Annotated in this window: 61 protein-coding genes (2 of these 61 only partly in view); 40 read left to right on the forward strand and 21 right to left on the reverse strand. The window is 73.4% G+C overall.

All coding sequences use genetic code 11. The features are described from left to right. On the forward strand, window positions 1-458 hold the end of the coding sequence (ychF, locus tag BLS43_RS13670; protein WP_093083758.1) for a redox-regulated ATPase YchF. Its footprint begins 616 nt before the window's first position; 458 of the gene's 1,074 nt are visible here — the last part of the coding sequence; its start codon lies off the left edge, out of view; its stop codon occupies window positions 456-458. A 187-nt stretch (window positions 459-645) separates the two neighbouring features. After that, the gene (locus BLS43_RS29380) at window positions 646-1,167 is read left to right on the forward strand and encodes a hypothetical protein (protein WP_143030039.1); all 522 of its coding nucleotides are present in this window, start codon (window positions 646-648) and stop codon (window positions 1,165-1,167) included. 153 nt (window positions 1,168-1,320) lie between these two features. Here BLS43_RS29380 and BLS43_RS13680 read toward each other — a convergent pair whose 3' ends face one another. The 10 genes from BLS43_RS13680 to BLS43_RS13725 all read right to left on the reverse strand — a co-directional run bounded on the left by BLS43_RS13680 (window position 1,321) and on the right by BLS43_RS13725 (window position 11,348). Next, the gene (locus BLS43_RS13680; RefSeq protein ID WP_093083764.1) at window positions 1,321-2,148 is read right to left on the reverse strand and encodes an SCO6745 family protein; all 828 of its coding nucleotides are present in this window, start codon (window positions 2,146-2,148) and stop codon (window positions 1,321-1,323) included. Window positions 2,149-2,226: 78 nt separating this feature from the next. After that, the gene (locus BLS43_RS13685) at window positions 2,227-3,249 is read right to left on the reverse strand and encodes an LLM class flavin-dependent oxidoreductase (RefSeq protein WP_093083767.1); all 1,023 of its coding nucleotides are present in this window, start codon (window positions 3,247-3,249) and stop codon (window positions 2,227-2,229) included. A 38-nt stretch (window positions 3,250-3,287) separates the two neighbouring features. After that, on the reverse strand, window positions 3,288-5,570 hold the full coding sequence (locus BLS43_RS13690; RefSeq protein WP_245707483.1) for a UvrD-helicase domain-containing protein: 2,283 nt from the start codon (window positions 5,568-5,570) through the stop codon (window positions 3,288-3,290). Between the two features lie 42 nt (window positions 5,571-5,612). Then, window positions 5,613-6,089, reverse strand: coding sequence for a VOC family protein (locus BLS43_RS13695; RefSeq protein ID WP_093083770.1), 477 nt, complete (start codon window positions 6,087-6,089; stop codon window positions 5,613-5,615). A gap of 244 nt (window positions 6,090-6,333) precedes the next feature. Next, window positions 6,334-7,398, reverse strand: coding sequence for a 3-deoxy-7-phosphoheptulonate synthase (locus BLS43_RS13700; RefSeq protein WP_093083773.1), 1,065 nt, complete (start codon window positions 7,396-7,398; stop codon window positions 6,334-6,336). Window positions 7,399-7,557: 159 nt separating this feature from the next. Further along, on the reverse strand, window positions 7,558-8,043 hold the full coding sequence (locus BLS43_RS13705) for a TspO/MBR family protein (protein WP_093083776.1): 486 nt from the start codon (window positions 8,041-8,043) through the stop codon (window positions 7,558-7,560). A 71-nt stretch (window positions 8,044-8,114) separates the two neighbouring features. Then, window positions 8,115-8,408 carry a 4a-hydroxytetrahydrobiopterin dehydratase gene (locus tag BLS43_RS13710; protein WP_093083778.1) on the reverse strand — a complete coding sequence of 98 codons (294 nt, stop codon included), beginning with the start codon at window positions 8,406-8,408 and terminating at the stop codon, window positions 8,115-8,117. 11 nt (window positions 8,409-8,419) lie between these two features. After that, window positions 8,420-9,268, reverse strand: coding sequence for an ABC transporter permease (locus BLS43_RS13715; RefSeq protein WP_245707484.1), 849 nt, complete (start codon window positions 9,266-9,268; stop codon window positions 8,420-8,422). Further along, entirely contained in the window at window positions 9,265-10,332 is a 1,068-nt protein-coding gene (locus BLS43_RS13720; RefSeq protein WP_093083781.1) for an ABC transporter ATP-binding protein, read from the reverse strand. Before BLS43_RS13720 ends, BLS43_RS13715 begins: the two co-directional genes overlap by 4 nt. Next, window positions 10,329-11,348 carry a LolA family protein gene (locus tag BLS43_RS13725; RefSeq protein WP_093083784.1) on the reverse strand — a complete coding sequence of 340 codons (1,020 nt, stop codon included), beginning with the start codon at window positions 11,346-11,348 and terminating at the stop codon, window positions 10,329-10,331. The genes BLS43_RS13720 and BLS43_RS13725 overlap by 4 nt, the downstream gene beginning before the upstream one ends. 75 nt (window positions 11,349-11,423) lie before the next feature. On the opposite strand from BLS43_RS13725, the gene BLS43_RS13730 reads away from it, so the two are divergent. The 4 genes from BLS43_RS13730 to BLS43_RS13745 all read left to right on the forward strand — a co-directional run bounded on the left by BLS43_RS13730 (window position 11,424) and on the right by BLS43_RS13745 (window position 15,294). Then, window positions 11,424-12,107, forward strand: coding sequence for a response regulator transcription factor (locus BLS43_RS13730; protein ID WP_093083787.1), 684 nt, complete (start codon window positions 11,424-11,426; stop codon window positions 12,105-12,107). Further along, entirely contained in the window at window positions 12,104-13,429 is a 1,326-nt protein-coding gene (locus BLS43_RS13735) for a sensor histidine kinase (RefSeq protein ID WP_093083790.1), read from the forward strand. The genes BLS43_RS13730 and BLS43_RS13735 overlap by 4 nt, the downstream gene beginning before the upstream one ends. A 38-nt stretch (window positions 13,430-13,467) precedes the next feature. After that, entirely contained in the window at window positions 13,468-14,322 is an 855-nt protein-coding gene (locus tag BLS43_RS31670; RefSeq protein ID WP_281245833.1) for an NUDIX domain-containing protein, read from the forward strand. 72 nt (window positions 14,323-14,394) lie between these two features. Then, window positions 14,395-15,294, forward strand: coding sequence for a hypothetical protein (locus BLS43_RS13745; RefSeq protein ID WP_143030040.1), 900 nt, complete (start codon window positions 14,395-14,397; stop codon window positions 15,292-15,294). Window positions 15,295-15,363: 69 nt separating this feature from the next. Here BLS43_RS13745 and BLS43_RS29985 read toward each other — a convergent pair whose 3' ends face one another. Beyond that, complete coding sequence (locus tag BLS43_RS29985; RefSeq protein WP_176921320.1) at window positions 15,364-15,513, reverse strand: hypothetical protein; 150 nt, start codon at window positions 15,511-15,513, stop codon at window positions 15,364-15,366. Between the two features lie 136 nt (window positions 15,514-15,649). Between BLS43_RS29985 and typA the strand changes: the two genes are divergently transcribed. The 10 genes from typA (at window position 15,650) to BLS43_RS13795 (ending at window position 27,454) form a co-directional block, all read left to right on the forward strand. Continuing rightward, complete coding sequence (gene typA / locus BLS43_RS13750; RefSeq protein ID WP_093084255.1) at window positions 15,650-17,521, forward strand: translational GTPase TypA; 1,872 nt, start codon at window positions 15,650-15,652, stop codon at window positions 17,519-17,521. Between the two features lie 69 nt (window positions 17,522-17,590). Beyond that, a complete protein-coding gene (locus tag BLS43_RS13755) occupies window positions 17,591-19,378 on the forward strand; it encodes an ABC transporter family substrate-binding protein (RefSeq protein ID WP_093083799.1) in 1,788 nt (595 codons plus the stop codon). Between the two features lie 242 nt (window positions 19,379-19,620). Beyond that, a complete protein-coding gene (locus BLS43_RS13760) occupies window positions 19,621-21,357 on the forward strand; it encodes an ABC transporter family substrate-binding protein (protein WP_093083801.1) in 1,737 nt (578 codons plus the stop codon). 129 nt (window positions 21,358-21,486) lie between these two features. Further along, the gene (locus BLS43_RS13765) at window positions 21,487-22,467 is read left to right on the forward strand and encodes an ABC transporter permease (protein ID WP_093083804.1); all 981 of its coding nucleotides are present in this window, start codon (window positions 21,487-21,489) and stop codon (window positions 22,465-22,467) included. Further along, on the forward strand, window positions 22,460-23,356 hold the full coding sequence (locus BLS43_RS13770) for an ABC transporter permease (RefSeq protein WP_093083806.1): 897 nt from the start codon (window positions 22,460-22,462) through the stop codon (window positions 23,354-23,356). The genes BLS43_RS13765 and BLS43_RS13770 overlap by 8 nt, the downstream gene beginning before the upstream one ends. 17 nt (window positions 23,357-23,373) lie before the next feature. Then, complete coding sequence (locus BLS43_RS13775; RefSeq protein ID WP_093084257.1) at window positions 23,374-24,453, forward strand: ABC transporter ATP-binding protein; 1,080 nt, start codon at window positions 23,374-23,376, stop codon at window positions 24,451-24,453. Beyond that, window positions 24,450-25,463: an ABC transporter ATP-binding protein gene (locus BLS43_RS13780; protein ID WP_093083808.1), complete on the forward strand. Its 1,014-nt coding sequence runs from the start codon at window positions 24,450-24,452 to the stop codon at window positions 25,461-25,463. The genes BLS43_RS13775 and BLS43_RS13780 overlap by 4 nt, the downstream gene beginning before the upstream one ends. Window positions 25,464-25,528: 65 nt before the next feature. Beyond that, a complete protein-coding gene (gene mshB, locus BLS43_RS13785) occupies window positions 25,529-26,359 on the forward strand; it encodes an N-acetyl-1-D-myo-inositol-2-amino-2-deoxy-alpha-D-glucopyranoside deacetylase (protein WP_093083810.1) in 831 nt (276 codons plus the stop codon). Beyond that, the gene (locus BLS43_RS13790) at window positions 26,356-26,709 is read left to right on the forward strand and encodes a hypothetical protein (RefSeq protein WP_093083812.1); all 354 of its coding nucleotides are present in this window, start codon (window positions 26,356-26,358) and stop codon (window positions 26,707-26,709) included. Before mshB ends, BLS43_RS13790 begins: the two co-directional genes overlap by 4 nt. 7 nt (window positions 26,710-26,716) lie before the next feature. Beyond that, entirely contained in the window at window positions 26,717-27,454 is a 738-nt protein-coding gene (locus BLS43_RS13795) for a hypothetical protein (protein WP_093083815.1), read from the forward strand. A 13-nt stretch (window positions 27,455-27,467) separates the two neighbouring features. Here BLS43_RS13795 and BLS43_RS13800 read toward each other — a convergent pair whose 3' ends face one another. Beyond that, on the reverse strand, window positions 27,468-28,418 hold the full coding sequence (locus BLS43_RS13800) for a GNAT family N-acetyltransferase (protein ID WP_245707488.1): 951 nt from the start codon (window positions 28,416-28,418) through the stop codon (window positions 27,468-27,470). An 89-nt stretch (window positions 28,419-28,507) separates the two neighbouring features. Here BLS43_RS13800 and fdxA point away from each other — a divergent pair, with 89 nt between their 5' ends. Continuing rightward, a complete protein-coding gene (gene fdxA / locus BLS43_RS29990; protein ID WP_176921321.1) occupies window positions 28,508-28,834 on the forward strand; it encodes a ferredoxin in 327 nt (108 codons plus the stop codon). Then, window positions 28,831-29,913, forward strand: coding sequence for a succinyldiaminopimelate transaminase (dapC, locus tag BLS43_RS13805; protein ID WP_176921322.1), 1,083 nt, complete (start codon window positions 28,831-28,833; stop codon window positions 29,911-29,913). Before fdxA ends, dapC begins: the two co-directional genes overlap by 4 nt. Before the next feature lie 29 nt (window positions 29,914-29,942). On the opposite strand, the gene BLS43_RS13810 is transcribed toward dapC, so the two are convergent. From BLS43_RS13810 to BLS43_RS13820, 3 genes are read right to left on the reverse strand one after another with little or no spacing between them, the layout of a single operon-like run. Beyond that, window positions 29,943-30,884, reverse strand: a complete 942-nt coding sequence (locus BLS43_RS13810; RefSeq protein ID WP_093083822.1) for a CHAD domain-containing protein — start codon at window positions 30,882-30,884, stop codon at window positions 29,943-29,945. Between the two features lie 10 nt (window positions 30,885-30,894). Then, window positions 30,895-31,830: a 2,3,4,5-tetrahydropyridine-2,6-dicarboxylate N-succinyltransferase gene (dapD, locus tag BLS43_RS13815; protein WP_093083825.1), complete on the reverse strand. Its 936-nt coding sequence runs from the start codon at window positions 31,828-31,830 to the stop codon at window positions 30,895-30,897. 34 nt (window positions 31,831-31,864) lie between these two features. Further along, entirely contained in the window at window positions 31,865-32,464 is a 600-nt protein-coding gene (locus BLS43_RS13820) for a helix-turn-helix transcriptional regulator (protein WP_093083829.1), read from the reverse strand. Between the two features lie 943 nt (window positions 32,465-33,407). On the opposite strand from BLS43_RS13820, the gene dapE reads away from it, so the two are divergent. From dapE to BLS43_RS13865, 9 genes are all read left to right on the forward strand, one after another. Continuing rightward, window positions 33,408-34,457, forward strand: coding sequence for a succinyl-diaminopimelate desuccinylase (dapE, locus tag BLS43_RS13825; RefSeq protein ID WP_093084261.1), 1,050 nt, complete (start codon window positions 33,408-33,410; stop codon window positions 34,455-34,457). 25 nt (window positions 34,458-34,482) lie between these two features. Beyond that, window positions 34,483-35,244 (forward strand): LOG family protein, encoded by a 762-nt coding sequence (locus tag BLS43_RS13830; protein ID WP_093083832.1) that lies wholly within the window; start codon window positions 34,483-34,485, stop codon window positions 35,242-35,244. Then, window positions 35,244-35,789: an LOG family protein gene (locus tag BLS43_RS13835; protein ID WP_093083835.1), complete on the forward strand. Its 546-nt coding sequence runs from the start codon at window positions 35,244-35,246 to the stop codon at window positions 35,787-35,789. Before BLS43_RS13830 ends, BLS43_RS13835 begins: the two co-directional genes overlap by 1 nt. A 47-nt stretch (window positions 35,790-35,836) precedes the next feature. After that, a complete protein-coding gene (gene folP, locus BLS43_RS13840; protein WP_093084264.1) occupies window positions 35,837-36,649 on the forward strand; it encodes a dihydropteroate synthase in 813 nt (270 codons plus the stop codon). 189 nt (window positions 36,650-36,838) lie between these two features. Further along, the gene (locus BLS43_RS13845; RefSeq protein WP_093083838.1) at window positions 36,839-37,792 is read left to right on the forward strand and encodes a glucosyl-3-phosphoglycerate synthase; all 954 of its coding nucleotides are present in this window, start codon (window positions 36,839-36,841) and stop codon (window positions 37,790-37,792) included. Window positions 37,793-37,830: 38 nt separating this feature from the next. Beyond that, window positions 37,831-38,142, forward strand: a complete 312-nt coding sequence (locus BLS43_RS13850; RefSeq protein ID WP_093083841.1) for a DivIVA domain-containing protein — start codon at window positions 37,831-37,833, stop codon at window positions 38,140-38,142. Window positions 38,143-38,147: 5 nt separating this feature from the next. After that, complete coding sequence (locus tag BLS43_RS13855) at window positions 38,148-38,606, forward strand: SRPBCC family protein (RefSeq protein WP_093083843.1); 459 nt, start codon at window positions 38,148-38,150, stop codon at window positions 38,604-38,606. A gap of 37 nt (window positions 38,607-38,643) precedes the next feature. Beyond that, entirely contained in the window at window positions 38,644-39,186 is a 543-nt protein-coding gene (locus BLS43_RS13860; protein WP_093084267.1) for a DNA-3-methyladenine glycosylase I, read from the forward strand. Between the two features lie 171 nt (window positions 39,187-39,357). Then, window positions 39,358-39,525: a DUF3117 domain-containing protein gene (locus BLS43_RS13865; protein WP_093083846.1), complete on the forward strand. Its 168-nt coding sequence runs from the start codon at window positions 39,358-39,360 to the stop codon at window positions 39,523-39,525. A gap of 25 nt (window positions 39,526-39,550) precedes the next feature. Here the strand turns inward: BLS43_RS13865 and BLS43_RS29995 are convergent, their stop codons facing one another. Then, the gene (locus BLS43_RS29995; protein ID WP_176921323.1) at window positions 39,551-39,718 is read right to left on the reverse strand and encodes a hypothetical protein; all 168 of its coding nucleotides are present in this window, start codon (window positions 39,716-39,718) and stop codon (window positions 39,551-39,553) included. 94 nt (window positions 39,719-39,812) lie between these two features. Between BLS43_RS29995 and BLS43_RS13870 the strand changes: the two genes are divergently transcribed. Further along, entirely contained in the window at window positions 39,813-40,355 is a 543-nt protein-coding gene (locus BLS43_RS13870; RefSeq protein WP_093083849.1) for a CGNR zinc finger domain-containing protein, read from the forward strand. Here the strand turns inward: BLS43_RS13870 and glgA are convergent. Beyond that, window positions 40,340-41,488: a glycogen synthase gene (glgA, locus tag BLS43_RS13875; protein ID WP_176921325.1), complete on the reverse strand. Its 1,149-nt coding sequence runs from the start codon at window positions 41,486-41,488 to the stop codon at window positions 40,340-40,342. The genes BLS43_RS13870 and glgA overlap by 16 nt on opposite strands. Before the next feature lie 102 nt (window positions 41,489-41,590). Here glgA and glgC point away from each other — a divergent pair, with 102 nt between their 5' ends. Further along, entirely contained in the window at window positions 41,591-42,820 is a 1,230-nt protein-coding gene (glgC, locus tag BLS43_RS13880; protein ID WP_425438545.1) for a glucose-1-phosphate adenylyltransferase, read from the forward strand. A 53-nt stretch (window positions 42,821-42,873) separates the two neighbouring features. Here the strand turns inward: glgC and BLS43_RS13885 are convergent, their stop codons facing one another. Further along, a complete protein-coding gene (locus BLS43_RS13885) occupies window positions 42,874-43,296 on the reverse strand; it encodes an O-methyltransferase (protein ID WP_093083852.1) in 423 nt (140 codons plus the stop codon). Window positions 43,297-43,480: 184 nt separating this feature from the next. On the opposite strand from BLS43_RS13885, the gene sigE reads away from it, so the two are divergent. From sigE to tatB, 4 genes are read left to right on the forward strand one after another with little or no spacing between them, the layout of a single operon-like run. Next, entirely contained in the window at window positions 43,481-44,083 is a 603-nt protein-coding gene (sigE, locus tag BLS43_RS13890) for an RNA polymerase sigma factor SigE (protein ID WP_093083855.1), read from the forward strand. Further along, window positions 44,080-44,736: an anti-sigma factor family protein gene (locus BLS43_RS13895; RefSeq protein ID WP_093083858.1), complete on the forward strand. Its 657-nt coding sequence runs from the start codon at window positions 44,080-44,082 to the stop codon at window positions 44,734-44,736. Before sigE ends, BLS43_RS13895 begins: the two co-directional genes overlap by 4 nt. A gap of 36 nt (window positions 44,737-44,772) precedes the next feature. Beyond that, entirely contained in the window at window positions 44,773-46,284 is a 1,512-nt protein-coding gene (locus BLS43_RS13900) for a S1C family serine protease (protein ID WP_093083860.1), read from the forward strand. A 20-nt stretch (window positions 46,285-46,304) separates the two neighbouring features. Then, window positions 46,305-46,736 carry a Sec-independent protein translocase protein TatB gene (gene tatB / locus BLS43_RS13905; protein WP_093083863.1) on the forward strand — a complete coding sequence of 144 codons (432 nt, stop codon included), beginning with the start codon at window positions 46,305-46,307 and terminating at the stop codon, window positions 46,734-46,736. A gap of 44 nt (window positions 46,737-46,780) precedes the next feature. Here the strand turns inward: tatB and BLS43_RS13910 are convergent, their stop codons facing one another. Both BLS43_RS13910 and BLS43_RS13915 read right to left on the reverse strand, forming a co-directional pair. Continuing rightward, window positions 46,781-48,175 (reverse strand): amidase, encoded by a 1,395-nt coding sequence (locus BLS43_RS13910; RefSeq protein WP_093083865.1) that lies wholly within the window; start codon window positions 48,173-48,175, stop codon window positions 46,781-46,783. Between the two features lie 34 nt (window positions 48,176-48,209). After that, the gene (locus BLS43_RS13915) at window positions 48,210-49,169 is read right to left on the reverse strand and encodes a D-2-hydroxyacid dehydrogenase (protein ID WP_093083868.1); all 960 of its coding nucleotides are present in this window, start codon (window positions 49,167-49,169) and stop codon (window positions 48,210-48,212) included. 94 nt (window positions 49,170-49,263) lie between these two features. Here BLS43_RS13915 and BLS43_RS13920 point away from each other — a divergent pair, with 94 nt between their 5' ends. The 5 genes from BLS43_RS13920 to BLS43_RS13940 all read left to right on the forward strand — a co-directional run bounded on the left by BLS43_RS13920 (window position 49,264) and on the right by BLS43_RS13940 (window position 53,036). After that, window positions 49,264-49,761: a DUF3830 family protein gene (locus tag BLS43_RS13920; RefSeq protein WP_218129818.1), complete on the forward strand. Its 498-nt coding sequence runs from the start codon at window positions 49,264-49,266 to the stop codon at window positions 49,759-49,761. Window positions 49,762-49,772: 11 nt separating this feature from the next. Then, window positions 49,773-50,531, forward strand: coding sequence for a maleate cis-trans isomerase family protein (locus tag BLS43_RS13925; protein ID WP_093083872.1), 759 nt, complete (start codon window positions 49,773-49,775; stop codon window positions 50,529-50,531). A 90-nt stretch (window positions 50,532-50,621) separates the two neighbouring features. Continuing rightward, window positions 50,622-51,338 carry a maleate cis-trans isomerase family protein gene (locus BLS43_RS13930; protein WP_093083875.1) on the forward strand — a complete coding sequence of 239 codons (717 nt, stop codon included), beginning with the start codon at window positions 50,622-50,624 and terminating at the stop codon, window positions 51,336-51,338. Beyond that, window positions 51,335-52,045: a GntR family transcriptional regulator gene (locus tag BLS43_RS13935; protein ID WP_245707489.1), complete on the forward strand. Its 711-nt coding sequence runs from the start codon at window positions 51,335-51,337 to the stop codon at window positions 52,043-52,045. The genes BLS43_RS13930 and BLS43_RS13935 overlap by 4 nt, the downstream gene beginning before the upstream one ends. A 67-nt stretch (window positions 52,046-52,112) precedes the next feature. Continuing rightward, the gene (locus BLS43_RS13940; RefSeq protein WP_093083878.1) at window positions 52,113-53,036 is read left to right on the forward strand and encodes an AEC family transporter; all 924 of its coding nucleotides are present in this window, start codon (window positions 52,113-52,115) and stop codon (window positions 53,034-53,036) included. Here the strand turns inward: BLS43_RS13940 and BLS43_RS13945 are convergent. Further along, the gene (locus BLS43_RS13945) at window positions 53,033-53,827 is read right to left on the reverse strand and encodes a helix-turn-helix transcriptional regulator (protein WP_093083881.1); all 795 of its coding nucleotides are present in this window, start codon (window positions 53,825-53,827) and stop codon (window positions 53,033-53,035) included. The genes BLS43_RS13940 and BLS43_RS13945 overlap by 4 nt on opposite strands. 110 nt (window positions 53,828-53,937) lie before the next feature. Here BLS43_RS13945 and BLS43_RS13950 point away from each other — a divergent pair, with 110 nt between their 5' ends. Beyond that, window positions 53,938-54,303, forward strand: a complete 366-nt coding sequence (locus BLS43_RS13950; protein WP_093083884.1) for a nuclear transport factor 2 family protein — start codon at window positions 53,938-53,940, stop codon at window positions 54,301-54,303. Window positions 54,304-54,405: 102 nt separating this feature from the next. Next, window positions 54,406-55,230, forward strand: partial view of an aspartate aminotransferase family protein gene (locus BLS43_RS13955; RefSeq protein WP_093083886.1) — the 5' portion only. Its footprint extends 432 nt past the window's final position; the window shows 825 of its 1,257 coding nt (coding positions 1-825); the start codon lies at window positions 54,406-54,408; the stop codon falls past the right edge of the window.

Here is a 55,230-nt window from a genome sequence, read left to right on the forward strand (position 1 = left end):
AGGGCGTGCTCACCGACGACGCCAGGCGCAAGGAGCTGACCGACCTGGTCGCCCCGGCCGAGGCGGCCTTCCTGGACGCGAAGGTCGAGTCCGAGCTGCTGGAGCTGGACGAGGAGTCCGCGCGCGAGCTGCTGGAGTCCATCGGCCAGCCCGAGCCCGGCCTCTACTCGCTGGCCCGCGCGGGCTTCCGCACCCTCGGCCTGCAGACCTACCTGACCGCGGGCCCCAAGGAGGCCCGGGCCTGGACGATCCACCAGGGCGACACCGCCCCCCAGGCCGCCGGCGTGATCCACTCGGACTTCGAGAAGGGCTTCATCAAGGCCGAGATCGTCTCCTTCGACGACCTCGTCGAAGCCGGCTCCATGGCCGCCGCCAAGGCCGCGGGCAAGGTGCGCATGGAGGGCAAGGACTACGTGATGCAGGACGGAGACGTGGTCGAGTTCCGGTTCAACGTCTAGTGGTTGAGCCGGGCATCACGACCGGGGCGTTATCGCGAGACTCCGGGCGAGGTGGCTGCGTTGTCGAACCACCCCGACAGCGCACGGTTCCCGCTGAGGGGACTCGAACGTCTGTCAGCCGGACTCGGACGCCTTGTTGCCGTTGAGCTGCTGTAACAGCCAAGAGGGCGACATCGAGAAGGTTGCCGTGCGCCCTCCCCACCGCCGTCTCGCGACGTCCGCCGCCCTCCTCGCTCTCGCCACCTCGCTGGTCACCGGTTGCGGTGCCGCAGCCGAGGCCGTGAAGGACAGGCCCGAGACGGTAGCGGCGTCGACCGCCGTGACACCTGCCACGGCTCCCACATCGGCGGCCACTCCTGTCTCAACGGCCGCCGGCGCCGCGGAAACTCCCGCCCCGAGCGCAACCGGCAGCGCAGTGCCGATCCCGGCCGGGGTCACCGTGATCGAGGGGACGTCCTGGGCTGGCACCGACTCCGACGGCGACGCTTACGTTTACACGTTCAACCCCGGCGGCAGGTACGCGTACCAGAGCCCCAACGGCTCGTTCGGCGGCGACGATGACACCTGGGCTCAGACCGGCGACCAGCTTGTCATGAAGACCAGCGGCGGCTACGCGACCTACATCGGCACGGTAGGGGACGGCGTGATCTCGGGTACCGCCTCGAACATCCAGGGCCGCACCTGGACCTGGACCGCGAAGCAGCAATGACCGGTCCGCGAGGTCCGCAGAAGCATGGACAACCCCCGATGGTTGTCAGTGACCGCCGACAAGCAATGAGCAGGTCAGAGTGGGTGCACGCAGACACTGTGCAGGTCAGGAGCGCGAGGAGATGGTTCCGCTTCACCGTCTAGGGAGCACCCCTCACCGCGATCCCGCCGCCACCAGCGTCGCGGTGAGGGGTTCGAGGGTGCTGGTCAGCTCGGCGAGCTCGGTGGGGGACAGGGCGGCGTAGGGGGCGGCGGCGAGGGCGTCGGTGCGGTCCTCGATGCGCTGCTTGGTCGCCCGGCCCTCGTCGGTGAACCGGCCGTCGGCGTCGACGAGCCCACGCTCCCGCAGGCCGCTCATGATCTCGCGCAGCCGCCGCTGGGGGAGGTGGTGGATGCGTCCGAAGGACTCGGGCGGATGGATGCCGAACTCGAGGGCGGAGAGCACGTGGGCCTCCCCGCCGTCGACGCCCTCGGCGAGCAGGACGGCGTTGTGTCCGTCGCCCCGGTGTTCGCGCAGCATGGTGGCGGAGTGCCAGAGGCGGGCGACCGGGTCGCTCGGCACGGGCACGGTGCGCATGCCCGCATACATCACGCGGCCGTGCGTCGGCGCGCTCGTGGCGGCCTTCGTGGTCAGGTCGGCGGCGCGCACCAGGCCGGGTGAGCAGGCGAGCTCCGCGCCGAGGATCCGCCGCACCGAGGCGGCGCTGCCCCGCTCGCGCGCGGCGAGCGACGCCTCGGGGGTCGCCGTCTCCCAGGCGCTGGGGATGTGTCGCGCGGCCTCGCCGTCTCCGAAGTTGTAGAACGCGGCGTGCACGACCTCCGCCGGCACCCGGCCGAGCGGTGCGGCCCGACTGGCGAAGTACCCGTCCCAGTAGGTGCGGTGGCCGAGCGCGGCCAGCTCCACGTTGCACTCGTCGGCGAGGAAGGTGACCAGGCAGATCGGCTCGAGGAGCTCGAACATGCGGCGCGCGGTGGATGTCATGCCCCTCCGACCGCGCGCGCCGCCCGAACTCATCGCGGAACGGGAAGGGGCGAGGCGTGTGCCTCGCCCTCCCTCCGATCAACGCCAGCCCAGCTCCGGGGCGACGTGCGTCAGGACGCTCTCGAGCACGTGGGCGTTGTAGTCGACGCCCAGCTGGTTCGGGACCGTCAGGAGCAGCGTGTCGGCCGCGGCGATGGCCTCGTCCTCGGCGAGCTCGGCGACGAGCTTGTCCGGCTCGCCCGCGTAGGTCTTGCCGAAGCGGGCGTTGCCGCCCTCGAGGTGGCCGACCTGGTCGGTGCTGTGCCGCTCCCGCCAGAACAGCTGCTTGTCCAGGTCGCTGACGATCGGGAAGATGCTGCGGCTCACCGACACCCGCGGTTCGCGGCTGTGTCCGGCGGCCTTCCACGCGTCCCGGTAGCGCTGGATCTGCTCGGCCTGCAGCTGGTGGAAGGGCACCCCGGTGTCCTCGGTGAGGAGGGTGGAGCTCATCAGGTTCATGCCCTGCTGGGCCGTCCACTCCGCCGTCGCGCGGCTCCCGGCGCCCCACCAGATGCGGTCGCGCAGCCCGGGGGCGTACGGCTCGACGCGCAGCAGGCCGGGCGGGTTGGGGAACATCGGCCGCGGGTTGGGCCGGGCGAAACCCTCCCCGGAGAGCACCTCCAGGAACTTCGCCGTGTGCTCGCGCGCCAGCTCCGCACCCGCCGGGTCCGAGGCGTAGGGCTCGTACCCGAAGTACCGGAACCCGTCGATGACCTGCTCGGGGCTGCCCCGGCTGATGCCGAGCTGCAGCCTGCCGCTCGAGATCAGGTCGGCCGCGCCCGCGTCCTCGGCCATGTAGAGCGGGTTCTCGTAGCGCATGTCGATCACACCGGTGCCCAGCTCGATCCGGTTCGTGCGCGCGGCCGCGGCGCTGAGCAGCGGGAACGGCGACGCGAGCTGCTGCGCGAAGTGGTGCACCCGGTAGTAGGCGCCGTCCGCGCCCACCTCTTCGGCGGCCACGGCGAGCTCGATCGACTGGAGCAGGGAATCCTGGGCCGACCGCACCATGGAGTGCGGGGAGTCCGCCCAGTGCCCGAAGGACAGGAACCCGATGTTCTTCACAGTTGAACGAACAACCATCTGCGGTCTCTCATTCCCCGTCATCGCCGCACGTGGACGAGCCCCAGGCGCCGGGTGGCGCGGGTGAGCGAGACGTACAGGTCGGCGGGGTTGCGGCGGCGGATCTCCTCGGGGTCCACGATCACCACGGCGTCGAACTCCAGGCCCTTCGCCGAGACGGGGGTGTGGAGCTCGACGGGTGCCCCCTCCAGTCCGGTGGGGTCCGCGGCGATGACCGCGAGGGTCCCCTCGGTGAGCGCCGCGGCCTCCGCCTCGACCAGCGCCCGCACCTCGGCGGCGGGGACCGTGCGCTCCCACGGCTGCTCGCCCGTCGAGCGGACGGAGCGGGCGGGCTCCCGGTCCGGGGCGAACTCGGCCAGCACCTCGGCGGCGAGGTCCATGATCTCCGACGGCGTCCGGTAGTTCACGGTGAGCGTGCGATAGGTCCACCGGTCGGCCAGGTGGGGGCCGAGCACGTCCGCCCAGGCGGCGGCCCCGGCGGGCGCGCTGCGCTGCGCGAGGTCCCCCACGGCGGTGATGGAGCGCGACGGACAGCGCCGCAGGAGCACGTGCCAGTCCATGGCGGACAGCTCCTGGGCCTCGTCGACGACGAGGTGCCCGTACCGCCAGTCCCGGTCGCCCGCCGCGCGCTCGGCCACGCTCGCGAGGTGGTCCGGGACGTGCCGAGCGGCCAGGACGTCCGCCGTGACGAAGTCCGTGGGGCGCAGCTCGTCCGGGTCCTCGCCCGCGAGGTTCCGGTCGGCCGACTCGATGATCGCCAGCACCTCGGCGGCGTACGCACTCTCCGGGTCCTCCGCGCGCCGGACGGGCACCGGGGGCTCGCCGAGCAGCTCGGCGAGCTCGTCGAGCAGCGGGGCGTCGGACACCGTCCACGGTGCGTGCGCGGGCCGACCCAGCACCGGCGACGCCCCGGCCGCGGCGAGGCGCGCGGCGGAGGCGAACAGGTCCCGCAGGACCTGCCCGGCGCCCAGCACCGGCCACAGCTGCTCGACGGCGTCGTGGAAGTCCGCGTTCGTCCGCAGCTCGTGGCGCAGGTCGGCCCGCAGCTCGGCGTCCAGCTCCGCCGCGCCCTCGGGCTCGACGTCCGGGATGCCCAGGTCGCGGAGCATCTCGACGAGCTCGGGCGGGTCCTCGAGGGTCCGGTCGAGCCGCTGCAGCCCCTGGTCGACGAGCAGCCCGCCGAGCACGTCCCGGAAGGTGGCGCGGGCGGCGTTGTGCACCAGCCCGGTGCCGCGGGCCCGGCAGCGGGCCTCGGCGGCCAGCGCCCGGTCCACCGTGACGGTCACGTCCTCCAGCTCGATCTCCAGCGGGGACCCGGGCAGCTCCTGGCGGTCCTCGACGGCCCGTCGCAGCACGTCGATCATCGCGAGGTCGCCCTTGATCCGGGCGGTCTCGGGCTCGTCCAGCGCGGTCGCGACCACGCCGTGCGCGAGCCTGCCCGGCGTCGTGAACACGACGGCCGACTCGCCCAGCGCGGGCAGCACCCCGCCGACGTACCGCACGAAACCCGCGCTCGGGCCGACGACGAGCACGCCGCTGCGCGCCAGGCGTTCCCGGTGGCTGTAGAGCAGGTAGGCCGCCCGGTGCAGGGCGACGGCGGTCTTGCCCGTCCCCGGCCCGCCCTCGATCACGACGGTGCCGGACAGCGGGAGCCGGATGATCGCGTCCTGCTCCGCCTGGATGGTGGAGACGATGTCCCGCATGGTGGAGCTGCGCGGCGCCTTCAGTGCGGCGAGCAGGGCGGGATCCGACGCGTGGCCGGAATCCGCGCTCGCCGCGAACACGTCGTCGTGGAAGTCCAGAATCCGCTCCGCGGGGGCGGTCCCGGCGATCTGGAAATGGCGCCTGCGCACCACTCCGAGCGGTTCCGCCAGGGTCGCGCAGTAGAAGGGCCGGGCCGCGGGCGCCCGCCAGTCGAGCAGGGCGCTCTCCCCGTCCGCGGGGTCGGTGAGCCCGATCCGACCGACGTAGGTGGTGGCCCCGTCGGTGCCGTCGAGCCGGCCGAAGCAGAGCCCGGAACGGGCGGCGGTCAACGCCCGGACCCGGTCCGACCAGCGGTGGACCGAGACGTCCCGCTCGTAGCGGGCACTGAGCTCGCCACCGGTCTCGGCGCCCAGCGAGCCGCGGGCCCGGGCCGAGGCCGCGGCGAGCTCGTCGCGCAGCAGCTGGTGCAGGTGGTGGAGTCGGGTCGTCTCGAGCTCGATCTCCGCCTCGACATCGGCCTTGACTTCGGGTCTGGTTACGTGCCCCCCGGGCGTGCTATCCTGAAAACGGACGCTGGCTTGGTGCTGCGCTGATCGCACCCGTCAGGATAGCTTTTCCGCCCGTTCTCGGGCAATGATCCTTCATTTTTCCGTGCCGAGAGCACGCATCGCCCTGTCCAGGGTCGTGAACACCTCGGACCCCCACTCGGGGTCCGGCCGGCCCGGTGCCGGGGCGTAGAGCCACCACACCGTGTCCCACGGATCCAGCATCCGGCCCAGCGTCGTCTCGCCGTAGAAGGGCGTCGGCGGCGTCACCACCTCGGCCCCGCGGGCCTCGCCCCGGGCGAGCACCTCCGCCACGTCGCGCACCCAGACCTGCAGCAATGCCGGTCGGGCGGGCCACCCCTCGCGGCGGTCGGCCACCATCAGGTCCACGTCGCCCACGCGGGCCTCGGCGTGGATCAGCGATCCGTCGGGCATCGGGGTCCGGGCCTCCGCGGTCTCGGACACCTCGAAGACGGAGATCACGAACTCCAGGAAGCCCGCGGCGTCGTCCACGATCACGAACGGGTTGAGCACCGCGCCCGCGCGCGGCACCTCGTCGGTCGGTAGCAGCATGGACCCAGGATGGCCGCCATTGCGGCCGGGTTCCGTCCGCTAGCGGGCGACCTCGGCGAGCCGGCTGCGCAGATGGTCGACCAGCAGCAGCGAGGCGTAGTCCCGACCCTCGACGAGGTGGGTCCGCAGGGAGACGACCCCGCCGACGTCGTGCGCCACGACGTGTGGCCGGTCCAGCCCCTGGGCGCGCCCGCGGCCCGGGGCCCACCGCGCCGAGCGGGACCCCGGCCGGTGGACCCCGCGGTCAGCGGCGCCGGGTGCGGACGGCGGCGGCCAGGTCGTCGAGCAGGGTCTCGGTGGTCGCCCAGTCCATGCACTTGTCGGTGATGGACTTGCCGTAGGTCAGCTCGCCCGAGAGCGGCTGGTTGCCCGCCTCGAGGAAGCTCTCCATCATCAGGCCGGTCACGCCGGTGTCGCCGCCCTCGATCCGCGCCGCGATCTCGCGCACGACCTCGGCCTGGCGGACGTGGTCCTTGCCGGAGTTGCCGTGGCTGGCGTCGACGACCACCCGCTGGGGCAGGCCCGCCCGGGCGAGCAGGTCGCGGGTCGCGGCGAGGTCGGCCGCGGTGTGGTTCGGGCCGGCCGAGCCGCCGCGCAGGATCACGTGGGCGTCCGGGTTGCCGGTGGTGCGCACGAGCGCGGCCAGGCCGTCCGCGTTGATCCCCATGAACACGTGCGACGCGGCGGCGGCGCCGATGCCGTCGACGGCGACCTGGACGTCCCCGTCCGTGCCGTTCTTGATCCCGACCGGCATGGACAGTGCGCTGACCAGCTGGCGATGGACCTGCGAGGCGGCCGTCCGGGCACCGATGGACCCCCAGGTCACGATGTCGGAGAGGAACTGCGGAGTGATCGGGTCGAGGAACTCGCACCCCACGGGCAGGCCCAGGGCCGTGATGTCGAGCAGCAGCCTGCGCGCGGTGCGCAGGCCGCGGTTGACGTCGAAGGTCTCGTCGAGCCCGGGGTCGTTGATCAGGCCCTTCCAGCCGACGGTCGACCGCGGCTTCTCGAAGTACGTCCGCATGACCACGCACAGGTCCCCGGAGAGCCGCTCCGCCCGTGCCGCCAGCCGCTGCGCGTAGTCGAGCGCCGCCTCGGGATCGTGGATCGAGCAGGGGCCGACGACCACGAGCAGGCGGTCGTCTCGGCCGTCGAGGATGTCGACGACGTCCGCCCGGCCGCGGGTGACGACGCTCGCCGCCCGGTCGTCCACGGGCAGCTCGTCCCGCAGCAGGGCGGGGGACAGCAGCGGGCTCATCCGGACGGTGCGGTGGGCGTCCAGCGTGGCGCGCGTATCGAGGGGTGACATCTCAGGGGGTCCTTTCACGGACCGACCCTGGCGAGCCGGCCCGAACGGGTTTCCGGCTCTCGCGGGGATGGTGTGGTCAGCGCAGCATGGTGCGTGCCGACCCATCCCGGGCCGGCTCGCTAAACCAGTATCGGCGCGCCACGAGGATCACCCTACACGTCAGTTGAGCGTCCAGATGGCCAGATTGAGGGCGGACGCGAACGTCACCCAGGCCAGGTAGGGCGCGAGCAGCCAGGCGGCGGGCCTGCTGTGCCGCGCGAACAGCACCGTCGTCGCCACGATCGACAGCCAGAGCAGGACGATCTCGGCGAACGCGAGCCCGAACCGGCCCGCGCCGAAGAACAGCGGCGTCCAGGCCATGTTCAGCAGCAGTTGCACGCCGTACACGACGTGGGCGGGCGCGGTCAGCCCGCTGCGCCGCCACACCAGCCAGCCGGAGACGGCGATCAGCAGGTAGAGCACCGTCCACACCGGACCGAACAGCCACGACGGAGGCGCCCACGAGGGCTGGACGAACCCGGCGTACTGCTCGGCGGCAGAGGCGGACGCGAGCCCGCCGACGACGGCGACGATCGCGACGGCGACGAGGAAGCCCAACAGCGCGAGCGCCGCGGGCGGGCGGGTGCGGGAGGAGTGCACGGTCATGCCGAATAGTCTCGACGATCGAGACAATTCTCGCGCGCCGAACCCACCCCGGAGCCACACTGCGCCGCTTGCTAGCGGGCCTCCTCCACGCGGGAGTCGATCTTCTTCGCCAGGGCGGTGTCCTTGCCGGTGAGGCCGCCCTCGCTGTGGGTGCTCAGGCGGAAGGTGAGGGTGCGCCAGCGGATGTCGATGTCCGGGTGGTGGTCCCGGTCCTCGGCGTCCTCCGCCACCCGGTCCACGACGGCGATCGCGGCGCGGAAGCACGGGAGCTCGGCGGTGCGGACGATCGCGTCCCCGTCCCGCTCCCACCCGTCCAGATCGGCGAGGGCGGCGGTGATCTCGGCGTCGCTCAGCAGTGCGGCCATGGCGCCCGAGGCTAGGCGTCCCGGCGCTGCATCCGCCAGACGGTGATGCCCAGGCCGATCGCGGCATAGCACAGGGCGCGCACGGTGGACGAGCCCATCGCGTCCAGCGCGACCGGATCGCGCAGGGCGTCCGTGGCCGCCGTCCACCCACTGGTCAACAGCCACGGCTGCAGCCAGTCCAGCGCCGGGATCGCGGACAGCACCCCGAACGCGATCAGCCCGCCCAACACGCTCGCCAGCACGACGAGCGGGTGCTCCGTCAGCGACGACACCGCGAGCGCCACCGCCCCGACCGCGGCGAGCTGCCCGAGCACCCACACGGCCACCAGCCCGACCCGCGCGACGCCCTCGCCGAACCCGAGCGTGGTGCCGGACAACGTGACCATCTGCCCGTCGGCGCTGCCGACCACGACCATCCCCGCCAGCACCCCGACGACGGCGATCACCAGCACCGCTGCGGCCGCCACCACGAGCACCCCGAACGCCTTCACCCCGACCAGCCGCACCCTGCTCACCGGTGCGAGCAGCAACCCGCGCAGCGTGCCGTGCGCGGCCTCGCCCGCCAGCGCGTCCGCCGCGGCCATCGCGGTGGCCAGCGGCAGCAGCAGGGCCAGCGCGAGGGTCAACGCGGCGATCGGCAGCACCAGCCCGTTGCCCGCGACGGCGCCGATGAGCCCGGGCCCGTTGCGGTCCGCGACCACCACCCCCACCGCGACCAGCACCGGGATCAGCGCGAACAGCCCCAGCGTGATCAGCGTGCGGGGGCGCCGGAACACCCACCGCACCTCGGCGGCCAGCAGCCGACCCAGCGGAGCGGCCGTGCGCTCCGGGCCGACGGCGGTCTCGGCCACGGCGGTCACCGCCGCACCCCCTTCTCGGAACCGATGGTCGCGGAACCGATGGTCTCGCCGTCGCCCTCGGTGCCGATGCTCGGGACTCCGCTGTCGCCCTCGGTGCCGATGCTCGGGACTCCGCCGTCGCCCTCGGTCAGCTGCGCGAACAGCTCCTCCAGGCGCGGCCTGCGCCGATGCACCTCGTGCACCGCGACCCCCGCCCGCACCAGCAGCGCGACGATCTCGGGTGCCTCCGGTCCGTCCGTCACGACGATCCCCGGCCCGCCCGGCGCGGCGACCGCACCGACGCCGTCGAGCGTGGACAGCGCCAGCCCGACGTCCGGGGTGGTCACCTCGAGCCCGCCGATGCCGGAGTCCAGCAGCCCGGACAACGCACCCGCGGCGAGCAGCGACCCGGACCGCAGCACCGCGACGTGCGTGCAGGTGGCCTCGACCTCGGCCAGCAGGTGGGACGAGACGATCACCGTGGAGCCCGACTCGTGGAGCTCACCGATGATCGTCCGGACGTCCCGGGTGCCCGCCGGGTCCAGGCCGTTGGTCGGCTCGTCGAGCACGACGAGCCTGCGCGGCACCAGCAGCGCCCCGGCCAGCCCGAGCCGCTGCTTCATGCCGAGGGAGTAGCCGCGGAACCGGCGGTCGGCGGCGTGGCCGAGCCCGACCCGCTCCAACGCGGTGTCGACGGCGCCGGGGATCGCCCCGGACGTCAGCAGCGGTTCGGCGGCGGCGGCGCGGCGCAGGTTCTCCCGGCCGGAGAGGAACGGGTGGAAGCCCGGCCCCTCGACCAGCGCGCCGACGTGCGGGAGGGCGCGCGTCTGCTCGGTCTCGCCGAGCAGCTCGGCCGATCCCGCGGTGGGGCGGGTGAGCCCGAGCAGCATCCTGATCAGGGTCGTCTTGCCGGAACCGTTGGGGCCCAACATCCCCAGGACCGCGCCCGTCGGGACCTCGAGGTCGATCCCGTCCACGGCGACGGTCCGGCCGTAGACCTTGCGCAGGCCCACGGCCCGGGCGGCGGGGGCTGGACCGGATCCCGAGGTCACCCGCGCAGCCTCCCGCACGTCCACGGCGGTCATCTCGCCAGGGCCTCCGTCAGGACCTGCTCCGGCACGGCGCCCGCGGCGATCCGCCCGTCGTCGGTGACGATCGCGCTCGCCACCGCGGTGCTGATCAGCCGACCGCTGCCCCAGGGACCCGAGACCGGGGTCCCGAGCTGGGAGAGGTCGGGGGCGCCCTCGGGGCGTTGCTGCGAGCGGTCACCCTGCGGCGCCCGGGCCACGACCACCGTGTCCCAGCCGTCCCCGACGACCGTGGGCTGGACCCCCTCCGGACGCTGCGGCTTCTCGCCGGTGCCCTCGGGCGCGTCGGTCACCGTGGTGCCGGGCGGCGGGGTGAAGGTGAACAGGGCCGGGTCCTGCGGGCCGAAGGTCAGGTCGGTGAAGCCGACCTCGAACGCCGGGTCCGGGGAGCCGTTGGCCAGCACGGTGAGCCGCAACGGCACCCGCTTCTCCGCGTCGACGGCGATCCGGACCTCGCGCAGCAGGGTGCGCTCGGTGGGGTTCGGGGTGAGGACCAGCTCGTAGGCGGGTCGGCCCGCGACCTCCGCGGTGCCGTCGACGCTGACCGTGCTGGTCTGGCGCAGCTGCGCGATCGCGTCCGTGGCCGAGCGCGTCGGGTCGGCGGGCTGGACCTCGTGCGCCGTCACGGGCTTGCGGACGGCGGTGCGGTCCTCGGAGTCGTACGCCCAGGCCGTCGTGCCGTCGGAGACGAGGGTCCGCTCGCCCTGCGCCGAGGGCAGCGAGACCCGGCCCCGGCCCGTGCCGTCCGACCAGATCCGGACGTCCGAGGTGCCGTTCGCGAGCTGCGCCGGGGCGCCGGGGATCGCCGGGAGACCGAGCGCGTTGTCCACCTCGACGGTCCCGCCGAACGGCCCCGGCGAGGTCTGCCCGACGGAGGCGACCAGCTCCTCCGCGGACACCGGCGGGAGCTCGGGCTGCGCGCCCGCGCCCGCCGGGATCGCCACCAGACCCAGGCCGACGACGCCGGCGACGGCCACCCCCGACCCGATCCGGGCCCACAGCTTGGTTCGCATGGGACACAGCCTGACGTATCGGACCTGAGAGCGGCTCAGCCGATCGCCGCGGTCCGCGCGGTAGCTTCTGCGGTGATGGCCAGGGTGCTGGTGGTGGACGACGAGCCCGGGGTGCGCACGGCGCTGACCCGCGGGCTCACCGCCGAGGGCATGGAGATCGTCGCGGTCGGGGACGGGGACTCCGCCCTGCGCGCCGCCCTGACCGGCGGGTTCGACGCCGTGGTGCTGGACATCATCATCCCCGGGCTGTCCGGGTACCGGGTCCTGGAACACATGCGCGCCGCGGGCGTCGACACCCCCGTGCTGCTGGTGTCGGCCAAGGACGGCGAGGTCGACCAGGCGGACGGGCTGGACCTCGGCGCCGACGGGTACCTGGTGAAGCCGTTCTCGTTCGTCGTGCTCGTCGCGCAGCTGAAGGCGATGCTGCGCAGGCGGGACGCCACGCTCGGCCGGACCGCGCAGCGGGTGCGGTTGGGCGGGCTCGTCGTGGACCCGGCCTCGCGGTCGGTGACCTGGGAGGACGCGCCGGTCGAGCTGTCCCCGCGGGAGTTCGAGCTGCTGCACGCGCTCGCCTCGCGGCCGGACACCGCGGTGGCCAAGGACGAGCTGCTGCGGCTGGTGTGGGGGGACGAGCAGGCCGCGAGTCGGAACGTCGTCGAGGTGTACGTGGGGTACCTGCGCCGCAAGCTCGACGCGGTCGGTGCCGGGCACGTGCTGCGGACCGTCCGCGGGGCCGGGTACCTCGTCGGGTCGGGATGACGAGACGAGCCCGGGCCTGGTGGCGGCGGCGCACGCTGCGGACCCGGATCACGGTGGTGGTCGGCGGGGTGGCGGTGGTCGCGCTCGTCCTGTTCGCGCGGCTCGGGGTCACGCTGCTGTACTCCACGCTGCTCGGCGCGGCGGACAACGAGCTGAACCACCAGGCCGGGGCCGTCGTCTCCCGGCTGGAGGGCGGGGCGGCGGTCACCGACCCGACCGTGCTGCCGACGATCCGGATCACCGACACGGCGGGCACCCCGGTCGACGGGCGCGGGCCGCTGCCCATGTCGCCGAAGGAGGTCCGCACGCTGGCGGCGGGCGAGGCCGCGAACGTCGTGGCCGGCGGCGCCGCCGCGCGCTGGATCGCCGAACCCGCCGTGCTGCCGGACGGCACCACCCGGCTCGTGCTGGCCTCCGGGGACCTGGTCGGCGGGGCGACCCTGCTGGCGCGCGCCGCCGTCGGGTTCCTGGTGGCGGCGCTGGTCGTGGCGGTGGTGGTGGCGCTCGCGGCCTGGTCGGCGACCCGTGCGGCGTTGCGCCCGGTCGACCGGATGCGGGCCGCGGCCGCCGCCCTCCCGCCCGGGCGCAGGTTGCCGCTGCCGGTCGCCCACGACGAGCTGCGGGCGCTGGCCGAGGAGCTGAACTCGCTGCTCGCCCGCCGGGACGACGCCGTCGCCCGGCTGGAGCGCTTCACCGGGGACGCCGCCCACGAGCTGCGGTCCCCGGTCGCGGCGATCCGCGCCCAGGCCGAGGTGGCGGTCGCGCACCCGGATCCCGCCCTGGCGGACGAGACGCTGCGCGAGGTGGCCCTCGAGGCCCAGCGCCTGTCCGGGCTGCTGTCCGATCTCATGGCCTTGGCGCGCGCGGACGCGGGCCGACGCGCGGACCCGGGGCCGGTCGACGTCGTCATGCAGGCCCACGCGGCGCTCGACCGGGTGACGACCGGCCCGGCGCCCGAGCTGCTCGGGCCGGAGTCCGCGCTGGTCGTCGCCACCGCGGCCGAGGTCGGGCTGGTCCTGGACAACCTGCTCGGCAACGCCTCGCGCTACGCGCGGACCCGGGTCCGGATCGAGGTCCTCCCCGCGGGCCGCTGGACCCGCCTCGTGGTGTCCGACGACGGACCCGGCATCCCCGCGGCGGACCGCCTGCGGGTCTTCGACCGCTTCACCCGGCTCTCCCAGGAGGCGAGCGGCGGCCACGCGGGCCTGGGCCTGGCCCTGGTGCAGGCACTGGTGCGCGGCCGGGGCGGGGAGGTGACGGCGGGCGAGTCCGCCTGGGGCGGCGCCCGCCTCGAAGCCCGCTGGCCCGCACCCGGACCGTGAGTGAGTCGACGTGGCGCCGGGTTTGGCACGATCACCCGGTGCCGGTGCTCACCCGCTCGACGCTCGTCGCCGCTCCCCGCAGGCTCGTCGCCGGGGTGGTGCGTGACTGCGACGCCGCCGCCGAGTCGCTGACCCTCGCCGGGCACCGGTTCTCCTCGTCGGTCCGGTTGCTGATCGCGGGGGACGAGGTGGTGCTCGACGCCGCGCTCCTGCCCGGGGTCCGGCTCCGGTACGTCTCGCGGATCCGCTCGGTGGGCCCTGAGGGGATGACGTCCGAGGCGGTGCGCGGCCTGGCGACCTCCCTGGTCCACACGACGACCCTGCACGACACGGGGACCGGCACCACCCTGCGGGACGAGATCGCGTGGCGCTCGCCGTTCGGCCCGGCGGGCCGGGTCGCCGACGCGCTGCTGGTCCGCAGGCTGATCGACCGGATGGTCGACGCGCGCGCGGTCGTCTACCGCCGCCGGGCCGAGGAGCTCGCGGCCGGGCCGGTCGTCGTCGGGGCGGCGATCGTGCGGGACGGCACGGTCCTCGCCGCGCAGCGGGCCCACCCGCCGGAGCTGGCGGGCCGGTGGGAGCTGCCGGGCGGGTCCGTCGAGCCGGGGGAGACCGAGCCCGCCGCGCTGGCCCGGGAGTGTCGTGAGGAGCTCGGGGCGGACGTGCGGGTGGGGGAGCGGGTCGGGACGGACCTGCCGATCACCGTGCGGGGCCGGGACCGGACGCTGCGCATCCACGCGGCGACGCTCGCCGCCGGTGAGCCGCAGGCGCTCGAGCACCGGGCGGTCCGCTGGTTGGCCCCGGCGGAGCTGCCCACGGTCGCCTGGGTCGAGGCCGACCGGGCCCTGGTCCCCGACCTCCGCGCCCTCGTCGCCGGTGATCGCCCGGGGTGACCGGAACGAGCCCCGGGGACATGATCATGGCTCGGGCGGAACCGCGGCGGCCCGGGCTCCGTCTCAGTACGCATGACGACGGCGATGCGCGGGACCTACCTGGCGGCTGAAGCGGCTGCGGCGGCTGAGGAGCTGCTGCGGCGGCAGGCGGGGGTGATCACGCGAGGGCAGGCGCTCGCGTGCGGGATCACCCGGGGGAGGGTGGACCGGCGGCTGGCCACGCGGCGGTGGGTGCCGGTGCATCCCCAGGTGTACCGGGACGCGCGGCACCCGCCGAGCGAGGCGGCCCGCATGTGGGCCGCGGTGTCCTGGGCGGGTGAGGAGGCGGTGCTGAGTGGGCTCGCGGCCGCCTGGTGGCACGGGTTGGCGCCACCGCCCGCCACGGTGGCGGTCACGGTGCCCCGCGGGCGGCCGGTGCGCGGCCGGGAGGACGTCACCGTCCGCCGCCGGGACGTGCACCCGGCCGACCGCGTCCGCCTGCGCGGGCTGGCGGTGACGGCACCGGCGCTGTCGGTGCTGGAGGCGGCGGTCGAGCTCGGGCCCGCGGGCGGACCGTTCCTCGATCGGACGCTGCGCGCCGGTGCGGACTTCGGGGCGCTCGCGGCCGCGGCCGCGCGGAGTCCGGGAGGCCGCGACGCGGTCGGTGGCCAGGCGCTGCTGCTCGGGGCGGCGGACCGCGCCGTCGCCGCCGCCCGGGGGCGGCTGGTCGCCCACCTGCGCGCCGCGCGGATCGCGGGGTGGCGGCGGGACCATCCGGCGGCCGGGCTCGTGGTCGGGGTGGCGTTCCCGCAGCTCAGGGCGGCACTGGAGGCGGCGGACCCGGCCGTGGTGCTGGACGAGGAGCGGCGGGTGCGCGAGGCCTGGCGAGACGGCGTGCTCGCCCGCGAGGGGTGGCGCGTGGTGCGCTACGGCGTGGCCGATCCGGCCGAGGAGGTGGTCGCGGCGGTCGTCGGGAGCCGGACCGCGAGCTGATCAGCGGCGTGGATCACCCTGTGACCTTCGTCATCGATCCAGAAGGGCCCGGCGGGCAGGCTCCGGTCCTCAGTAGACGCGGGCGATCTTCAGCGCCTTCTGGAAGTCCTTGCCGCTCAGGTCATCCGCGCCCGCCTTCTTGAGGCGCAGGTGCACCACCGGGCAGCTCTTGCACCGCTTCGGCTTCGAGCGGCAGCACTTCTTCTTCACCTTGGGCATGGTGAGGCGAGCCTATGCTCGCCGCGGGCGAAGGTCCAGGGATCAGTGCCAGTACCGTAGAAACGTGACCTCTGCTGTTTCCGCTCCCGCCGGCTCGACCTCCACAGGATCGAGTGCAGGCGGCACCACCCGCGCCCTGCGCAACGTCGCGATCGTCGCGCACGTCGACCACGGCAAGACGACCCTGGTCGACGCGATGCTGCGCGCGTCCGGCGCCTTCGGTGAGCGCGCGGAGCCGGTGGACCGGGTCATGGACTCCGGTGACCTCGAGCGCGAGAAGGGCATCACCATCCTCGCCAAGAACACCACGGTGAACTGGCAGGGCGTGACGATCAACGTGATCGACACCCCCGGCCACGCCGACTTCGGTGGCGAGGTGGAGCGCGGGCTGTCGATGGTCGACGGCGTGGTGCTGCTGGTCGACGCGTCCGAGGGGCCGCTGCCGCAGACCCGCTTCGTGCTGCGCAAGACGCTCTCCGCGGGCCTGCCCGTGATGCTGGTCGTCAACAAGACCGACCGTGCGGACGCCCGCATCGAGGAGGTCGTCGACGAGTCGCTGGAGCTGCTGCTCGAGCTGGCGGACGAGCTGGGCCTCGACGAGGACCAGACCGCGCACCTGCTGGACCTGCCGGTCGTCTACGCCTCCGGCCGCGCGGGCCGCGCCAGCCGCAACCGCCCCGGGGACGGCGAGCTGCCGGACTCCGAGGACCTCCAGCCGCTGTTCGACGTGCTCTTCGACGTCGTGCCGGCGCCGAAGGACGACCCGACGGCGCCGCTGCAGGCCCACGTCACCAACCTCGACGCGACCTCCTTCCTCGGCCGGATCGCGCTCTGCCGCGTCCGCGCGGGCGTGCTCAAGCGCGGCCAGCAGGTCGGCTGGTGCCAGGCGGACGGGACCGTCACCCGGGTCAAGATCACCGAGCTGCTGCGCACCGAGGGCCTCACCCGGGTGCAGGCCGACGAGGCCGTCGCGGGCGACATCGCCGCCGTGGCGGGCATCCCGGAGGTCATGATCGGGGACACGCTCGCGGACCCGGAGAACCCGGTCCCGCTCGAGCGCATCCACGTCGACGAACCCGCCATCTCGATGACCATCGGCATCAACACGTCCCCGCTGGTGGGCCGCGACCCGAAGCCGGGCCAGAAGCTGACGGCCCGCCAGGTCAAGAGCAGGCTCGAGTCCGAGCTGGTCGGCAACGTGTCCCTGCGCGTGCTGCCCACCGAGCGCCCGGACACCTGGGAGGTCCAGGGCCGCGGCGAGCTCGCCCTGGCGATCCTGGTCGAGACCATGCGCCGGGAGGGCTTCGAGCTGACCGTCGGCAAGCCCGAGGTCGTCACGAAGACGATCGACGGCAAGCTGCACGAGCCGTTCGAGAACCTGTCGATCGACGTCCCCACGGACTCGCTCGGCGCCGTCACCCAGCTGCTCGCAGGCCGCAAGGGCGAGATGATCCAGATGGTGCACGGCGAGAGCCGGGTCCGGCTGGACTTCCGGGTCCCCTCGCGCGGCCTGATCGGCTTCCGCACCGAGTTCCTCACGGTCACCCGCGGCGCGGGCATCGCCAGCCACGTGTTCGACGGCTACGGCCCCTGGGTCGGGGAGATCTCCTCGCGCTTGCGCGGCTCGCTCATCGCGGACCGCTCCGGCCCCGTCACCGGGTACGCGGTGGACGCGCTGAGCGACCGCGGCGTGCTGTTCGTCGGCCCGGGCACCCAGGTCTACGAGGGCATGGTCATCGGCGAGTACACCCGCAACGAGGACCTCGAGGTCAACATCGTGCGGGAGAAGAAGCTCACCAACATGCGCAAGTCGACCGGTGACGAGCTGATCAAGCTCACCCCGCCGACGATCCTCACGCTCGAGCAGAGCCTGGAGTTCTGCGCGAACGACGAGTGCGTCGAGGTCACCCCGGAGAACGTCCGGATCCGCAAGACCGAGCTGGACAGCCACCTGCGCAACCGGGCCCGCGCCCGGGCGAAGGCGGCCGCGGCGGGCGTCACCCGCTGATCCGGGGCCGGCGCCCGGGATCGGTGGGTCCCTACGGCGGGCTCCTCGTCGCGGTGCGACGATGAGGTCATGAGGAGCGTCGGGCTGGCGATCGTGGTCGGCCTGCTGGTGTTCCTCGCGGCGTGCACGAACGCCCCCGTCGTGGCGCCCGCGCCCGAGCCGCCGCCGGTCGAGCCGGAGCCGACCCCGACGCAGGTCGTGGTCGGGGTGGACGACCTCGGGGCGGGGTTCAACCCGCACCTGCTCGCGGACCGCTCCCCGGTCACCCAGGCACTGTCCACGCTGGTCCTGCCGAGCGTGTTCCGGCCGGACGCCGAGGGCGCCCTCCAGCTGGACACCACGGTCGCGACCAGCGCTGAGGTCGTGTCGACCAGCCCGTTCACCGTGTCCTACGAGCTGAACGTGCAGGCGAGCTGGTCGTCGAACTCGCCGATCGCCGCCGAGGACTTCGTCTATCTCTGGCAGCAGATGCGGTCCGCGCCCGGCACCGTCGACGGCGAGGGCTACCGCCACATCACCGACGTGCGGTCCCGGGCGGGCGGCAAGGCCGTCGACGTGGTGTTCGACCAGGCCTACCCGCAGTGGCAGTACCTGTTCTCCGGCCTGTTGCCCGCCCACATCCTCAAGGACGCCCCCGGGTCCTGGACCGGGGCGACGGCGGGCGGGCTGCCGGCGTCGGGCGGGCCCTTCCGGGTGATCGGGGTCGACCGCGGCCGCGGCGAGGTCACCCTCGCGCGCAACGACCTCTACTGGGCCACCCCGGCCACGCTCGACCAGATCGTCCTGCGCAGGCTCGACGCGGGCCCGATGGCCGAGGCGCTGCGGACCGGCGGCGTCGACGTGGCCATGCCCGCCACCGAGCCGGAGTTCACGTCCGCGCTGGCCGCCTACGAGGGCACGCCCGCCCCCCGTCCCACGGTCACCGACCTGGCGCTGCGCGCGGACAACGGCCCGCTGGCGGACGTGCGGGTGCGCCAGGCCATCGGGTCGCTGCTGGACCGCGAGCGGATCCGCACCGAGGTCGCACCCGGGGCCCTGGCCGCGAACGCCTTCGGGCTCGCCCCGTCCCAGCCCGGCTACGCCCCGACGGGACCGGCGGGCCCGGACCCCGCGGCCGCCGAACGGCTGCTCACCGAGGCCGGGTACACGCGGTCGGCGACGGGAGCGTGGGTGCTGGGGTCCACGCCGCTGGACATCGTGGTGGCCGCGGGGGCGGAGCGGAGCACCGACCTGGCGGTGGCCCAGGCCGTCGCGCGGCAGCTCGAGGCGGCGGGGATCGGGGTGGAGGTCGTGGCGCCGCCCGCCGCGGACCTGTACAGCCTGCGGACGGTGGCCGCGACCCCGCCACCGACCTCCACGACGCCGACGCCCGTCCCGACCGCCACCCCCGCGCCGACCACGGCTCCGGCCGGCGCTCCCACCGCGGCGGCCACCACCGCCACCACCACCGCCGCGGCCACGAGCGCCACGAGCTCGCCGAACGCCACGGTCCGGGCGGACGTCCTCGTGCTCCCGCGCGCGGTCGGCGGGCCGGTCGGGCCGCAGCTGGCGTCGGACTACGGGTGCCCGGAGCCGACGGCCGCGCTGCCGAACCCGCCCGCGCTGCCCGGCGGCTTCTGCTCGGCCGTGCTGCAGCCGGACCTCGAAGCCGTGGCGACGGCCGCGGTGCCGGACCCCGGCAGGCTCGCGACGATCGAGCGGGTGCTGTGGGCGCAGCTCCCGGCGCTGCCGCTGTTCCAGCAGACGTCGCTCATCGTGAGCACCCGGTCCGCTGCCACCGCGACGGGGTTCGGTCCCGGCCCGTTGGTGACCGGCCCGCTGACCGGAGCACAACGCTGGGTGCCACCCGCCGACTGACGTCCCCCGAACGGGACGCAAGTTACTCCAGGGTAATCACGATGTGTCGTCCTGTCCACTTCACGTCACCCTTTGGTCACGATCGGCGACTCGGCCGGCGGGATCACGTGTCGGCTTCCTAAGTTGCCGAGGGATCGGACGCCCTCGCCGCCACATGGGGAGGGGACACCCGGCCGATCCCGGTGCCCGACCCGGGCGCCGACCGGGCTGATGCTGATCAGTGAGATCGAGGAACTCCATCCATGAAGAGAACGCGCGCGGCAGCGGCCGCTGCGGTCGCCACGGCGGCGGCCCTTGTCCTTGCGGCCTGTGGCGGTGGCGGCGGCGCCGGAGGCAGCTCGGGCGGGGTCTACGGCGACTGTGCGACCGACCCCAACACCTGTAACTCGGCGGCGCCGGACCAGCTCCAGCAGGGTGGCACGGTCACCCTCGCCTCCGAGAAGAACATCGACAACTGGAACGTCATCTCGTCCGAGGGCAACACGGACTGGACCGGGATGGCGACCAAGCCCCTCCTGACGTACGCGTTCTACACCTCGCCGGACCTCAAGCCGACGCTGAACACGGACCTGCTGGACTCGGCCGACCTCACGAACCCGACCACGGTCACGTACAAGATCAAGCAGGACGCGGTCTGGAGTGACGGCACCCCGGTCACCGCGGACGACTTCGCGATGTCCTGGAAGTGGCAGAACACCCGGGACTGCCCCGAGTGCGAGACCGCGGGCAACGGCGGCTACGACCTGATCCAGAGCGTCACCGGCTCGGACAACGGCAAGACCGTCACGGTCGCCCTGTCCCAGCCCTACACCGACTGGCAGAGCCTGTTCAACTCGGCGGCCCCGCTGTTCCCGGCGCACATCGGCGCCCAGCAGGGCGACCTGAACTCCCCGGCCGGGCTCAAGGCGGCCTTCGACTACTTCGGGTCCACGGTGCCGAACTACTCGGCGGGTCCCTTCCTGGTCGAGAACTGGCAGGACAATGTCGCGCTGACGCTGGTCCCGAACCCGAAGTGGTACGGCGCGACCAAGCCGAAGCTGGACCGGATCGTCATCCGCGTCATCACCGACGCCACGCAGGAGCCGCTGGCCCTGCAGAACAACGAGGTCCAGGCGCTGTTCCCGCAGCCGCAGGTCGACATCGTCAACCAGCTGCAGAACATCCCGAACGTCTCGCAGTACCAGGCCGCGGGTCTGAGCTGGGAGCACTTCGACTTCAACCTGGTGAACCCGTTCCTCGCCGACAAGGCGCTGCGCCAGGCGCTCTACACCTCGGTGAACGTGCAGGACATCATCGGCAAGACGGTCGGGCAGTTCAACTCCGACATCAAGCCGCTGACCAACAAGATGTTCGTGCCCGGCCAGGACGGCTACCAGGACAACCTGACCGCCACCGGCCAGGGCGCCGGCAACGTCGACGCGGCGAAGAAGATCCTCACCGACGCCGGCTACACCGGCGTGGGCACCGCACTCGTGGCGCCGAACGGCCAGGCCGTGCCGACCCTGCGGATGCGCTACACGGTGGGCAACGCCGTGCGGCAGACCGAGTCGGAGCTGTTCGCGGCCTCGGCCAAGCAGCTCGGTGTGAACGTCGAGATCCAGACCACCGACAGCCTCGGCACCACGCTGTCCACCGGTGACTACGACGTCATCGTGTTCGGCTGGATCATGTCGCCCGCCCCGTTCGGCGGCGCGCAGCAGCTGTGGCTGTCGACGTCCGCGTCGAACTACGGCAAGTACGTCAACCCGACCGTCGACCAGCTGATCAACGAGGCCGCGTCGTCCACCGACATCAACGCGGCCCGGGCCCAGCTCAACGACGCCGACAAGATCATGGCCGAGGACGCCTACGTGCTCCCGCTGTACCAGAAGCCGACCCTGGCCGCGGTGCAGAACACCCTGGGCAACGTGCGCAACAACGCGTCCCTCGACGGGATCACCTACAACACGTCCGAGTGGGGCATCCGCTCCGGCTCGTGACCTGACGACCGGGTGCGGGTCCGCCTCTGGGGGCGGACCCGCACCCCGGTCTACCCTGCAACGGCGGCCTGACTCCCGCCACCAGCGGGCCGAGGGCCGTACTCCCACCACGAGTCGGAAGATGGCCGCATGCTCGCCTTCGCCGTGCGCAGGATCCTGTACTCGATACCGGTCCTGATCGTCGCGTCGTTCATCATCTTCGCGTTGGGTTCGGCGTCCGCCGACCCGCTCGCGCCGCTGCGGGAGAAGAACCCGCCCGCGCCGCAGAACGTGATCGACGCGGAAACAATCCGCCTCCACCTCGACCAGCCGCTGCTGCAGCGGTACTTCTCCTGGCTCGGGGGCATCTTCACCGGGGACTTCGGTCCCTCCGTCGTGTCCACCGCGAACATCGGCGCGGACCTGGGCGACCGCTTCCTGGTCACGATCCGGCTCATCGCGCTCGCCATGGTGATCGCGCTGATCCTGGCCGTCGTGATCGGCGTGCTGACGGCCGTCAAGCAGTACTCCAAGTTCGACTACACCGCCACGTTCCTTGGCTTCCTGTTCCTGGCGATGCCCGCGTTCTGGTTCGCGATCCTGCTCAAGCAGGCGGGCATCGAGTTCAACGGCCTCGTCGGCACGCAGGCGATCTACACGATCGGCCAGGCGTCCGTGCCCCCTCCGCAGGGTACCGGCGCCTACATCGCCGACATCATCGGGCACATGATCCTGCCGACGATCTCGTTGGCGCTCATCTCCTACGCCGCGTGGAGCCGCTTCACCCGCGCCTCGATGCTCGAGGTGATGAACTCCGACTACGTGCGGCTGGCCCGCGCCAAGGGCCTGACCCGGCGCACGGTGATGGTCAAGCACGGGCTGCGCACCGCGCTCATCCCGCTGACCACGGTCACCGCCCTGGACATCGCCTCGATCATCGGCGGCGCCGTCGTCACCGAGAACGTCTTCCAGTGGAAGGGCATGGGCGACTACCTGGTGAACTCGATCCGCATGAACGACGTCTACGCGACGGCGTCCTGGCTGCTGATCGCGGCCACCGTGGTGATCGCCTTCAACCTGATCGCCGACCTGCTCTACGGCGTCCTCGACCCCAGGATCCGCTATGCCTGAGACCCTCGTGAAGTCGCCCGACCGGGAGTTCACGGTCGAGGAGCGCAGCCAGGCACAGCTGGTGTTCCGGCGGTTCCTGCAGCACCGCGCGGCCGTGGTCAGCCTCTGCGTCTTCGTGGTGCTGATCCTGCTGGCCTACGTCGGCGGCTGGCTCTGGAAGTACGACGCCGGGCAGTACACCCCGGACAACTCCGTCCCGCCCTCGTGGGACCATCCGTTCGGCACGGACTCGGCCGGTCGCGACCAGTTCGCGCAGGTGCTGCGCGGGACCCGGATCTCGCTGCAGGTGTCGGTGTCCGTGGCCATCCTGGCGACGCTCGTCGGCACGCTGTGGGGCTCCGTCGCCGGGTACTTCGGCGGCTGGGTCGACACGCTGATGATGCGCATCTCCGACCTGGTGCTCACGCTGCCGCTGATCGCCGTGGCCGCCATGCTGGCGCACAACTTCGGCGGCAGCTGGTATCTGATCGCGCTGGTCATCGCCGCGCTGTACTGGGCGTACGTGTCCCGGGTGGCGCGCGGTGTGGTGCTGTCGCTGCGGGAGAAGGAGTTCGTCGAGGCCGCGAAGGCGCTCGGGGCGAGCGACACCCGGATCATCCTGCGCCACCTCGTGCCGAACGCGTTGGGCTCGATCCTGGTCAACCTGACCATCCTGGTGGCGCTGGCGATCCTGCTCGAGACCTCGCTGTCCTACCTGGGCTTCGGCGTCACACCCCCGGACACCTCGCTCGGCCTGCTGGTCAGCGAGGCGCAGACGGCGCTGACCACCCGCCCGTGGCTGTTCTACTTCCCGGGCCTGTTCATCATCATCATCGCGCTCACGATCAACTTCATCGGCGACGGCCTGCGTGACGCGTTCGACCCGCAGCAGACGAAGGTGCGCCAGTGACATCGGAGCAGATCGATCTGGCGCCGTCGCGCCGCAAGGGCGCCGCCGGGGAGGTCGTGCTCGAGGTCTCGAACCTCGACGTCACCTTCCCGTCCGGCGACGGTCCCGTCCGGGCGGTCCGCGGCGTGGACTACACGCTGCACCGCGGCGAGGTGCTGGGAATCGTGGGGGAGTCCGGCTCCGGCAAGTCCGTGACCAGCATGGCCGTGATGCGACTGCTGCCGACCACCGCGAAGGTCACGGGCGAGGTGCGGTTCGACGGCCGCAACCTGCTCGAGCTGTCCGAGTCGGAGATGACCCGGGTGCGCGGCTCGAAGATCGCGATGATCTTCCAGGACCCGATGACCTCGCTGAACCCCGTCTACACGGTCGGGGCGCAGATCGCCGAGGCCGTCCGCGCGCACCACGACGTGTCCAAGGCCGCGGCGCTGGACCGGGCCGTGCAGCTGCTGGACAAGGTGCGCATCCCCAACGCGCGGGACCGGGCGTCGTCCTTCCCGCACGAGCTCTCCGGCGGCATGCGCCAGCGCGTCGTGATCGCGATCGCCATGGCCAACGACCCGGACGTGATCATCGCGGACGAGCCGACCACCGCGCTCGACGTCACCGTGCAGGCCCAGATCCTCGATGCGCTCAAGGCGGCGCAGCAGGAGACGGGCGCGGCGATGGTGCTCATCACCCACGACCTGGGCGTGATCGCGGGCCAGGCCGACCGCGTGATGGTCATGTACGCGGGCAAGCCCGTGGAGATCGGCACCGCGGAGGACGTCTTCTACACCCCCCGCATGCCCTACAGCCTCGGCCTGCTCGGCAGCCTGCCGCGGATGGACCGGCCCAGCGAGCGGCTCACGCCGATCCCGGGCTCGCCGCCGTCGGTGGTCAACATGCCGCCCGGCTGCCCGTTCGGGCCGCGCTGCCCCAAGCACACCGAGGTGTGCGACGAGACCGAACCCGAGCTGCGCGCCACCACGAGCGCCACGCACCTGGCCGCCTGCCACCACGCCGAGGCACTGGTCGGGGCCGAGGCCGAGGACGTGTTCGACACCGAGGTCGCGGATCACGACGCCCTCGCCCAGCTGGCGGAGGAGACCCCGTGAGTGAGCCGCTGCTCAGCGTCCGCAACGTCGTCAAGCACTTCCCGATCCGCTCCAAGGGGCTGGTCCGCCGGCAGATCGGGGCCGTCCAGGCGGTCTCGGACGTGTCGTTCGAGCTGGCCGAGGGGGAGACCCTGGGGCTGGTCGGCGAGTCCGGCTGCGGCAAGTCCACGACCGCGCGGGTGGTGCTCAACCTGATCCCGGCGACGTCGGGGCAGGTGCTCTACAAGGGCCGCGAGCTCACCGGCATCAGCCGCGGCGGGATGCGGGAGCTGCGCCGCGAGCTGCAGATCGTGTTCCAGGACCCGTACGCGTCCCTGGACCCGCGGATGCCGGTGAACGAGATCATCGCCGAGCCGCTGCGGATCCACGGGCTCTACGCCGACGGCGGGCGCGAGCAGGTCCGCACGCTGATGCAGACCGTCGGGCTCAAGCCCGAACACGGCAACCGCTACGCGCACGAGTTCTCCGGCGGGCAGCGGCAGCGCATCGGGATCGCCAGGGCGCTGGCCCTGCGGCCCAAGCTGCTGGTGCTCGACGAGCCGGTGTCCGCCCTGGACGTCTCCATCCAGGCGGGCGTGCTCAACCTGCTCGACGAGCTGCAGTCCGAGCTCGGGCTGTCCTACCTGTTCGTCTCGCACGACCTGTCGGTGGTGCGGCACATCGCGGACCGGATCGCGGTGATGTACCTCGGGCAGATCGTGGAGACCGGCACGTCCGAGCAGCTGTTCACGGCCCCGGCGCACCCTTACACGCAGGCGCTGATCTCGGCGATCCCGCTGCCCGACCCGCGCAAGGAGCGCGCCCGGGAGCGGATCACGGTCGTCGGGGACCTGCCGAGCCCGGCGAACCCGCCGAGCGGGTGCCGGTTCCGCACGCGGTGCCCGAAGTTCGCGAACGAGCTGACGAGCGAGCAGCAGACGCGGTGCGTGGAGCAGCCCCCGGAGCTCGTGGACCGCGGCGACGGCCACCCGTCGAGCTGCCACTACGCGGAGTCCCGGGCCCTGCTCTAGCCGCATCGTGGAGCCACAACTGTCGTTCGGAGGGCTCGTGGACGGCGTTGTGGCTCCCTAGTGCGATGCTCTTCGCCGTGCCAGATCGTTGCGTGCTGTTCGTGCATGCCCATCCGGACGACGAGACGCTCTCGACCGGGGGTGCGATCGCCCGCTACGCGGCCGATCCCGCGGTGCGCTGTGTCGTGGTCACCTGCACGCTCGGCGAGGAGGGCGAGGTCATCCCGCCCGCCCTGCGCGAGCTCGCGCCGGACCGCGCCGACCAGCTCGGCGGGTACCGGATCGGGGAGCTGGCCGGTGCGCTGAGCGCACTGGGCTCACCCGAGCACCACTACCTGGGCGGGACCGGGCGGTGGCGGGACAGCGGGATGGGGCACGGAGAGGGCACGCGGGCCGTCGCGCTGCCGACCCTGCACCCGCGGGCGCTCTCCCGGCCGGACTCGTTCGCCGAGCAGGTCGCGCAGCTGCGCGCCGTCGTGGACGACGTGCGCCCGGACGTCCTGGTGTCCTACGCGGACGACGGCGGCTACGGCCATCCGGACCACGTGCGCGCGCACGAGCTGACGCACGCCGTCGCCGACGGGCGCAGGGTGTTCCACGCCGTCCGGTCCCGCTCGCTGCTCGACGCCGGCGTGGCCGCGCTCGGCGCGCACCCGTTCCGCACCCCGGGGCCGGACGAGCTGCCCACCGTGCCCGACGACGTGGTCACGACCCGGCTGGACGTCGCGCCGTACCGGGCGCAGCTCGTCGCCGCCATGCGCGCCCACGCCACCCAGGTCGCGGTGGCCGACGGGGCCTACGCGATGAGCAACGACGTCGCCCAGCCCTACCTCGACATCGAGGAGTACGAGCTGGCCACGCCCGGGCCCGCCCCGGCCGACGACCTCCTCGCATGAGGGCGGCGACGATCGTCCTGCTCACCGTCGCCGGCGCGGGACTGGCGGCCTGGGCCCTGCTGCTGCAGCCGCTCTACATCGGTGCCGTGCCGGTGCCCGTCGGCACGGTGATCACGCTGCTGTCGCTGCCGTGGCTGATCCGGTTCGCGGCCGACGTGTCCTCGGCGTCGCCGGTGATCGCGTCACCCCTGATCGTGTGGATCGTGGTCGTCGGGGTGCTGGGGTTCGCGGGCCCCGGCGGGGACGTGTTGCTGCCCGCGACCTGGCAGTCCCTGTTGTTGCTGGTGGCAGGCCTGCTCAGCGGGGTGATCGCCACTCGACGCGCGCTCGAGGCCACTTATTCGGGATGATTCGCGCGTGAGTGACGCGATCTCGGATTCCGCCGTCGTGGCCGTGCTGCGCCCGTTCGTGCGGGCGACCCGGCCGATCCTGCGCGCGCTGCGCGAGTCCGATCCGTTCGGGCTGCGCACGCGTCGTCACGAGGGCTCGGACTCCGTGCGCGACAAGCTGCTCGACGGGCTGGCCTCGGTCAAGGTGCCCGGCACCGCGGCGTGGGCGGACATGGACGTCGCGGCCCGGACCCACTGGTGGATCCGGCGGGTCGGGCGGTTCACCACCGCGATCGCCGCGATCCCCGGGCTGGGCGGTGCGCTGGCGCAGCGGCTGCCCGTCACGTCGGCCGTGGGGGCGGCGGCGCAGGGGATGCTGCTCGTGGCCGTCGCGGGGGAGCACGGGGTCACCGACGAGGACGAGCTGGTGGCGCTGCTGGCCTGGGTGCTCTTCCGGCGCAAGGTGGCCCAGCGCGACCTGTCCGCCACCGAGGACGCCGCGGCCGACCGGAAGGCGACCGAGATCAAGGGCGACCTGGCCGAGGGCGACACGCCGATGGCGGCCCGGATCGCCTCGGCCGTGTGGCGGCTGGGCCGCGCGTTGTTCGCGGTGGAGGACGAGCTCGACCAGCGCCACCACGGCCGCTTCTACCACCGGTTCCTCGCGATGCTGCCGGTCGTCGGGGTGCTCGGGAAGTACCTCGGCGAGTGGTCGGGGCTGAAGAAGGCGGCGCGGGAGGCGGAGAAGTGGATCGCCGAGCGATGAGGTCCCGGGCGGTTCAGCCTGCCCGCTGCTCGACCAGGTAGTGGTACCTGTGGTGCTCGCGCCAGCCCTCGCGTGCGTAGAACGCGAGGGCGGGTGCGTTGTCCAGCGCCACCTGCAGGACCCCCCACCGTGCGCCGTGTGCGTGGCCCCAGGCGCAGGCCGCGGCGGTGAGCCGGGTCGCGACCCCCGTGCGTCGGGCGGCGGGGACGGTCTCCAGGCGGGACAGGTACAGGTGGTCCTCCACCACGGCCGCCCGGATCGCACCGACGACGCGACCCGCCCGGCGCTCGACTCCGAACCCCAGCGTGCGGCCTCCGGTGAGGATCCGGCGTTCGGTCTCGTGGGCGGGCCCGCCGCCGACGCTCCACCAGTCCGCGTCCGGTTCGGCGGGTAGCCCTACCGCCTCGCCCGCCGTGAGGTCCGTCACCAGGACCGCGACCTCGGCACCCGCCGCGTGTCCGGCCTCCAGGACCCATCCCCCGTGCTGGGCGGCCTTCGACCACGGTGACCCGATGGGCGTCTGCAGCCGCGGGGTCACGCCGTGGGCGGCGGCGAAGGCCCGGACGCGGTCGAGGGCGACGTCGGGTGGGAGGCCGGGGTCGCCGACCGCGAGGGCCGAGTTCGCCCGGTTCGTGTAGCCGCCCGCGGCGCGCAGCCGCCAGGCGCCCAGCGGCTCGTCGACCAGCGCGGGCCAGGCGTCCGCGCAGAGGTTCTCCAGCCTGGCCACGGCGCTCCAGGAGGCCCTCCGCGGGGGAGCGGGCGGCACCACGCGCAGCGCCACGACCGCCTCCCTGTCGACCCGCACCGGGCCTCGCCGCGTGGCGACCACGACGGTCCCCGGTCCGTCGTCGGAGAGCACGCCGACGGCGTCGCTGAACAGCGGCCGCCCCTCGCGTTCGCCGATGCGGAACCGCAACGACACCCGCTCGCCCAACGCGGCGCTCCAGTCGTGCTCAGGGGCCATCTGGTGAGGCTCCCCTTCCCATGCTCACGTCGGTACCGGCGGGTTAATCTGCCATGCAGACACCACTGCCCGCTTGTGGAGGACCTTCCGTGACGTACGTGATCGCCGAGCCCTGTGTGGACCTCAAGGACAAGGCGTGCATCGAGGAATGTCCGGTCGACTGCATCTACGAGGGCGGCCGGATGCTCTACATCCACCCGGACGAGTGCGTGGACTGTGGTGCGTGCGAGCCGGTGTGCCCCGTCGAGGCGATCTACTACGAGGACGACGTGCCCGAGCAGTGGGGCGCGTACACCAAGGCCAACGCGGACTTCTTCGAGGAGCTGGGCTCCCCGGGCGGCGCGTCGAAGGTCGGGCTGACCGAGGCCGACCCGGAGCCGATCAAGAGCATGGCCCCCGTCGAGCACGACGAGTGAACAGGCTCCCCGACTTCCCCTGGGACTCGCTCGCGGACGCCAAGGCGACCGCGGCGGCCCACCCGCAGGGCCTCGTGGACCTGTCCGTCGGCACGCCCGTGGACCCGGTGCCCGCGGTCATCCGCGAGGCCCTGGCCGGGCCGGCGGCCGACGTTCCCGGTTACCCGACGACGTACGGGCCGGAGTCGCTGCGTGCGGCCGTCGCGGGGTCGCTGGACCGTCGCTTCGGCGCACCCGTCGACCCGGCGGCAGTGCTGCCCACGATCGGCTCCAAGGAGCTGGTCGCCTGGCTGCCTACGCTGCTCGGGCTGGGTTCCGGCGACGTGGTGGGGGTGCCGGAGACGGCCTACCCGACCTACGAGGTCGGCGCGCTGATCGCCGGGGCCACGCCCGTCCGGGTGGCCGACGGGGCTCCCCCGCCCCCCGGCGCCAAGCTGGTCTGGCTGAACTCGCCGTCGAACCCGACCGGGCGGGTGCTGACCGCCCCGCAGCTGCGGGAGTCCGTGGCGGCCTGTCGGGCCGCGGGCGCGGTGGTGGCCTCCGACGAGTGCTACCTGGCGTTGTCCTTCGGCGCGCCCGCGGTGTCGGTGCTGCACCCCTCGGTGTCCGAGGGGGACCACGCGGGGCTGCTCGCGGTGCACTCGTTCTCGAAGTCGTCGAACCTCGCCGGGTACCGGGCGGCGTTCGTGGCCGGGGACCCGGCGCTGGTGAAGGCGCTGCTGGAGATCCGCAAGCACGCCGGGATGATCGTCCCGTTCCCGGTGCAGGCGGCGATGGCCGCGGCCGCCGCGGACGACGCGCACGTGGCCGAGCAGGTCGCGCTCTACGAGAAGCGCCGGGTGCGGCTGCGCGCGGCGCTGGAGGGCGCCGGGTACCGCGTCGACCACTCCGAGGCGGGCCTGTACCTGTGGACGACCGAGGGCAAGCCTTGCCGGGAGACGATCGCGTCGCTGGCCGCGTCGGGCATCCTGGCCGCGCCCGGGGAGTTCTACGGGGCGGCCGGGGCGTCGCACGTGCGGATCGCCGTCACGGCCACCGACGAGCGGATCGACGAGGCCGTGCGGCGGCTCGGCTCCTAGGCCCTCGCTAGATCTCTGCTGGATCTCCGCTAGATCTCCGCGGCGCGGGCGGCGACGTGCTCCCACGCCGTCCACCACTGGGCGCGCTTCTCCGTGGCCCGGGCGCGCTCGCGTTCGACGAGCCGCCCGGCCACGAAGACCACATGGGCGTCCGGGTACTCGCCCAGGCCGTCCAGGAGGCCGCGGATGCGCTCCTCGGCCACGCAGGCGTCCTGGTGGTCACCCAGCACCTCCTGCAGGCCCGCGGTGGCCTTGAGCAGCCGTTTCACCGGCGCACCGAGCATCGGCTCGACCAGCTCGCCGACGTAGCGCACGCGCTTGCCGCGGATCCGGAGGTCGTGCAGCACCTGGTCCGGCGGATCGTCGCCCGCCCGCCGGACGGCCCGGGTCAGCCGCTTCACCTCGAGCCGGACCAGGTCGATGAGCTCCGGCTGGGCCCGGGTGGCCGACGGCGTGGGCAGCGGGAGCCGGATGGCGTCCGCCAGGCGCTCCAGCAGGCCCTGGTAGCGGCTCGAGCCGAGCACGGCGAGCATCTCCGCGCGGGCCGCGGTCCGCTCCTCGACCAGCGCCGCCACGAGCGTCTCGCCCGCCGCCCGCTCGAGCTCCGGCAGGGCCGCGAGCTCATCGCGCAGGCGCAGGAGCAGCACGTCGAGGTCGCGGACGGGCCCGAGCGCGCGCCCCAGCCACCCCAGCTCGGCGCGCAGGTCGTCCGCCCAGCCGGCGTCGAGCAGCGGGCGGGCGGCCTTGAGTGCCGCCCGCATCCGCCGCACCGCGACCCGCATCTGGTGCAGGTGCTCGGGCTCGGTGCCCACCCGCGTGCCCGCGTCGTGGGACAGCAGGGCCCGGAGCCGGAGGTCCAGTGCGGCCCGGACGTGGTGGGCCGGGGAGTCCTGCGGCGCCGCCGTCAGCGGGGCGGGCAGGTCGCGCTCCGTGAGGAGGGCCGGGGCGGGTGCGGGGGAGGTGCCGTTCACGAGCCGGGTCTCAGTTCGCGTGCAGCATCGCGTTCAGGGCGATGCCGGATCCCGTGCGGGGCAGCGCCTCGACCGCGCCGGACACGCTGTTGCGCCGCAGCAACAGCCCGTTCTGCCCGCTCAGGGAGCGGGCGGCGACGGTGGCGCCGTCCGGGAGGGTGACCTTCGTGCCCGCGGTGACGTAGAGGCCCGCCTCGACCACGCAGTCGTCGCCCAGGGAGATCCCGACGCCGGCGTTCGCGCCCAGCAGGCAGCGCTCGCCGATCGCGATCACCTCGGTGCCGCCGCCGGACAGGGTGCCCATGATCGACGCGCCGCCGCCGACGTCCGACCCGTCGCCGACCACGACGCCCGCCGAGATCCGGCCCTCCACCATGGACGAACCGAGGGTGCCCGCGTTGAAGTTCACGAAGCCCTCGTGCATGACGGTGGTGCCTTCGGCCAGGTGGGCGCCGAGCCGGACGCGGTCGGCGTCGGCGATCCGGACGCCCGCCGGGAGCACGTAGTCGACCATGCGCGGGAACTTGTCCACGCCGTAGACGGTGACCGGGCCGCGCTGCTGCAGCCGGGTCCGGGTCAGCTCGAACCCGGTCACCGCGCAGGGGCCGTGGTTGGTCCAGGCCACGTTCGCCAGCAGCCCGAACTGGCCCTCGAGGGAGACCTCGTGCGGCCGCACGTGCCGCCCGGAGAGCAGGTGCAGGCGCAGGTAGACGTCCGCCGCGTCGACGGGCTTGTCGGCGAGCGAGCCGATCTCGGTCCGGACGATCGTGCGGGTGACCCCGCGCGCCTCGTCGGGGCCCGCCAGCGCCTGCAGGTCGGCGGTGGTGTCCGGGGCGTCGGTGCCCAGCGCGGGGGCGGGGTACCAGACGTCGAGAACGGTCCCGTCGGTCGTGACGGTGGCCAGGCCGGTGCCGGAGGCGGGGTCGGTGCGGAAGGCGGTGCTCACGGCCGTCGAATCTAACTCAGCCGTGTTCGGGGGCTCAGCCCTCCTCCGGGTGGCGGCGCAACCACTCCTGCTCCGTCATCGGGCGAGGGGCGGCGCGGAAGAGGTGCACCCGGGTGTCCCATTGGGAATGCCGGCGCACGGCGTCCCGGTGGCCGCGGCTGCGGTGGAAGGTCTCGGGCGGGCGTGCGAGTCCGTACTTGTCGCCCCACCAGGTGCCGCCGGGGTCGGTGAGCAGGACGAGGTCCTCGTGGGCGGGGAAGCGGCGGTCCGCCCCGTCGAGCAGTCCGCCGCCGGGGACGTCCCGCATCGGTTCGACGACCCGGGCGCCCCGGTCCGCGGCCACGAGGACCAGCCCGTCGACGGCGAGGATCTGTTCGAGGACCGGCACCGTCGGGTGGAGGCGGCGGGCCTCGATGCGCCCGATGGTGGTCCGCGACACCCCCGCCCGCTCGGCGAGCTCGCGCTGGTTCAGGCGGGTGCGCCTGCGCACCGCTCGGACCAGCCCCGAGACGTCGAGGGCCCGGGGCGGCGGGTCGTCGGTCGTGGTGGGGTGGGTGCCGGGGCTGTGGGTGCCGGGGCTGTGGATGTCAGGGCTGTGGGTGTCAGGGCTGTGGGTGTCGCGCTCGTCGGGCATGGCGTGAGTGTGCGGCGCGGTGGGCGGCCTGGACCGACGCTTGCTCGAGCTGTGGACGGACGGGGCCGGGTGTGGATGGTTTCGGTCGAACCGCAGTCCGCCCGGCGCGCGGGTCGGCGTCGAGTGGTAGGCGCGGGGCGGGCTGCAGCGGCCGTGCGGCGGGTGAGGTTGGGGTCCTGGCGCCTTTGCAGTGTCAGCGGATCCGCACCCGTGGCGGGGCTCATGATTTCGCGGGTCGCGGGTCGCGGGTCGCGGGTCGCGGGTCGCGGGTCGCGGGTCAGGGGTCAGGGCTGCGGTTGCCCGGCGGTCGGATTGCGGGCCGGTCGGCCGCGCTGGGCGGTGTCGCCGGTTCCTCCCCGTGGGCGAGGCGAGGGTGCCGGGTACCGGGTGCCTTTGCAGTGACAGCGGATCCGCTGCCAGGTCGTCCCAGTGTTGCGGAGCGTCACAAGCTCGTCACCAGGCCGGCCATGGGGCGTTGCCGCGGCCGCGGCCGCGGCGATGGTCGCGTCCAGCCGTCGCGAGGGGGGCCGCGATCGCGACGGGCGGTGACGCGGGAACCGGGGCTCGGCCGCCTCAGTCACTCTGCGTAGGACAGCAGCTCCGCTCCGCGAGTGCGCGGATGCGCTGTCACTGCAAAGGGGCTGGCGGATGATGCGCGGTCCTCGCCCGGCGCGGATGCGCTGTCACTGCAAAGGGCCCGCTGGCGACGTGCCTTCATCGCCTGACGCGCATGCGCTGTCACTGCAAAGGGGCGGGCGGACGCTGCACGGTCCCGCACGTTGCGGATGCGCTGTCACTGCAAAGGGGGCGGCGGGGTGGACCTTGTCCGGAGACCCGGCGTGGGCGCGGCCCGGGTCGTGATCGGCGGACACGGAGGGCGCGAGAGCAGGGCGTGGAGCGGCCGATCGGCGCGTCCGGTCGGGGCGCGTGGAACAGTGGGCCCGTGGACCTCACCGCCGACCCGATCGACCTGACCGCCGCGCTCGTGGACGTCCCGAGCGTGTCGGGGGACGAGGAGAAGCTGGCCGACGCCGTCGAGGCGGGGCTGCGCGCGCACCCGCACCTCGAGGTCGTCCGGGACGGGCAGGCGGTGCTGGCCCGCACCCGCCTCGGGCGGCCGAGCCGGGTGCTGCTGGCCGGGCACCTCGACACGGTGCCGATCGCGGACAACGTGCCGAGCAGGCGGGAGGGGGACCTGCTCTACGGCTGCGGGACCAGCGACATGAAGGCCGGGGACGCGGTGTTCCTACACCTGGCCGCGACGCTGCCGGAGCCGCGGCACGACCTCACCCTGGTGTTCTACGACTGCGAGGAGGTCGAGGCCGTCCGCAACGGGCTGGGCCGGATCGAGCGGAAACTCCCCGACTGGCTGGCGGCGGACCTCGCGATCCTCGGCGAGCCCACCGACGGCGAGGTGGAGGCGGGCTGCCAGGGCACCCTGCGGGTCGAGGTGCGCACCACCGGTCGCCGCGCGCACTCCGCCCGGTCGTGGCTCGGGGACAACGCGATCCACCACGCGGGCGAGATCCTGCGCAGGCTGGAGACGTACACGCCGCGCAGCGTCGACATCGACGGATGCCGCTACCGCGAGGGCCTGCAGGCCGTGCGGATCGCGGGCGGCGTCGCGGGCAACGTCGTGCCGGACGAGGCCGTCGTGACGATCAACTTCCGGTTCGCCCCCGACCGCACCACCGAGCAGGCGGAACAGCACGTCCGCGAGGTCCTCGACGGCTACGACGTGACGCTCACCGACCTGTCCGCGGGGGCGCTGCCCGGGCTGTCCCAGCCCGCCGCGCAGCAGTTCCTGCAGACCACGGGGACCACGCCGCGGGCGAAGTACGGGTGGACCGACGTCAGCCGGTTCGCCGCGCTGGGCATCCCGGCGCTGAACTACGGACCCGGCGACCCGAACCTCGCCCACACCCGGGACGAGCACGTCGACACCCGGGCCATCACGCGTTGCACAGAGGTCCTCACCGCGTTCCTGGCGTGACACCGCTCCTCCGTACGCTGCGTGCATGAGCGACAACGGGGGCCGGCCGGACGAGAAGCTGCGCGGTCCGGTCGTGCTGCGGCGCGAGCGCATGATCGAGCCGACCACCACGGACCAGCGGCTGCTCGACGGCCGCGGGCCGCACGACTGGGTGCACACCGACCCGTGGCGGGTCATGCGGATCCAGGCCGAGTTCGTCGAGGGCTTCGGCATGCTGGCCGAGCTGCCGCGCGCCGTCACGGTGTTCGGGTCCGCGCGCACGGCGCGCGACCACCACGAGTACGCCGTCGGCCGGGCGCTGGGCACGGCGCTCGCCGAGGCCGGGTACGCCGTGATCACCGGCGGCGGCCCGGGCGCGATGGAGGCGGTCAACAAGGGCGCGCAGGAGGCGGGCGGGCTGTCCGTCGGCCTGGGCATCGAGCTGCCGTTCGAGCAGGGGCTCAACGACTGGGTCGACCTCGGCATCAACTTCCGCTACTTCTTCGTGCGCAAGACGATGTTCGTGAAGTACTCGCAGGCGTTCGTGTGCCTCCCGGGCGGGTTCGGCACCTTCGACGAGCTGTTCGAGGCCCTCTGCCTGGTCCAGACGAAGAAGGTCACGAAGTTCCCGGTCGTGCTGCTCGGGTCGGAGTACTGGCAGGGGCTCTACGACTGGATCGCCGGGCCGGTCCTCAAGAGCGGCAAGATCAGCGAGAAGGACCTCGACCTGCTGCACGTGACCGACGACGTCGACGACGCCGTCCGCGTGGTGCACAACGCCTACCGGGCCTGGGAGGAGGCGCACTAGTGAACGTCTGCGTGTACTGCGGGAGCTCCGACGGCGTCCCGCAGCGCTACCTCGACCTCGCCGCCGAGGTCGGCACGGCGATCGCCGCACGAGGCTGGGGCCTGGTCTCCGGCGGCGGGCGCAAGTCGATGATGGGTGCCGTCGCCGTGGCCGCGCGCAAGGGCGGGGCCCGCACCGTGGGCGTCATCCCGCGGTCGATGGTCGAGCGCGAGTGGGCCGACCACGACTCGGACGAGCTGCTGGTCACCGAGACGATGCGGGAGCGCAAGGCCCTAATGGAGGCGCACGCCGACGCGTTCCTCGCCCTGCCCGGCGGGATCGGCACGTGCGAGGAGCTGTTCGAGGTCTGGACGGCCGGTTCGCTCGGGCTGCACGACAAACCCGTCGTGGTGCTGGACCCCGACGGGCACTACGCGGGGCTGCTGGACTGGGTCGGCGGGCTCGTGAAGGGCGGGTTCGCCAGCCAGCACTCGCCGCTGGAGCGGCTCGTGGTCGCCCGGACGGTGGAGGAGGCCCTCGACGCCGTGCCACGATCGACGGTGTGAGACTGCGCTTCGGGACCCGGGAGCCCGCGGCCGACCGCGCGCTGGTCATGGCGATCGTCAACCGCACCCCGGACTCGTTCTACGACAAGGGCGCCACGTTCACCGACGCCGCCGCCCTGGCCCGGGTGGACGCGGCGGTCGCCGAGGGCGCGGACATCATCGACATCGGCGGCGTGAAGGCGGGCCCCGGCGCCGAGGTCGACGCGGCCGAGGAGACCCGCCGGGTCGTGCCCTTCGTCGCGGCGGTGCGGGCCCGACACCCGGACGTCGTGATCAGCGTGGACACCTGGCGCGGCGAGGTCGGGCGGGCGGCGGTCGCCGAGGGCGCCGACCTGCTCAACGACACCTGGCAGGGCGCCGACCCGACGCTCGCCGAGGTCGCGGCCGAGAGCGGCGTCGGGATCGTGTGCTCGCACACCGGCGGCGCCGTCCCCCGGCGGCGGCCGCACCGGGTGCGCTACGCCGACGTGGTCGCGGACGTGATCGCGGAGACCACCGCGCAGGCCGAGCGGCTCGTCGCGCTCGGCGTCCCGCGGGAGGGGGTGCTGATCGACCCGACCCACGACTTCGGCAAGAACACCTGGCACGGGCTCGAGCTCCTGCGCCGGTGCGACGAGCTCGTCGCGACCGGCTGGCCGGTCCTGATGGCGTTGTCCAACAAGGATTTCGTCGGGGAGACGCTCGACGCGGCCGTCGGGGATCGGTTGGAGGGTACCCTCGCGGCCACGGCACTCGCCGCCGCCGCCGGGGCGCGCGTGTTCCGGGTGCACGAGGTCGCGCAGACCCGCCGCGTGCTCGAGATGGTGGCTGCGATCACAGGGACGAGCGTGCCCGCCCGGACCGTGCGAGCCTTGAGCTGAATCACCCGGAAGAATGGTTTAAGTATCGACATTACGCTCGCCGGGCAACGAATTCGAGGCTCTTCACAGGCCCGTAACCGACTGATACCGCGGCGGTAATCGGAGCCAGAACTAATCGACTTGCGACACTCCGTCGAGTTGACCGACGTCCCCGCGTAGACCACGCCCGAGACCGACCCGAGGAGAACCATGCAGCCCATCACCGAGGACTGGTTCACCCGTCGTACCTGGCAGACGCCGGACTGGACCGTCGAGGACCTCGTCGCCGCGAAACGCGGCCGGAAGGTCTCGGTCGTGCTCCCGGCCCTGAACGAGGAGGCGACGATCGGCGCGATCGTCGCCGGTATCCGGCCTTTCACAGAAGGTGATCGGCCCCTCGTCGACGATCTGTTGGTCATGGACTCCGGATCCACCGACGACACCATTGCGCTCGCGAAGGCGAACGGCGCGCGGGTGGCGCTGCGCGAGGACGTGGTGTCCCACCTGGCGCCGGTGCCCGGCAAGGGCGAGGTGCTCTGGCGCTCGCTCGCGGCCACGGACGGCGACATCATCTGCTTCATCGACTCCGACCTCGTCGACTTCGACCCGACGTTCGTCCCGTCGCTGCTCGGCCCGCTGCTGCTCGAGAGCGGCGTGCACCTGGTCAAGGGCTTCTACCGGCGCCCGCTGCGGCTGGAGGTGAGCGAGGCGGAGTCCCTGGAGCACGGCGGCGGCAGGGTCACCGAGCTCGTCGCCCGGCCGCTGCTCTCGGCCCTGCGCCCCGAGCTCGCGGGCATCGTGCAGCCGCTCGGCGGCGAGTACGCGGGCACCCGCGAGCTCCTGGAGTCGGTGCCGTTCGCCACGAGCTACGGCGTCGAGATCGGCCTGCTGCTCGACACGGTGAAGGACTTCGGGCTGGACGCGATCGCCCAGGTCAACCTGGGTGTGCGCAAGCACCGCAACCGCAACCTGATGGACCTCGGGGTGATGTCGCGGCAGATCACCGCCACGGCGCTGCGCCGCGCGGGGCTGCCGGACACCGGCGCCGCGCTCACCCAGTTCGTGCAGGTCGGCGGCGAGTGGGTGCCGAACTCCCGGGAGCTGGACCCCACCGAGCGTCCGCCCATGCGGGAGATGCTGCCCGCGCGCAAAGAGGTGGCGTGAGTTAGCGCGGTCCCCGCGGCACGTGGTGTGATGCCGCCGTGGGGACCGCGCTGATCTACCTGCTCGTCGTCGCGGTGGTGGCGGCGCTCGTGTTCCTGCTCGCCAGCCTGGTGTTCGGGCGGGGGGAGGAGCTCGCGCCGCTCGCACCCGACGCCACCCCCACCCGGCTGCCCTCCGGCCGGGTGCGCGGCGAGGACGTCCGCGCCCTGCGGTTCCGCCAGGTCGTGCGCGGGTACCGGATGGGTGAGGTGGACTGGGTCCTGGACCGGCTCGCCGAGGAGCTGGACACCGTGACCACCGAGCGGGACGCGCTCGCGGCACGGCTGCAGGAGCGGGAGGCGGACCGGTGAGAGCGGTGCGCGAGCTCGTCGTGGCGGAGGACGTGGCCGCGCCCGCGTCCGCCGTCTGGGACCTCGTGACGGACTGGGAACGCCAGGGCGAGTGGATCCTGTTCACCCGGGTGCGGGTCGTCGCCGGGGACGGCCGCTCGGCGGGGTCCGTCGTCGTGGCGGTGACCGGGATCGGCGACCTCGGCGTGGTCGACACCTTCACCGTGACCGGCTACGACGAGGCGGCCCGCCGGGTCGACGTCCGGCACACCGGTCTCGTGGTCACCGGGGACAGCTCGTTCGTCGTCACCGAGACCGGCCCCGCGAGCTGCCGGTTCACCTGGACCGAGGGCCTGGAGCTGCCGTTCGGCCGGCTGGGTGCGCTCGGCTGGCCCGTGCTCCGGCCCGTGATGGCGGCCGGGTTCGGCGCGTCCGTCCGGCGGCTGGGCAGGCTCGCGGAGGCCGAGTACGCGGGGTCCCGCTGAGCGGGAACCGTCGGGGGTGCTCGGTAGCCTCCCGCTCGTGAACCGCTGCGCCTGGGCCGAGTCCACGCCGGACTACACGGCGTACCACGACGACGAGTGGGGTCGTCCGCTGCGCGGCGAGCGGAACCTGTTCGAGCGGATGTCCCTCGAGGCCTTCCAGTCCGGGTTGTCCTGGCTGACCATCCTGCGCAAGCGGGAGAACTTCCGGGCCGCCTTCGCGGACTTCGAGCCGGAGAAGGTGGCCGCCTTCGGCGCGGCCGACCGCGCGCGGCTGATGGCGGACGCGGGGATCGTGCGCAACAACCTGAAGGTGGACGCCACGATCGCGAACGCCCGCGCCGTCCTGGAGCTCGACGTTCCGCTGGACGACCTGCTGTGGTCCTTCGCCCCCGAGACGCACGTGCGCCCGGCCACGCTCGCGGACGTGCCCGCCACCACCGCAGAGTCCAAGGCCATGGCCAAGGAGCTCAAGCGGCGGGGGTTCCGGTTCGTCGGACCGACGACGTGCTACGCCCTGATGCAGGCCGTCGGCATCGTGGACGACCACGTCGCGACGTGTTTCCGGTCCATCCCGGACTGACCGGGAAGAGCGGGTGACAGGGCGGTTGCGCTGCGTGAACGTCACCCCGTTGATCGCTCCGGTTTCGTGTCGAGATCGGCGATGGGGAAGAATGGTGCCCACCATCCCGCCTGTGCGCGCTCCCCAGCGCATCGGCGCCCTGCACGACATGACAGACGGAGGGAGCAGGACATGGCGGCGATGAAGCCCCGGACCGGCGACGGGCCCCTGGAAGTGACCAAGGAGGGTCGGGGCATCGTGATGCGGGTGCCGCTCGAGGGCGGCGGCAGGCTCGTCGTCGAGATGACCCCGGACGAGGCCGAGGCGCTCGGCGAGGCGCTCAAGGGCGTCACGGGCTGACGGCCCCGCGCGCGGCCCGCCCGGCTCAGGCGCGGGCCGCGTGCACCCCGGTCGGCCGGGTGTCGAGCGTCAGCAGCTCGATGGACACGCCGCCGCACGCGCACCTCTTGTAGCGCACCCATCCCTCCGAGGTGTGGTGGGTCGAGATGGTCCGTGCCTCGGACATCGACTGGTCGCACTGCGCGCAGCGCATCGCTTCTCCTTCTCCGCTCGTCGTCATCGAGCCCTGTAATATGCGTTCTGTCGTGAAACCTTACGTATGACAGGGTAGCAGGAGTAATAGGTCAGTGGACTTCATCGGTTACCGAAGTGATGCACTCGGTGCTGCCGTCGCGCTCGTGAACACCGTGACCGCGGCCAAGGCGGGGGACGTGCCCGCGCCGGACCAGCTGCGACAGGTGCTGGTCGAGCACGGCTACCTGGCGGGCCGCGCCCCGGCCTCGGCCGAACCCGCGCTGCGCGGGTGGGCGGGCAGGCTCCGCACGGTCTTCGACGCCGAGGACCTCGACACCGCCGCCGCGGCCGTCAACGCGCTGCTCTCGGACGTCGAGATCGGCCCGCACCTGACCCGCCACGACGGGCAGGGCTGGCACCTGCACTACTCGCCCCCGGACGCCGCGGTGCTGGACCGGGTCCGGTCGACGACGGCGTTCGCGCTGGCCATGCTCGTGTCCGAGTACGGCCTGGACCGGCACGGCCGCTGCGCCGCGGACGGCTGCGAACGGGTCTTCGCGGACACCTCGCGCAACGCCGCCCGCCGGTACTGCTCACCCGCCTGCGCCAACCGCTCCGCAGTCGCCGCCCACCGGGCGCGTCAGAGGGCCCGGTAGATCTCCACGGTCTTCTCGGCCGCGGCCTGCCAGGCGAACTCCCGCACCGCGCGCTCGCGGCCCGCGGCGCCCATGGCCGCGGCCCGGGCCGGGTCGGCGAGCACGGCGTCGACCGCCTGCGCGAGGCCCGCCTGGAAGGCGGCGGTGTCCGCGGCGTCGTAGTGCACGAGGGTCCCGGTCACGCCGTCCTCGACCACCTCGGGGATCCCGCCGACGTCCGAGGCCACGACCGCCGTGCCGCACGCCATCGCCTCGAGGTTCACGATCCCCAGCGGTTCGTACACGCTCGGGCACACGAACACGGTCGCGGCGGACAGCAGCTGCCGGACCTCCGCGGTCCCGAGCATCTTCCGCACCCAGATCACGCCGGGCCGGGCCGCGGCGAGCTCGGTGACCGCCTTCTCGGTCTCCTCCGCGATCTCGGGGGTGTCCGGGGCGCCCGCGCAGAGCACGATCTGGGCCTCCGGCGAGATGGCGTGCGCGGCGGCGATCAGGTGCCCGACACCCTTCTGCCGGGTGATCCGCCCGACGAACACCACGCTCGGCCGGTCCGGGTCCACCCCGTTGGCGAGCAGCGCCTCGCGCCCGGGGTCGGGGCGGTAGAAGTCCGTGTCGATGCCGTTGTGCACCACGTGGACGCGCGCCGGGTCGAGCGCCGGATAGCAGTCCAGGACGTCGGTGCGCATGCCCTCGCTGACGGCGATCACCGCGTCCGCGGCCTCGTAGGCCGTCTTCTCCACCCACGAGGAGAGCCGGTACCCGCCGCCGAGCTGCTCGGCCTTCCACGGGCGGCGCGGCTCCAGCGAGTGCGCGGTGACCACGTGCGGGATGTCGTAGAGGGTCTTGGCCAGGTGGCCCGCCATGTTGGCGTACCAGGTGTGGGAGTGCGCGAGGGTCGCCTCCCCGAGCCCGGCGACCATGGTCAGGTCGGTGCCCAGGGTCTGCAGCGCCGGGTTCGCGGCGGCCAGCCCACCGGGCGTCGGATAGGTGTGGGCGCCCTCGCGGGGCGCGCCGAAGCAGTGCACGTCCACCTCGACCAGCGCCCGCAGCGCGGGGACGAGGTGGGCGACGTGGACGCCTGCCCCGCCGTAGACCTCCGGCGGGTACTCCCGAGTCAGCAGACCGATGCGCACGCGGGCACACGCTATCGGCGATCGGCTCGCTACACACCACGTGCCTCATATGGCCGCGACCACGCGAACCCCACTAGGGTTGGCGCCGTGACCTCCTCGCGGATGCTGGGCCCGGGCGGCATGCCCGCGAACGTCCTGGGCATCGTCCTGGCGGGCGGCGAGGGCAAGCGACTCTGGCCCCTCACCGCGGACCGGGCGAAGCCCGCGGTGCCGTTCGGCGGCAACTACCGACTCATCGACTTCGTGCTGTCCAACCTGGTGAACGCGGGCGTGCACCAGATCTGTGTGCTGACGCAGTACAAGTCGCACTCGCTGGACCGGCACATCTCCACCACCTGGCGGCTGTCCAGCGTGCTGGGGCAGTACATCACCACCGTCCCGGCGCAGCAGCGGCTCGGTCGCCGCTGGTACACCGGCTCGGCGGACGCGATCTTCCAGAGCCTCAACCTGGTCTACGACGAGAAGCCGGACTACATCGCGGTCTTCGGCGCGGACCACGTCTACCGCATGGACCCGAGCCAGATGATCGCGCAGCACGTCGCGACCGGCGCGGGCGTGACCGTCGCCGGCATCCGGGTGCCGCGGGTCGAGGCGAAGGCCTTCGGGTGCATCGACTCGGACGAGTCCGGCAAGATCGTCGGCTTCCTGGAGAAGCCGTCGGACCCGCCCGCGGTGCCGGACGACCCCGAGGTCACGTTCGCCTCGATGGGCAACTACGTGTTCACCGCGGACGCCCTGGTCGACGCCCTGCGCGCGGACGCGGAGGACGGCGACTCCGACCACGACATGGGCGGCGACATCATCCCGCGCATGGTCAAGGACGGGGACGCGCACGTCTACGACTTCGCCGACAACATCGTGCCCGGGGCGACCGACCGGGACTCCGGCTACTGGCGAGACGTCGGCACGATCGACGCCTACTACGACTCGCACACCGACCTGGTGAGCATCCACCCGATCTTCAACCTCTACAACATGCGCTGGCCCATCCGCACGGCCACGCCGCCGCTGCCGCCCGCGAAGTTCGTCGACGGGGGCATCGCGCAGGACTCGATCGTCGGCGCGGGCACGATCATCTCCGGTGCCATCGTGCGCCGGTCCACGATCAGTCCCGGGGTGACGGTGCAGAACGGGGCCGAGGTGTCGGACTCCGTGGTCCTGCCGGGGGCGCGGATCGGGCGCGGGGCTGTGGTGCGCCGCGCGATCCTGGACAAGAACGTCGTGGTGCCGGACGGTGCGCTGATCGGCGTGGACCTGGCGCTGGACCGGGCCCGCTACACGGTCAGCCCGGGCGGCGTGGTCGTCCTGGGCAAGGGCGTCACGGCCCTGTAGCCCCACGCCGTGCGCGGCGATCGTCGCCCTGGCGACGATCCCCGCTCACGACCTCAGCGGCGGGTGGCGAGCAGCATCCCGTCGGGGAGGACGGTGGCGACCCACCGTTCGTCGTCCTCCTCGACGGTGCCGCCCGCCAGCGCGACCACCCCGCCGGGCCGCAGGAGCCGGGCCGCCTCGGCGAGGTGGTCGACCTCCGCGGCGTGGGCGACGACCAGGTCGTACCCGCCGTCGGTCAGCCGCGGGAGCACCTCGGACGCCAGCCCGTTGATCAGCCGGAACCGGCCGGGGGCGTGCCCGGCGTCGAGGAAGACGCGGCGCGCGGCCCGCTGGACCTCGGGGTCGACGTCGATCGTGGTGAGCGTGCCGTCGGCCGCCATGCCGCTCAACAGGGCCAGCCCGGTGGCGCCGGAGCCGGTGCCGATCTCCACGACGGCGCGGGCGCAGGTCGTCGCGGCCAGGAACCGGAGCAGCATAGATCGAGAACATACTGGTTCACAGGTTCTTCTCAGACGACTATCACGCTCCTGTCACGGGGGTCCGTCATCGTGATGGTCGTGGGAGCGGGGTCGTCGCACCCACGCCGGGGCCGGGAACCAACCCCGCCGGCCCGACGTTGAACCGGACGGCACGACCCGCCGCAGGAGGTGCGCTCCCCCCATGACGAGCCGACCGGCCACAGTGGGCTTCGACGAGTCGAAGCCCGCGGAGGTGTCCGACTGGACGCCGCCGAGCTGGGACGAGGTCGTCCGGGAGCACGCGGACCGGGTCTACCGGCTCGCCTACCGGCTCACGGGCAACCCGCACGACGCCGAGGACCTCACCCAGGAGACCTTCATCCGGGTCTTCCGGTCCCTGGCCAACTACCGCCCCGGCACCTTCGAGGGGTGGCTCCACCGCATCACCACGAACCTCTTCCTGGACATGGTCCGCCGCCGCGCCCGGCTGCGCATGGAGGGCCTGCCCGAGGACACCGACCGGCTGCCCGGCGGTGGCCCGGAGCCGGAGGAGGTGTTCTCCGCGACCCACCTCGACCCGACCCTGCAGGCCGCGCTCGACGAGCTGGCCCCGGAGTTCCGGGCCGCGGTCGTGCTGTGTGACGTGGAGGGGCTCTCGTACGAGGAGATCGGCGCCACCCTCGGGGTGAAGCTGGGTACGGTGAGGAGCAGGATCCACCGGGGCCGCGCCGCGCTGCGTCAGGCGATCGAGCGGCAGCGCGCCCTGGAGGGTGACGGTACGCACAAGGAGGTAGCGGTCGCATGACCGACGGGCTGCGTGGCTCTCGGAGGTTCGGGCGGGACTGGGGCATCGACCATCTGTCGCTGGACGCGGTGGTCGCCTACGTCGACGACGAACTGTCCGCCGCCGCGCACGCCCGTGCCGAGCAGCACCTCGCGGACTGCGGGGAGTGCTCGGCCGAGGTCGTGGCGCAGCGGCAGGTGCGGTCCGCGTTGCGGGCCGCCGACGAGCCACGGGTGCCGGACTGGCTGCGCACCAAGCTCGGCTCCATCCCGCAGGACACGGACCTGCCCGGCCCGCCGCCCGGCCTGGCCGTCACGGCCGAGGGCGAGCTGGTGTCGGTGCTGCGCCCGGAGGTCCTGAGCCCGCAGGCCCTGGTGGCCCCCGCCGGGCTGGACGCCGCGCACACCGTTCCCGTCCAGTCCCGGCGCCGCACGCGGGTCGGGGTCACGGCGGTGTCCGGGCTCGCGCTCGGCGCGCTGGCGTTCGTCGGGCTGCCGTCGGCGACCTCCAGCACCCCGCCCGCCCAGCCGGACCGTGGAGTCCTCGGCGGCCCCGTCCTGGGTACGCCGAACGCGGGCACCGCCCGGCTCAACACCGGCCCCACGGTGCAGCCCGCCGCGGTCCGCAGCACCCCGACCCCCACGCCGTCGCCCACCCGGGTGCCGGAGAGGTAGACGGGGACTTCACCCCTCGTCCGGCAGGATCGTCCCGTGTCCGACGCCCAGGACCCGGCCGACCGGGACGCCCCGCCCCGGCTGGGGCCCCGCGGCCTCGACCGCCCGCCGGTGGATCCCGAGGCGGCCTCGGTGTTCGGGCGTCCGGAGGGTGTCGACGGGGCGTTCGGTGACCGCGCGACCTCACCGAACGGCTCCCGCACCCGCCTCGCCCCGGCGCCCACCGCGGCGCTGGCCGGCGCGTTCGGCCGGGCCGAGGGATCGACCGGGCCCGCACTGCAGCGCCCGCCCGAGACCGGCGGCCCGCGCCACCCGGACGAGGACGCCTTCTGGGACGGCGACACCCCCGCCCGGGAGGACCCCTGGCGCCGCCCGGAGACCGGTGTCGAGCTGGGCCCGCCGCCCGTCGCCGACCGGCCACCGGTGTCCGCGCCGGTGCCCGGCCCCCGGCTGTCCGTGCGCGAGGTGCTGTTCGGCGGGCGGGTGCAGCCGCGGGCGCTGGTCGTGCTCGGGCTGATCGCCCTGCTCGTCGGCGCGGTGGGCGGGATGGTCGGGCGCTACACCGTGGAGGGGGCGAACTCGCTGACCGATCCGGGGGCCACGCTCGCGGAGGTGAGCGAGGCCAAGGAGCGCCCGCCGGGATCCGTCGCGGACGTCGCGGCGCGAGTGCTGCCGGCCGTCGTGTCGATCGACGTCAAGGTGGGGGACCAGGGCGGCACCGGCTCCGGCGTCGTGATCGACCCCGCCGGGTACGTGCTGACCAACAACCACGTCATCGCGCCCGCCACGAACACGCCGAACGGCACCGTCCAGGCCGTGTTCAACGACGGCACCCGGGTGCCCGCGGCGGTCGTCGGGCGGGACCCCAAGACCGATCTCGCGGTGCTGAAGGTGCAGGTCACCAACCCGACCGTGGCCCAGTTCGGCAGTCGCGGCGGGCTCGCCGTCGGCGACTCGGTGATCGCGATCGGCTCGCCGCTGGGGCTCGCCGGCACGGTGACCACCGGGATCGTCAGCGCGCTGGACCGCCCCGTCCGGCTCGACGGTCAGGGCGACGACATCGCCGTCATCGACGCGGTGCAGACGGACGCGGCGATCAACCCCGGCAACTCCGGCGGCGCGCTGGTGGACGCGACCGGCGCCGTCGTCGGGATCAACACGGCCATCCGCAGCCTCTCCGGCGGGCAGGACGAGGGCGGGTCGATCGGCCTCGGCTTCGCCATCCCGATCGACGACGCCCGCGGGATCGCCGAGGAGCTGATCCGCACCGGGACGGTCACCCACGCCGACCTGGGCGTGAACGCCCGCTCGGTCACCGACGGCAGCGCGGACGGAGCCCAGGTCCAGAACGTCGTCGCGGGGGGTCCCGCCGCGCAGGCCGGGATCCTGGAGGGGGACGTGCTGGTGAAGGTGCGGGACCGGACGATCGCCGGGGCGGACGAGCTGATCGTGGCGGTGCGCGAGGGCGAGCCGGGCGAGGCGGTGCCCGTGGAGCTCATCCGGGACGGACGTCCGCTCACCGTGACCGTCACACTGGGCTCGGACTGAGACCCGGCTAGGCTGGCGCCGTGTTCGACAGTGTGGGCTGGGGGGAGATCCTGGTCATCGTGGTGGCCGGGCTGTTCATCCTCGGCCCCGAGCGGCTGCCCTCGGCCGCCGCGTGGCTGGGCAAGACCATCCGCCAGGTCCGCGAGTACGCGACCGGCGCGCAGACCAAGCTCCGGGACGAGATGGGGCCGGAGTTCGAGGAACTGCGCAAGCCGCTGCAGGACCTGCAGAGCCTGCGGAACTTCAACCCCCGCACCGCCGTCCGCCGCACCCTGTTCGACGGGGACGCCGACCCGCTGGGCCTCAACGCCCTGAAGAACAACGGCAACGGCACCAACGGCACCAACGGCACCAACGGCGCGTCGACCCCGCCCGCGGCCCCACCCGCGTCGAGACCGGTCGAACGCCTGGCCCCCGACGAGCGCCCCCCGATCGACCCCGACGCCACCTGACTGTGAGTGGGGATGGTCGCCAGAGCGACTATCCCCACTCACAGTCAGCGGAGCAGGGTCGGGACGGCCTTGTGGTGCTCCGTGGCCTGCTCGAAGGCGTGCGCCGCGGCCAGGACCCGGCCGTCCGCGTGGCGCGGGCCGACGATCTGCAGGCTCACCGGCAGCCCGTCGCCGGTGAGGCCGCAGGGGACGCTCGCCGCCGGCTGCTGGGTCATGTTGAAGGGGTAGGTGAAGGGCGTCCAGCTCGTCCACCGGCCCTGGCCGGACGGGGTCTCGAGGCCGCCGTCGAAGGCGGGGATCGGCAGCGTCGGGGTCAGCAGCAGGTCGAACTCGCGGTGGAAGGCGCCCATCTGCGAGCCCATGTCGTTGCGCACCGCCATGGCGCCGAGGAAGTCCGTGGCCGAGTAGGTCGCGCCGAGCTCGGCCACCTCGACCAGACCCGGGTCCATCCGCTCGCGCTGGGCGGCCGAGTACGGCTCGAGGCACTTCGCGGCGCCCGCGAACCACAGCACGTGGAAGGGGTCGACGCAGTCGGCGAAGCCGGGATCGGCCCGCTCGACGACCGCCCCGAGCCGGGCGAACACCTCCGCGGCGGCCTCGAAGGCCGCCTTCACGTCCGGGTGCACGTCGACGTGGCCGAGGGTGGGGCTGACCGCGATGCGCAGCCCGGCGACGCCCTCGACCGCCTGCTCGGCGAACGAGCGGGGCGGGGTGTCGAGGAGCCAGGGGTCCCGGGCGTCGAACCCGGCGATCACGTCGAGGAGCAGCGCCGAGTCCAGGGCGGTGCGGGTCATCGGGCCCACGTGCGCGAGGGTGCCGAACGGGCTGCCGGGGTGGTGCGCGACGCGACCGTAGGTCGACTTGTGCGCGACCGTGCCGGTGAACGCCGCGGGGATCCGGACCGAGCCGCCCGCGTCCGTGCCCAGCGACAGCGCGCCCATGCCCAGGCCCACCGCCGCGGCGGACCCGCCGGACGAGCCGCCCGCGGTCTTCGTGGGGTCCCAGGGGTTGGTGGTGACCCCCCAGCGCGGCGAGTCGGTGACGCCCTTCCACGCGTACTCCGGCGTGGTCACCTTGCCGAGCAGCACCGCGCCCGCCTCCCGGACCCGCGCGACCGGCGGGCCGTCGACGTCGAACGGCTCGGGCTGCTCGGCCACCCACGAGCCGCGGGTGGTCGGCCAGCCCCGGGTGAGCAGGATGTCCTTGATCGAGGTGGGCACGCCGTCGAGCGGGCCGACGGGGGTGCCCGCCTTCCAGCGCTCCGCGGACTCGCGGGCGCTCGCCAGTGCGGAGTCCGCGTCGACCAGGGTGAACGCGTGGACCGCCGCGTCGTACTCCTCGATGCGGTCGAGCGCGTCCTGCGTGGCCTGGACCGGCGAGATCTCCCCCTTCTCGTACCCGGCGAGCAGCTCGGTGGCGGAGAGGTCAGCGGTGCTCATCTCGCCTCCACGGGAGAGAGTGTGTCGGCGGTGGTCACGAGGAGGCACCCTTCACATAGCCGAGGGACTTGTCGACGACGTTGGCCAGCGGTTCGCCCGCCCGGAAGCGGGCCAGGTTGGCCAGGAACTGATCCTGCAGCGTGGCGCGCCAGCCCGCGACGTCACCGGACATGTGCGGCGTGACGAGCACGTTCTCCATCGTCCACAGCGGCGAGTCGGCGGGCAGCGGCTCGACCTCGAAGACGTCGAGCGCGGCGCCCGCGATCCGGCCCTCGGCCAGCGCGGCGACGAGGTCCGACTCCACGACCAGCCCGCCGCGGCCCACGTTGACGACGCGGGCGTGGTCCGGCAGCAGGTCCAGCGCGGCCTTGTCGAGCAGGCCGCGGGTGGCGTCGGTGAGCGGGGCGGCGAGGACCAGCCAGTCCGCGGTCGGGAGCAGCGAGGACAGCTCGTCGAAGGCGTGCACCCCCGCGGCGGCCCGGCGCCCGACGAGTTCGACGGTCAGCCCGATCGCTCGCAGCATGTCCGCCACGGCCCGCCCGATCGGCCCACTGCCGACGACGACGGCGGTGCGGCCCGCGACCGTCGTCGTCTCCCGGTGGCGCCACTCGCTGCGCGCCTGCAGCCGCAGCGAGCCGGGCAGGTCCTTGGCGAAGGCGAGCACCACGCCGGTGACGAACTCGGCGATCGGCCGGTCGAACACCCCACGCGCGTTGGTGAGCTGCGCGGGGTGGGCCTGCAGTTCGGGGAAGGTGACCTTGTCCACGCCCGCGCTGGCGGTGTGCACCCAGCGCACTCGGCCGGTGTCGGCCGCGCGCCAGGCCGCGGGCACGGCGTGGGAGAGGAAGTCCCAGACCAGCAGGACGTCCGCGCCGGACAGGGCGTCCGCGAGGTCGGCGTCGCCCGCGAGGCGCACCTCGACGTCGCCCAGATCGCCGGGTGGGTCTTCCCCCGCCAATACGGCGACGACGGGCTGACCAGGCGAAACCGGCACGCGGAAGATCCTCTCGGCAGGGCTGGGCGGTGTTTGACACGCTAGGAACCGGCCGTAGGATTGTCAACAATCCTTCGATCGCTAGGGAGCGGCAGTGCCGAAGCTCATCCGGATCACCCTCGAACGCCGCGGCGTCTCGTGCGTCGCCGAGCTGCTCGAGAAGGAGGCGCCGCGCACCGCCGCCGCGGTCTGGGAGGCCCTCGGCGAGGGCCCGCTCGGCGGGCCCGCGCAGCACGCCAAGTACGCCCGCAACGAGGTGTACTCGATCGTCCGGCGGTTCGGCCCGACGATCGGCCAGGAGAACCCGACGGTCACCCCCATCCCGGGGGACGTCTGCTACTTCGACTTCCACGGCGGCATGCTGGACGCCTCCTTCAAGGAGGACCAGGACATCGACCAGGCCGAGGGCGGCATCGACCTGGCCGTCTTCTACGGCCGCAACAACCTGCTGCTCAACGGGGACGTCGGCTGGGTGCCGGGGAACGTCTACGCGACCATCGTGGAGAATCTGCCCGCCATGGCGGAGGCCTGCCACGACGTGTGGCGCTCCGGCAGCGTGGGGGAGCGGCTCGTCTACGAGCGCGTGGAGTAGGAGGGCCCGTCGTGCCCGCTGAACTGTCCGTGGGACGCGCCGACGAGTCCGATGCGCCGGGTGTCGGCGTCGTCGCCCCGTTCGACTTCGCGCTGGACCGCGAGCTCTGGCGCTGGGCGCCCGAGGACGTGTCGCTCTACCTCACCCGGCTGCCCTTCTTCACCACCCCGGTCACCGTCGAGATGGCGGTCGCCGTCGCCGACCGCCGGGCCGTGCGCCGGGCCACCCGGGACGTGCTGACGCCGCGGCCCGGGGTCGTGACGTTCGCGTGCACCTCGGGCAGCTTCGTGTCCGGGGTGGCCGGTGAGGCCGTGCTGACCCGGACGATGTGCGAGGCGGGCGCGCCCGTCGCCACCACGACGAGCGGGGCGCTGGTCGAGGCCCTGCACCTGCTCGGTGTCCGCCGGCTCGCGATCGCCACGCCCTACATCCAGCCCGTGACGGACCGGCTGGTGACCTTTCTCGCCGACAGCGGCGTGGAGACGGTGGCGAGCGAGGGGCTCGGGCTGCTCGGCAACATCTGGCGGGTCGGGTACGAGCAGGTCGTGGACATCGTCCGCGCGGTGGACCGCCCGGAGGCGGACGCGTTGTTCATCAGCTGCACCAACCTGCCGACCTACGACATCGTCGAGCCGCTCGAGCAGGCGCTCGGCAAGCCGGTGATCACCGCGAACCAGGTCACGATGTGGGCGTCGCTGCGGGCGCTCGGCCGCTACGCGGTGGGCGGGGGTGCCCTGCTCGGCGTGCCCCTCCCGCTTCCCGTCGCCTAGGGCTCCGTCGCGGGAGTTCGGTGCCGAACCTTCTGCGACGGAGCACTGGGTTGTACGGTTGTCGACAATCGCATTGGGAGGGGCTCGCTCGTGACGACCGTCGGAATCCTGTACCCCGGCTTCTCCGCCGAGGACGACTACCCGCGCGCCGAGCGCCTGCTCGGCGACGGCACCCGGCTCCCGCTCGTCCACACCCTCATGCGCGAGGACGCCCACCGCGTCGACGCGCTGCTGGACGTGGGCTCCGAGGACGTCCTCGCCGACGGCGCGCAGTCCCTCGCCGCGTCGGACGGGCCGCTGGACGCGATCGTGTGGGCCTGCACCTCGGGCTCGTTCGTCTTCGGGTGGGACGGGGCGCAGGCCCAGGTCGCGGCGCTGCGCGAGGTCGCCGGGGTGCCCGCCACGAGCACGTCCTTCGCGTTCGTGGAGGCGTGCCGGGCGTTGGGGATCCGGTCGGTCGTCGTCGGTGCGACCTACCCCGCGGACGTGGCCGAGCGGTTCGTGGAGTTCCTGGGCAAGGCGGGGATCACGGTGCTCGCCATGACCCCGCGCGGGATCGTCACCGCCGCCGAGGTGGGGACGCTGACCGAGGACGTCGTGCTGGACTTCGCGGCCGCCGTCGACCGGCCGGACGCCGACGCGATCCTGCTGCCCGACACCGCGCTGCACACCGTCGAGCTCCTCGACCGGCTCGACGAGCGGGTGGGCAAGCCGGTGCTGACCGCGAACCAGGTCAGCGTGTGGCAGGGCCTGCGGCTGGCCGGTGACACGACACCCCGGCCGGGGTTGGGGGCGCTGTTCCGGTGACCGATCCCCTCGAGCCCATCAGCAGGCGGTCGACGGCCGCGATCGTCGCGGACCGGATCCGCGCCGCGATCATGCGCGGCACCTTCCCGCCCGGCACCCAGCTGGGCGAGGTCGACCTGGCCCAGCGGCTCGGGGTGAGCCGGGGGCCGCTGCGCGAGGCGATGCAGCGGCTGGTGGCGGAGGGGCTGCTGCGCAGCGAGCGGCACCGCGGGCTGTTCGTGCGGGACCTCGACGCGGCGGACGTCCGGGACGTCTACACCGCACGCACCGCCGTCGAGCGGGCCGCGGCGCTGCTCCTGCTCGCCGCGCCCGACCGGGCGCCCGCGGTGGCCCGGCTGACGACCGCGATCGCGGCGATGGAGGCCGCCGTCGCGGCGGGCGACGCCGTGGCGCTGGCGGACGCCGACCACGAGTTCCACGCCGAGCTGGTCGCCGCCTCGGGCAGCCCGCGGCTGCACCGGATGTCCCGCACCCTGCTCGTCGAGACCCGGATGTGTCTGGCCGCGCTGCAGCAGAACCCGCCGCCGCCCGAGAGCCTGCTGGCCGAGCACCGGCTGCTGCGGGACGCCCTGGAGCAGGGCGATGCCACCCGGATGACCGCGGTGCTGGAGGCTCACATGGCGGACGCGGTGTCCCGGATCCTGGACGTCACGCTCGTCGACCCCGCCGCCGGGGAGAGTGGGGAGGCGCCCGCACTGCCTGCGTAGTGGGGATCGTCGCTTTGCCGACGACAACCGGTTGCCATCCGGTTTATCCTCCCCGCGTGACCGCTTCGTGACCGGCATCGGAGAAGGCTTCCTCGTCATCGCCGTCGTGATCGCGGTCGGCTACGGCATCGGCCGGGCCGGGGTGCTCGGGCCGTCGGCCACACAGGTGCTCTCCCGCACCGCGTTCTTCGTGGCCTCGCCCGCGCTGCTGTTCACGGTGATCGCGCAGCAGGACATCGGGGCGGTGTTCTCCGCGGGGCTGGTCGTCACCGCGGTGACCAGCACGCTGGCCTGTGCGTTGTTCGTGCCGTTCGGGCTCCTGCGGCGCAGGCCTGCGGGGGAGATCGCGATCGGCTCGATGGCCAGCGGCTACGTCAACGCGGGCAACCTCGGCATCCCGATCGCCACCTACGCGCTGGGCAGCGCGGGCGAGATCGCGCCGGTCCTGCTGTTCCAGCTCGCGGTCCTGGCCCCGCTGTTCTCCACCGTGCTGGACGTCGTGTCCCACCAGGGCGAGCGCACCTCGCGCAGGCGCACGCTGACCGCGCCGCTGCGCAACCCGCTGGCCATCGCGACGGCCGCGGGCCTGGTCGCCTCGGCCACCGGATGGCTGCCTCCCGAGCCGGTGATGGCGCCGCTGCAGCTGATCGCCGACCTCGCCGTGCCGTGCATGCTGCTGGCCTTCGGCATCTCGCTGCGCGGGGCGGCGCGGCCGGGGACCGGTGACGTCGGGCCGTCGCTGTGGGTGGTCGTGGCGATCAAGAACGTGCTCCAGCCGCTGATCGGGCTCGGCCTCGGGCTGCTGCTCGGGCTGTCCGGGATCGCGCTCATGGCCGTGGTGGTGTGCGCGGCGCTGCCCACCGCGCAGAACGTCTTCGGCTACGCGGTGCGCTTCGACCAGGGCGTGCGGCTCGGCCGGGACGCCGCGCTGACGACGACGATCGTGTCCGTCCCCGTGCTGTTCCTGATCGTGGGTCTGCTGGCGACCTAGGTGTGATGTCCTGCGCGCGTGCCGCGCAGCAGGGCCTCGGACGAGTCGTCGGCGGGGTAGAACAGCTCCACGGCGAGCTCGTCGAGCGTGACGTCCCGGGGGGTGCCGAACGTGGTCACGGTGGTGAAGAGCGCGAGTTCCGTGCCGTCGAGGTCCAGGCGCAGCGGCACCAGCAGCGGGACCGGCTCCAGGGGCGACGAGCGGGCCGTCACCGCCGTCTCGACGCCGGGATAGCCCCGGACCTCCCGCTCCAGCGCGGCGAGCGTCGGATCCCCGGTCAGTGCCACGGACCGACCGAGCTGGTGGAGCAGGTGCCCCGCCCACTCCGGGAGGTTGCGCGTGCGGGCGGCCAGCCCGTCGGGATGCAGGCACATCCGGTAGACGTTCGGCCGCAACGCCTCCGGGACGCCGTCGAGCAGCTCGGCCGCGGCGCGGTTGGCGAGCACGACGTCCCACACGCGGTCGACGACCACGCCGGGGTAGGGATCGTGGGCGTCGAGCACCCGGCGCAGGGCGGCGCGGGCCTGGTGCAGCGCCGGGTCGGCCAGCGGGCGGGCGGGGTAGCGCGGGGCGTACCCGGCGGCCAGCAGCAGGGTGTTGCACTCGCGCAGCGGCACGTCCAGGCCGTCCGCCAGGGCCAGGACGAGCTCGGCACTGGGCTGGGCCCGCCCCGTCTCGACGTAGCTCAGGTGCCGGGTCGACACGCCGACGTCGAGTGCGAGATCGAGCTGGCTGCGCCGCCGGCGGCGCCGCCAGTCCCGCAGCAGCGGGCCCACCGTCGGCTTGGTCACGGGCCGGACGCTAGCGCCGCGAGGTCAGGCCCGCCATGACCTGAGAGGTCATCGACCCGCGGCGGCGGCGCGGTCAGGGTGGGAGCCATCCCACCGACGAGGAGGACGAGATGACCGACCTGACCACCACCGTCGACACCTGGCTGCGGGCCTACGCCGAGCCGGACGCCGCCACCCGCGCCACCCTGATCGCGCAGGTCTGGGCGCCGGAGGGCGAGCTGGTCGATCCCCCCGTGACCGGCGCGGGCGCCGACGGGATCGACGCGGTGGCCCGAGCGCTGCAGGCGCAGTTCCCGGGCCACGCGTTCCGCCGGACCAGCGCGGTCGACGCGCACCACGACGTCGCCCGCTACACCTGGGCGATGCTCGCCCCGGACGGGGCGACCGCGCTGACCGGTACGGACGTCGTCACGCTCGCCGACGACGGCCGGCTGGCCCGGGTCGCGGGCTTCTTCGGCGATCCGGTCCCGGCCTGACGGGCGGGGGCGCCGGATGTGCGGCGCCCCTTGCCCGGGCGGCCGGGGCCGTGCGACGCTGATTGTCGACAACAGGACAACTCGCGATCAGGAGCATCGTCCATGGCACAGCTGTCCCCGGTCCTGACCCAGGCCACCCCGGTCCAGGTCGCACGCGGCGAAGGCGTGTACCTGTACGACACCGAGGGCCGCAGGCACCTGGACTTCACCGCCGGCATCGGCGTCGTGTCCACCGGGCACTGCCACCCGAAGGTCGTCGCGGCGGCACAGGAGCAGGTGGCCACCCTGATCCACGGCCAGTACACGACGGTGATGCACCAGCCGCTGCTCCGCCTGGCCGAGCGGCTCGGCGAGGTGCTGCCGCCGTCACTGGACTCGGTGTTCTTCCTGAACTCCGGCTCCGAGGCCGTCGAGGCGGCGGTGCGGCTCGCCCGGCACGCGACCCAGCGCCCCCTCGTCCTGGCGTTCGACGGTGGCTTCCACGGCCGCACCATGGGTGCCGCCGCGTTGACCACGTCCGGCGCCAAGATCCGCTCGGGCAACAACCCCATGATGGGCGGCACCGTCTTCGCGCCGTTCCCGTACGCCTACCGGTACGGCTGGACCGAGGAGCAGGCCGTCGAGTTCGCGCTCAAGGAGCTGGACCGGCAGCTGGTGTCGACCGCGCCCGCCGCGGACGTCGCCGCCTTCGTGATCGAGCCGGTCCTCGGCGAGGGCGGCTACGTGCCCACCCCGCCCGCCTTCCTGCGCGGCCTGCGGGAGCGCGCCGACCGGCACGGCGTCCTGCTCGTCGCGGACGAGGTGCAGACCGGCTACGGCCGCACCGGCACCTTCTGGGGGCACCAGCACGCCGAGGGCCTCACGCCGGACATCCTGATCACCGCCAAGGGCCTGGCCAGCGGTTTCCCGCTGTCCGGCATCGCGGCG

The organism is Pseudonocardia oroxyli (assembly GCF_900102195.1).
Lineage (GTDB): Bacteria > Actinomycetota > Actinomycetes > Mycobacteriales > Pseudonocardiaceae > Pseudonocardia > Pseudonocardia oroxyli.

Bases quoted from the DNA above. Each gene is read 5' to 3' on its own strand.
- BLS43_RS13680 (WP_093083764.1), bottom strand. From the start codon at position 2,148: ATGACATCCACCGCGCGCCGCATGTTCGAGCTCCTCGAGCCGATCTGC.
- BLS43_RS13695 (WP_093083770.1), bottom strand. From the start codon at position 6,089: ATGCTGCTACCGACCGACGAGGTGCCGCGCGCGGGCGCGGTGCTCAAC.
- BLS43_RS13700 (WP_093083773.1), bottom strand. From the start codon at position 7,398: ATGTCACCCCTCGATACGCGCGCCACGCTGGACGCCCACCGCACCGTC.
- BLS43_RS13705 (WP_093083776.1), bottom strand. From the start codon at position 8,043: ATGACCGTGCACTCCTCCCGCACCCGCCCGCCCGCGGCGCTCGCGCTG.
- BLS43_RS13710 (WP_093083778.1), bottom strand. From the start codon at position 8,408: ATGGCCGCACTGCTGAGCGACGCCGAGATCACCGCCGCCCTCGCCGAT.
- BLS43_RS13720 (WP_093083781.1), bottom strand. From the start codon at position 10,332: ATGACCGCCGTGGACGTGCGGGAGGCTGCGCGGGTGACCTCGGGATCC.
- BLS43_RS13725 (WP_093083784.1), bottom strand. From the start codon at position 11,348: ATGCGAACCAAGCTGTGGGCCCGGATCGGGTCGGGGGTGGCCGTCGCC.
- BLS43_RS13730 (WP_093083787.1), top strand. From the start codon at position 11,424: ATGGCCAGGGTGCTGGTGGTGGACGACGAGCCCGGGGTGCGCACGGCG.
- BLS43_RS13735 (WP_093083790.1), top strand. From the start codon at position 12,104: ATGACGAGACGAGCCCGGGCCTGGTGGCGGCGGCGCACGCTGCGGACC.
- BLS43_RS13745 (WP_143030040.1), top strand. From the start codon at position 14,395: ATGACGACGGCGATGCGCGGGACCTACCTGGCGGCTGAAGCGGCTGCG.
- BLS43_RS29985 (WP_176921320.1), bottom strand. From the start codon at position 15,513: ATGCCCAAGGTGAAGAAGAAGTGCTGCCGCTCGAAGCCGAAGCGGTGC.
- BLS43_RS13755 (WP_093083799.1), top strand. From the start codon at position 17,591: ATGAGGAGCGTCGGGCTGGCGATCGTGGTCGGCCTGCTGGTGTTCCTC.
- BLS43_RS13760 (WP_093083801.1), top strand. From the start codon at position 19,621: ATGAAGAGAACGCGCGCGGCAGCGGCCGCTGCGGTCGCCACGGCGGCG.
- BLS43_RS13765 (WP_093083804.1), top strand. From the start codon at position 21,487: ATGCTCGCCTTCGCCGTGCGCAGGATCCTGTACTCGATACCGGTCCTG.
- BLS43_RS13770 (WP_093083806.1), top strand. From the start codon at position 22,460: ATGCCTGAGACCCTCGTGAAGTCGCCCGACCGGGAGTTCACGGTCGAG.
- mshB (WP_093083810.1), top strand. From the start codon at position 25,529: ATGCTCTTCGCCGTGCCAGATCGTTGCGTGCTGTTCGTGCATGCCCAT.
- BLS43_RS13790 (WP_093083812.1), top strand. From the start codon at position 26,356: ATGAGGGCGGCGACGATCGTCCTGCTCACCGTCGCCGGCGCGGGACTG.
- BLS43_RS13800 (WP_245707488.1), bottom strand. From the start codon at position 28,418: ATGGCCCCTGAGCACGACTGGAGCGCCGCGTTGGGCGAGCGGGTGTCG.
- BLS43_RS13820 (WP_093083829.1), bottom strand. From the start codon at position 32,464: ATGCCCGACGAGCGCGACACCCACAGCCCTGACACCCACAGCCCTGAC.
- BLS43_RS13830 (WP_093083832.1), top strand. From the start codon at position 34,483: ATGAGCGACAACGGGGGCCGGCCGGACGAGAAGCTGCGCGGTCCGGTC.
- folP (WP_093084264.1), top strand. From the start codon at position 35,837: ATGGCGATCGTCAACCGCACCCCGGACTCGTTCTACGACAAGGGCGCC.
- BLS43_RS13845 (WP_093083838.1), top strand. From the start codon at position 36,839: ATGCAGCCCATCACCGAGGACTGGTTCACCCGTCGTACCTGGCAGACG.
- BLS43_RS13865 (WP_093083846.1), top strand. From the start codon at position 39,358: ATGGCGGCGATGAAGCCCCGGACCGGCGACGGGCCCCTGGAAGTGACC.
- BLS43_RS29995 (WP_176921323.1), bottom strand. From the start codon at position 39,718: ATGCGCTGCGCGCAGTGCGACCAGTCGATGTCCGAGGCACGGACCATC.
- glgC (WP_425438545.1), top strand. From the start codon at position 41,591: ATGCTGGGCCCGGGCGGCATGCCCGCGAACGTCCTGGGCATCGTCCTG.
- BLS43_RS13885 (WP_093083852.1), bottom strand. From the start codon at position 43,296: ATGCTGCTCCGGTTCCTGGCCGCGACGACCTGCGCCCGCGCCGTCGTG.
- sigE (WP_093083855.1), top strand. From the start codon at position 43,481: ATGACGAGCCGACCGGCCACAGTGGGCTTCGACGAGTCGAAGCCCGCG.
- BLS43_RS13895 (WP_093083858.1), top strand. From the start codon at position 44,080: ATGACCGACGGGCTGCGTGGCTCTCGGAGGTTCGGGCGGGACTGGGGC.
- BLS43_RS13910 (WP_093083865.1), bottom strand. From the start codon at position 48,175: ATGAGCACCGCTGACCTCTCCGCCACCGAGCTGCTCGCCGGGTACGAG.
- BLS43_RS13950 (WP_093083884.1), top strand. From the start codon at position 53,938: ATGACCGACCTGACCACCACCGTCGACACCTGGCTGCGGGCCTACGCC.